Origin of the sequence: Lederbergia citrea (assembly GCF_018343525.1) — a bacterium.
Lineage (GTDB): Bacteria > Bacillota > Bacilli > Bacillales > Bacillaceae_C > Lederbergia > Lederbergia citrea.
This window is the reverse complement of the sequence record NZ_JAGYPH010000001.1, coordinates 403,700-461,370: the sequence shown is the minus strand read 5'-3', so window position 1 is coordinate 461,370 and position 57,671 is coordinate 403,700. Positions and strand designations below refer to the sequence as shown.

General features: G+C 38.4%; 63 protein-coding genes, 2 pseudogenes and 1 riboswitch (2 of these 66 running past the window's edge). Of the genes and pseudogenes, 15 read left to right on the top strand and 50 right to left on the bottom strand.

Annotated elements, in window-relative coordinates:
* Together KHA88_RS02385 and KHA88_RS02380 are read right to left on the bottom strand one after the other, a co-directional pair.
* Positions 1-636 (bottom strand): annotated as a pseudogene (locus KHA88_RS02385) (vitamin B12-dependent ribonucleotide reductase); its annotated part reaches 6 nt to the left of the window's first position; the annotation flags it as partial.
* A 327-nt stretch (positions 637-963) separates the two neighbouring features.
* A pseudogene (locus tag KHA88_RS02380) lies at positions 964-1,758 on the bottom strand (ribonucleotide reductase N-terminal alpha domain-containing protein); the annotation flags it as partial.
* Between the two features lie 504 nt (positions 1,759-2,262).
* On the opposite strand from KHA88_RS02380, the gene KHA88_RS02375 reads away from it, so the two are divergent.
* Positions 2,263-2,628, top strand: coding sequence for a rhodanese-like domain-containing protein (locus KHA88_RS02375; RefSeq protein WP_430413632.1), 366 nt, complete (start codon positions 2,263-2,265; stop codon positions 2,626-2,628).
* 115 nt (positions 2,629-2,743) lie between these two features.
* Here KHA88_RS02375 and gcvPB read toward each other — a convergent pair whose 3' ends face one another.
* The 3 genes from gcvPB to gcvT are packed head-to-tail and all read right to left on the bottom strand — an operon-like array spanning position 2,744 to position 6,672.
* A complete protein-coding gene (gene gcvPB / locus KHA88_RS02370; protein WP_213097362.1) occupies positions 2,744-4,204 on the bottom strand; it encodes an aminomethyl-transferring glycine dehydrogenase subunit GcvPB in 1,461 nt (486 codons plus the stop codon).
* Positions 4,197-5,543: an aminomethyl-transferring glycine dehydrogenase subunit GcvPA gene (gcvPA, locus tag KHA88_RS02365; protein WP_213097875.1), complete on the bottom strand. Its 1,347-nt coding sequence runs from the start codon at positions 5,541-5,543 to the stop codon at positions 4,197-4,199. Before gcvPA ends, gcvPB begins: the two co-directional genes overlap by 8 nt.
* Positions 5,544-5,565: 22 nt before the next feature.
* A complete protein-coding gene (gene gcvT / locus KHA88_RS02360) occupies positions 5,566-6,672 on the bottom strand; it encodes a glycine cleavage system aminomethyltransferase GcvT (protein WP_213121357.1) in 1,107 nt (368 codons plus the stop codon).
* Positions 6,673-6,843: 171 nt separating this feature from the next.
* Positions 6,844-6,937, bottom strand: a riboswitch (glycine riboswitch).
* Positions 6,938-7,081: 144 nt separating this feature from the next.
* On the opposite strand from gcvT, the gene KHA88_RS02355 reads away from it, so the two are divergent.
* On the top strand, positions 7,082-8,782 hold the full coding sequence (locus tag KHA88_RS02355) for a DEAD/DEAH box helicase (RefSeq protein WP_213097364.1): 1,701 nt from the start codon (positions 7,082-7,084) through the stop codon (positions 8,780-8,782).
* Positions 8,751-9,548, top strand: a complete 798-nt coding sequence (locus tag KHA88_RS02350; protein ID WP_213097365.1) for a YqhG family protein — start codon at positions 8,751-8,753, stop codon at positions 9,546-9,548. The genes KHA88_RS02355 and KHA88_RS02350 overlap by 32 nt, the downstream gene beginning before the upstream one ends.
* Positions 9,549-9,587: 39 nt before the next feature.
* On the opposite strand, the gene KHA88_RS02345 is transcribed toward KHA88_RS02350, so the two are convergent.
* The 9 genes from KHA88_RS02345 to comGA are packed head-to-tail and all read right to left on the bottom strand — an operon-like array spanning position 9,588 to position 14,174.
* On the bottom strand, positions 9,588-9,767 hold the full coding sequence (locus KHA88_RS02345) for a YqzE family protein (protein WP_213097366.1): 180 nt from the start codon (positions 9,765-9,767) through the stop codon (positions 9,588-9,590).
* Between the two features lie 37 nt (positions 9,768-9,804).
* Positions 9,805-10,323 (bottom strand): shikimate kinase, encoded by a 519-nt coding sequence (locus KHA88_RS02340; RefSeq protein WP_249305780.1) that lies wholly within the window; start codon positions 10,321-10,323, stop codon positions 9,805-9,807.
* A 13-nt stretch (positions 10,324-10,336) separates the two neighbouring features.
* A complete protein-coding gene (locus KHA88_RS02335) occupies positions 10,337-10,588 on the bottom strand; it encodes a hypothetical protein (RefSeq protein ID WP_213097368.1) in 252 nt (83 codons plus the stop codon).
* A complete protein-coding gene (gene comGF, locus KHA88_RS02330; protein WP_213106822.1) occupies positions 10,585-11,007 on the bottom strand; it encodes a competence type IV pilus minor pilin ComGF in 423 nt (140 codons plus the stop codon). Before comGF ends, KHA88_RS02335 begins: the two co-directional genes overlap by 4 nt.
* The gene (locus tag KHA88_RS02325) at positions 11,000-11,308 is read right to left on the bottom strand and encodes a type II secretion system GspH family protein (RefSeq protein WP_213097369.1); all 309 of its coding nucleotides are present in this window, start codon (positions 11,306-11,308) and stop codon (positions 11,000-11,002) included. Before KHA88_RS02325 ends, comGF begins: the two co-directional genes overlap by 8 nt.
* A complete protein-coding gene (gene comGD, locus KHA88_RS02320) occupies positions 11,295-11,783 on the bottom strand; it encodes a competence type IV pilus minor pilin ComGD (RefSeq protein WP_213097370.1) in 489 nt (162 codons plus the stop codon). Before comGD ends, KHA88_RS02325 begins: the two co-directional genes overlap by 14 nt.
* Positions 11,746-12,072, bottom strand: coding sequence for a competence type IV pilus major pilin ComGC (comGC, locus tag KHA88_RS02315; RefSeq protein ID WP_213097371.1), 327 nt, complete (start codon positions 12,070-12,072; stop codon positions 11,746-11,748). Before comGC ends, comGD begins: the two co-directional genes overlap by 38 nt.
* 19 nt (positions 12,073-12,091) lie before the next feature.
* Complete coding sequence (gene comGB / locus KHA88_RS02310) at positions 12,092-13,138, bottom strand: competence type IV pilus assembly protein ComGB (protein WP_213121356.1); 1,047 nt, start codon at positions 13,136-13,138, stop codon at positions 12,092-12,094.
* Entirely contained in the window at positions 13,113-14,174 is a 1,062-nt protein-coding gene (gene comGA, locus KHA88_RS02305; RefSeq protein ID WP_213121355.1) for a competence type IV pilus ATPase ComGA, read from the bottom strand. Before comGA ends, comGB begins: the two co-directional genes overlap by 26 nt.
* Before the next feature lie 242 nt (positions 14,175-14,416).
* Here comGA and KHA88_RS02300 point away from each other — a divergent pair, with 242 nt between their 5' ends.
* Positions 14,417-14,659, top strand: a complete 243-nt coding sequence (locus KHA88_RS02300; protein ID WP_213121354.1) for a DUF2626 domain-containing protein — start codon at positions 14,417-14,419, stop codon at positions 14,657-14,659.
* A gap of 236 nt (positions 14,660-14,895) precedes the next feature.
* On the opposite strand, the gene KHA88_RS02295 is transcribed toward KHA88_RS02300, so the two are convergent.
* Positions 14,896-15,525 carry an MBL fold metallo-hydrolase gene (locus KHA88_RS02295; protein ID WP_213106819.1) on the bottom strand — a complete coding sequence of 210 codons (630 nt, stop codon included), beginning with the start codon at positions 15,523-15,525 and terminating at the stop codon, positions 14,896-14,898.
* A 233-nt stretch (positions 15,526-15,758) separates the two neighbouring features.
* Between KHA88_RS02295 and KHA88_RS02290 the strand changes: the two genes are divergently transcribed.
* Positions 15,759-15,929, top strand: coding sequence for a DUF2759 domain-containing protein (locus KHA88_RS02290; RefSeq protein ID WP_213097376.1), 171 nt, complete (start codon positions 15,759-15,761; stop codon positions 15,927-15,929).
* Positions 15,930-15,950: 21 nt separating this feature from the next.
* Here the strand turns inward: KHA88_RS02290 and KHA88_RS02285 are convergent, their stop codons facing one another.
* From KHA88_RS02285 to rpmG, 8 genes are all read right to left on the bottom strand, one after another.
* Entirely contained in the window at positions 15,951-17,108 is a 1,158-nt protein-coding gene (locus KHA88_RS02285; protein ID WP_213121353.1) for a YqgU-like beta propeller domain-containing protein, read from the bottom strand.
* A 198-nt stretch (positions 17,109-17,306) separates the two neighbouring features.
* A complete protein-coding gene (locus KHA88_RS02280; RefSeq protein ID WP_346729155.1) occupies positions 17,307-19,193 on the bottom strand; it encodes an LTA synthase family protein in 1,887 nt (628 codons plus the stop codon).
* 345 nt (positions 19,194-19,538) lie between these two features.
* Complete coding sequence (locus tag KHA88_RS02275) at positions 19,539-20,510, bottom strand: ROK family glucokinase (protein WP_213097378.1); 972 nt, start codon at positions 20,508-20,510, stop codon at positions 19,539-19,541.
* A 133-nt stretch (positions 20,511-20,643) separates the two neighbouring features.
* Positions 20,644-20,886: a YqgQ family protein gene (locus KHA88_RS02270; RefSeq protein ID WP_213106817.1), complete on the bottom strand. Its 243-nt coding sequence runs from the start codon at positions 20,884-20,886 to the stop codon at positions 20,644-20,646.
* 39 nt (positions 20,887-20,925) lie between these two features.
* Entirely contained in the window at positions 20,926-22,440 is a 1,515-nt protein-coding gene (locus KHA88_RS02265; RefSeq protein ID WP_213106816.1) for a rhomboid family protein, read from the bottom strand.
* A 124-nt stretch (positions 22,441-22,564) separates the two neighbouring features.
* Positions 22,565-22,747, bottom strand: a complete 183-nt coding sequence (locus KHA88_RS02260; protein ID WP_213097381.1) for a hypothetical protein — start codon at positions 22,745-22,747, stop codon at positions 22,565-22,567.
* 64 nt (positions 22,748-22,811) lie between these two features.
* Positions 22,812-23,384, bottom strand: a complete 573-nt coding sequence (locus tag KHA88_RS02255) for a 5-formyltetrahydrofolate cyclo-ligase (protein WP_346728922.1) — start codon at positions 23,382-23,384, stop codon at positions 22,812-22,814.
* Between the two features lie 71 nt (positions 23,385-23,455).
* The gene (gene rpmG, locus KHA88_RS02250; protein WP_213097383.1) at positions 23,456-23,605 is read right to left on the bottom strand and encodes a 50S ribosomal protein L33; all 150 of its coding nucleotides are present in this window, start codon (positions 23,603-23,605) and stop codon (positions 23,456-23,458) included.
* 166 nt (positions 23,606-23,771) lie between these two features.
* On the opposite strand from rpmG, the gene KHA88_RS02245 reads away from it, so the two are divergent.
* Entirely contained in the window at positions 23,772-24,140 is a 369-nt protein-coding gene (locus KHA88_RS02245) for a hypothetical protein (protein ID WP_213106813.1), read from the top strand.
* 2 nt (positions 24,141-24,142) lie between these two features.
* The gene (locus tag KHA88_RS02240) at positions 24,143-24,604 is read left to right on the top strand and encodes an endolytic transglycosylase MltG (RefSeq protein ID WP_213106812.1); all 462 of its coding nucleotides are present in this window, start codon (positions 24,143-24,145) and stop codon (positions 24,602-24,604) included.
* A 36-nt stretch (positions 24,605-24,640) separates the two neighbouring features.
* Here the strand turns inward: KHA88_RS02240 and KHA88_RS02235 are convergent, their stop codons facing one another.
* From KHA88_RS02235 to KHA88_RS02195, 9 genes are all read right to left on the bottom strand, one after another.
* The gene (locus KHA88_RS02235) at positions 24,641-26,755 is read right to left on the bottom strand and encodes a peptidoglycan D,D-transpeptidase FtsI family protein (protein ID WP_213097386.1); all 2,115 of its coding nucleotides are present in this window, start codon (positions 26,753-26,755) and stop codon (positions 24,641-24,643) included.
* Positions 26,756-26,792: 37 nt separating this feature from the next.
* Positions 26,793-28,013, bottom strand: coding sequence for an MFS transporter (locus KHA88_RS02230; protein WP_213106811.1), 1,221 nt, complete (start codon positions 28,011-28,013; stop codon positions 26,793-26,795).
* Between the two features lie 85 nt (positions 28,014-28,098).
* Positions 28,099-28,455, bottom strand: coding sequence for a Na+/H+ antiporter subunit G (locus tag KHA88_RS02225; RefSeq protein ID WP_213121352.1), 357 nt, complete (start codon positions 28,453-28,455; stop codon positions 28,099-28,101).
* Positions 28,433-28,717: a Na(+)/H(+) antiporter subunit F1 gene (locus KHA88_RS02220; RefSeq protein ID WP_213097389.1), complete on the bottom strand. Its 285-nt coding sequence runs from the start codon at positions 28,715-28,717 to the stop codon at positions 28,433-28,435. The genes KHA88_RS02225 and KHA88_RS02220 overlap by 23 nt, the downstream gene beginning before the upstream one ends.
* The gene (locus tag KHA88_RS02215; RefSeq protein WP_213097390.1) at positions 28,717-29,199 is read right to left on the bottom strand and encodes a Na+/H+ antiporter subunit E; all 483 of its coding nucleotides are present in this window, start codon (positions 29,197-29,199) and stop codon (positions 28,717-28,719) included. The genes KHA88_RS02220 and KHA88_RS02215 overlap by 1 nt, the downstream gene beginning before the upstream one ends.
* A 38-nt stretch (positions 29,200-29,237) precedes the next feature.
* A complete protein-coding gene (locus KHA88_RS02210; protein ID WP_213097391.1) occupies positions 29,238-30,722 on the bottom strand; it encodes a Na+/H+ antiporter subunit D in 1,485 nt (494 codons plus the stop codon).
* Positions 30,715-31,053 (bottom strand): Na(+)/H(+) antiporter subunit C, encoded by a 339-nt coding sequence (locus KHA88_RS02205; protein ID WP_213097392.1) that lies wholly within the window; start codon positions 31,051-31,053, stop codon positions 30,715-30,717. The genes KHA88_RS02210 and KHA88_RS02205 overlap by 8 nt, the downstream gene beginning before the upstream one ends.
* A gap of 3 nt (positions 31,054-31,056) precedes the next feature.
* Entirely contained in the window at positions 31,057-31,479 is a 423-nt protein-coding gene (locus tag KHA88_RS02200) for a Na(+)/H(+) antiporter subunit B (protein ID WP_213097393.1), read from the bottom strand.
* Positions 31,466-33,877 carry a Na+/H+ antiporter subunit A gene (locus tag KHA88_RS02195; RefSeq protein ID WP_213121351.1) on the bottom strand — a complete coding sequence of 804 codons (2,412 nt, stop codon included), beginning with the start codon at positions 33,875-33,877 and terminating at the stop codon, positions 31,466-31,468. Before KHA88_RS02195 ends, KHA88_RS02200 begins: the two co-directional genes overlap by 14 nt.
* Before the next feature lie 449 nt (positions 33,878-34,326).
* Between KHA88_RS02195 and KHA88_RS02190 the strand changes: the two genes are divergently transcribed.
* Positions 34,327-35,016, top strand: coding sequence for a histidine kinase (locus KHA88_RS02190; RefSeq protein ID WP_213106808.1), 690 nt, complete (start codon positions 34,327-34,329; stop codon positions 35,014-35,016).
* 56 nt (positions 35,017-35,072) lie between these two features.
* Here the strand turns inward: KHA88_RS02190 and sodA are convergent, their stop codons facing one another.
* Positions 35,073-35,681, bottom strand: a complete 609-nt coding sequence (gene sodA / locus KHA88_RS02185) for a superoxide dismutase (RefSeq protein WP_213097396.1) — start codon at positions 35,679-35,681, stop codon at positions 35,073-35,075.
* A 113-nt stretch (positions 35,682-35,794) separates the two neighbouring features.
* Entirely contained in the window at positions 35,795-36,277 is a 483-nt protein-coding gene (locus tag KHA88_RS02180) for a DUF456 domain-containing protein (protein WP_213097397.1), read from the bottom strand.
* A 183-nt stretch (positions 36,278-36,460) separates the two neighbouring features.
* Between KHA88_RS02180 and KHA88_RS21255 the strand changes: the two genes are divergently transcribed.
* The 4 genes from KHA88_RS21255 (at position 36,461) to KHA88_RS02160 (ending at position 39,320) form a co-directional block, all read left to right on the top strand.
* Positions 36,461-36,970, top strand: a complete 510-nt coding sequence (locus KHA88_RS21255; RefSeq protein WP_213097398.1) for a DUF1189 family protein — start codon at positions 36,461-36,463, stop codon at positions 36,968-36,970.
* 64 nt (positions 36,971-37,034) lie between these two features.
* A complete protein-coding gene (locus tag KHA88_RS02170) occupies positions 37,035-37,388 on the top strand; it encodes a hypothetical protein (protein ID WP_213121350.1) in 354 nt (117 codons plus the stop codon).
* A 105-nt stretch (positions 37,389-37,493) separates the two neighbouring features.
* Positions 37,494-38,612, top strand: coding sequence for a flavodoxin-dependent (E)-4-hydroxy-3-methylbut-2-enyl-diphosphate synthase (gene ispG / locus KHA88_RS02165; protein ID WP_213097400.1), 1,119 nt, complete (start codon positions 37,494-37,496; stop codon positions 38,610-38,612).
* 117 nt (positions 38,613-38,729) lie between these two features.
* On the top strand, positions 38,730-39,320 hold the full coding sequence (locus KHA88_RS02160) for a 5' nucleotidase, NT5C type (RefSeq protein ID WP_213097401.1): 591 nt from the start codon (positions 38,730-38,732) through the stop codon (positions 39,318-39,320).
* On the opposite strand, the gene KHA88_RS02155 is transcribed toward KHA88_RS02160, so the two are convergent.
* From KHA88_RS02155 to KHA88_RS02145, 3 genes are all read right to left on the bottom strand, one after another.
* Positions 39,321-39,743 (bottom strand): Fur family transcriptional regulator, encoded by a 423-nt coding sequence (locus tag KHA88_RS02155; protein WP_213097402.1) that lies wholly within the window; start codon positions 39,741-39,743, stop codon positions 39,321-39,323.
* A gap of 222 nt (positions 39,744-39,965) precedes the next feature.
* Positions 39,966-40,811 carry a metal ABC transporter permease gene (locus KHA88_RS02150; RefSeq protein WP_213097403.1) on the bottom strand — a complete coding sequence of 282 codons (846 nt, stop codon included), beginning with the start codon at positions 40,809-40,811 and terminating at the stop codon, positions 39,966-39,968.
* An 18-nt stretch (positions 40,812-40,829) separates the two neighbouring features.
* The gene (locus KHA88_RS02145) at positions 40,830-41,597 is read right to left on the bottom strand and encodes a metal ABC transporter ATP-binding protein (RefSeq protein ID WP_346729166.1); all 768 of its coding nucleotides are present in this window, start codon (positions 41,595-41,597) and stop codon (positions 40,830-40,832) included.
* 143 nt (positions 41,598-41,740) lie between these two features.
* Here KHA88_RS02145 and KHA88_RS02140 point away from each other — a divergent pair, with 143 nt between their 5' ends.
* On the top strand, positions 41,741-41,995 hold the full coding sequence (locus KHA88_RS02140; RefSeq protein WP_213097404.1) for a DUF2624 domain-containing protein: 255 nt from the start codon (positions 41,741-41,743) through the stop codon (positions 41,993-41,995).
* A 45-nt stretch (positions 41,996-42,040) separates the two neighbouring features.
* Here KHA88_RS02140 and KHA88_RS02135 read toward each other — a convergent pair whose 3' ends face one another.
* On the bottom strand, positions 42,041-42,943 hold the full coding sequence (locus tag KHA88_RS02135; protein ID WP_213121348.1) for a deoxyribonuclease IV: 903 nt from the start codon (positions 42,941-42,943) through the stop codon (positions 42,041-42,043).
* A gap of 19 nt (positions 42,944-42,962) precedes the next feature.
* A complete protein-coding gene (locus KHA88_RS02130; RefSeq protein ID WP_213106803.1) occupies positions 42,963-44,288 on the bottom strand; it encodes a DEAD/DEAH box helicase in 1,326 nt (441 codons plus the stop codon).
* A 180-nt stretch (positions 44,289-44,468) separates the two neighbouring features.
* Here KHA88_RS02130 and vrrA point away from each other — a divergent pair, with 180 nt between their 5' ends.
* The gene (gene vrrA, locus KHA88_RS02125; RefSeq protein ID WP_213106802.1) at positions 44,469-45,017 is read left to right on the top strand and encodes a VrrA/YqfQ family protein; all 549 of its coding nucleotides are present in this window, start codon (positions 44,469-44,471) and stop codon (positions 45,015-45,017) included.
* Positions 45,018-45,127: 110 nt separating this feature from the next.
* Entirely contained in the window at positions 45,128-46,084 is a 957-nt protein-coding gene (locus KHA88_RS02120; protein WP_213097408.1) for a 4-hydroxy-3-methylbut-2-enyl diphosphate reductase, read from the top strand.
* A gap of 46 nt (positions 46,085-46,130) precedes the next feature.
* Here KHA88_RS02120 and KHA88_RS02115 read toward each other — a convergent pair whose 3' ends face one another.
* The 11 genes from KHA88_RS02115 to glyQ form a co-directional block, all read right to left on the bottom strand.
* Positions 46,131-47,249, bottom strand: coding sequence for a Nif3-like dinuclear metal center hexameric protein (locus KHA88_RS02115; RefSeq protein WP_213121347.1), 1,119 nt, complete (start codon positions 47,247-47,249; stop codon positions 46,131-46,133).
* Positions 47,246-47,950: a tRNA (adenine(22)-N(1))-methyltransferase gene (locus tag KHA88_RS02110; protein ID WP_213121346.1), complete on the bottom strand. Its 705-nt coding sequence runs from the start codon at positions 47,948-47,950 to the stop codon at positions 47,246-47,248. The genes KHA88_RS02115 and KHA88_RS02110 overlap by 4 nt, the downstream gene beginning before the upstream one ends.
* A gap of 69 nt (positions 47,951-48,019) precedes the next feature.
* Positions 48,020-48,376 (bottom strand): cytochrome c550, encoded by a 357-nt coding sequence (cccA, locus tag KHA88_RS02105; protein WP_213097411.1) that lies wholly within the window; start codon positions 48,374-48,376, stop codon positions 48,020-48,022.
* A 154-nt stretch (positions 48,377-48,530) separates the two neighbouring features.
* Positions 48,531-49,673, bottom strand: a complete 1,143-nt coding sequence (locus tag KHA88_RS02100) for an acyl-CoA dehydrogenase family protein (RefSeq protein WP_213121345.1) — start codon at positions 49,671-49,673, stop codon at positions 48,531-48,533.
* Between the two features lie 61 nt (positions 49,674-49,734).
* Positions 49,735-50,298 carry a hypothetical protein gene (locus KHA88_RS02095; protein ID WP_213106799.1) on the bottom strand — a complete coding sequence of 188 codons (564 nt, stop codon included), beginning with the start codon at positions 50,296-50,298 and terminating at the stop codon, positions 49,735-49,737.
* Between the two features lie 109 nt (positions 50,299-50,407).
* On the bottom strand, positions 50,408-51,538 hold the full coding sequence (gene rpoD / locus KHA88_RS02090) for an RNA polymerase sigma factor RpoD (protein ID WP_213097414.1): 1,131 nt from the start codon (positions 51,536-51,538) through the stop codon (positions 50,408-50,410).
* 41 nt (positions 51,539-51,579) lie between these two features.
* The gene (gene dnaG, locus KHA88_RS02085; protein WP_213097415.1) at positions 51,580-53,394 is read right to left on the bottom strand and encodes a DNA primase; all 1,815 of its coding nucleotides are present in this window, start codon (positions 53,392-53,394) and stop codon (positions 51,580-51,582) included.
* 52 nt (positions 53,395-53,446) lie between these two features.
* Positions 53,447-53,902, bottom strand: a complete 456-nt coding sequence (locus KHA88_RS02080) for a DUF188 domain-containing protein (protein ID WP_213097879.1) — start codon at positions 53,900-53,902, stop codon at positions 53,447-53,449.
* A 298-nt stretch (positions 53,903-54,200) separates the two neighbouring features.
* Complete coding sequence (locus KHA88_RS02075) at positions 54,201-55,007, bottom strand: pyruvate, water dikinase regulatory protein (protein WP_213097416.1); 807 nt, start codon at positions 55,005-55,007, stop codon at positions 54,201-54,203.
* A 73-nt stretch (positions 55,008-55,080) separates the two neighbouring features.
* Positions 55,081-57,147, bottom strand: coding sequence for a glycine--tRNA ligase subunit beta (gene glyS, locus KHA88_RS02070; RefSeq protein ID WP_213106797.1), 2,067 nt, complete (start codon positions 57,145-57,147; stop codon positions 55,081-55,083).
* On the bottom strand, positions 57,140-57,671 hold the 3' portion of the coding sequence (gene glyQ / locus KHA88_RS02065; RefSeq protein WP_213097418.1) for a glycine--tRNA ligase subunit alpha. 365 nt of this gene lie beyond the right edge of the window; only the last 532 of its 897 coding nucleotides appear in the window; its start codon lies off the right edge, out of view — the gene reads right to left on this strand; the stop codon is at positions 57,140-57,142. The genes glyS and glyQ overlap by 8 nt, the downstream gene beginning before the upstream one ends.

Sequence of the window (57,671 nt, the reverse complement as noted above, 5' to 3'; positions counted from 1 at the left end):
ATTCGTAGCTACTACTTTCTGTCCATATGCTTTCGCATTCGTCATATCGTTCGCATTATCGATGAAGAAAATGCCCGGCTCTGCCGAATATGTTGCGCAAATGTTAATCAAGTTCCAAAGTTCTTTCGCCTTGATTTTTCGATATGTGCGGATTTTATAGCCCATATCCTTCCATTCACGTACATCTCCAACATTCTGCCACTCTTCGTTATAAGCTTTCATTTCTTCTACATTGTAATTCTCAACATCTGGGAAGCGCAGTTCATAATCTTCGTCATTTTCAACCGCATCCATAAATTCTTTCGTAAGACAAACAGAGATGTTTGCTCCTGTCAAAAACTCCGAATTATGAACTGAATATGTTCCGCCTTCGGACAATTTTTCCTCTGCCTCGTAAAAGATCTTTTCGTTAAAACCGCCAAGGCCAGGGATATTTCGATAATTAAGGACACCTTGGTACATCGCTTCTTCCGACTCAGAAAGAGGAGTGAATTTTAGCTTGTCCTTCGCATGCTTCTTAATTACCGGATCGGTTGTATTTTCAATCAAGAATTTCAAAATGCGCGGATTCTGCATTTTCGAAATGATAAATTCAACAATATCAGGATGCCAGTCAGCCAGCATAATCATTTGGGCCAAAATGTTACGTTGATGCGCTAAATCAACTCTCTATGTCACCATAGAGGTCAGACCATATCTTACACTCTAAGAGTGTCCTCGCACTTCGGATTCGCTTGAACCCTACTCTACTCACTTCTGCCAACCGGCATGTTTTCGATGGTCGTTGAACCTTCCTCATATCGCTATCGATTTAGAGGCTTGGCTGCTGATTGTCTTTATCCCCTTGTTGTTTTTTAGCATTCACGCCCACTGTTTCCAGTCACGTTGTAGCCAACAAGGCATTTAAAGAGATTCCAGCAATTCACGAGGTTTGTTTATAGACGAGGCACCTTATGCTGTTTTACCACGTCTAGACCCACCCTGCTCAACCAGATGCGTCAGCTTAGCAATATCATCTAGCCAGGAAACTGATCCTGATGACTTTCCATTCACTCCGCGTGCAAGTGTGTTTCTTGGTCTTAATGTTGAACCATTCGTTCCGACCCCACCGCCGCGGCTCATGATTTCCATCACTTGTTTTCGATGCTCCGAAATTCCTTCACGTGAATCAGCGACAAACGGCATCACATAACAATTAAAAAATGTTACTTCCGTTTCCGATCCAGCTCCGTACAGTACACGTCCGGCAGGTACAAAATTAAGACTTGAGAGTTCCTGATAAAACTTTTCAAACCATTCCTGTCTTTTTTCTTCCGTTTTCTCCACAGATGCAAGGCCTGTCGCATTTCGCTTGGCAATTTGCTCGTAAAAGACCTCTAATGGTTTTTCAATAATATCAAGCGGCCGTGTGATGACACCCGTTTCTCTTTCTTCAGAATCATCAAGGGCGCTGCGATATTCGTCTTCTACAACGACTTCGGCTGTTTTCGCTTCCCAATTAATAGATTTTAAGAATCCAAGCCCTCTTGCAGGAAATTTTGGATCTTCCTTTATTGTTAGTACGACAAAATCCCCTTCAGACAAGGTAATTTTTTCCGTATCCTTGAAGGCATAGCGGTCAATCATGACGAGCCGCGATACCCCTTTATGAGTAATCTTCATGTCAGCTGTAACTGGATGAACAGGCTTAAATAATTTGATGTCCTCGTTGAGTCTTTCTACATTCAGGCTCAATTTTTTCGTAAATGCTACAGACATTGCTCCAACTCCTTTATAAGGATCATTTTTATCAATGATTTACTTAGATGGTTTAGTTCTCTAAGTAAAGTTACCATATATATAACCCGTAAATCAATGCTTAAACACAATATATTGTATTTTATCCAAAATTAACTATACCATATGTAGTGATTTGTGGGATACCCACTTTTGTTTGTCAAATTCAAAAATGGGAGATATTTAAAGTAAACGATAGATTTACGCCCTTTTTTCACCATAATTCGCCTTTTTTGAACATAAATTGCATTTGCGCATTTTCCAATCGCTCAAAGTGCTTAAATATCGTATATTGAAAGGTTTTCAATAAAAAATAAAATTTTTTCACAAGTAAATTTATACTGTTTTTTGACGAAATAGTGAAGAACCACATCAACATTTTAAAATATATGAAAAAGCTTTGATTCGGAGCATGATGATGAATATAATAGATGATAGGGCTATTTACTAGAAAGGGGCAGAAAGAAATTGACAGCAGTTTATACCATGCTTATTTTGCTGGGAGCAATCATCGCTTATTCCTTATATAATTACTTCCATCAAAAAAAAATCTTAAAAACTCTCACGGAGGAAGAATTCCGTGCAGGCTACCGTAAAGCGCAGCTCATCGATGTTCGTGAGCCAAACGAGTTTGAAGGCGGCCATATATTAGGAGCGCGTAACATTCCTATGTCTCAGTTAAAAACGAGAATGAAGGAAATTCGTCCGGACAAACCGGTTTATCTTTATTGCCAAAGCGGCATGCGCAGCGGCAGAGCGGCGCAAATGCTGAAAAGAAAAGGATACAATGAACTATCTCACCTGCAAGGCGGTTTTAAAAAATGGTCTGGCAGAATTAAAACTAAAAAGTAAAAGAGTAAAACCGCAGAAGCCATTTCTGCGGTTTTTTATAAATATATACTAAATGCGGCTGCGGCTAGACATGCATAAACAAGGCAGACTCTGAAAACGAGCCTGCCTTGCATTATTATTCTTTTACATATCTCAATATCGGCTTCCTTGCTGCTTTTGTCTCATCGAGACGTTTTACTATCGTCGTATGAGGAGCTTCCTGGACCATTTCAGGATTTTCTTCCGCTTCCTTGGCAATTTGGATCATGGCATTAATAAAAGCATCAAGCGTTTCTTTTGATTCCGTTTCAGTCGGTTCAAACATCATACACTCTTCCACGTTGAGTGGAAAATAGATTGTTGGCGGATGATAGCCAAAATCCAGCAGTCTTTTCGCCATATCAAGTGTGCGTACACCGAGGTTTTTCTGGCGTCTTCCGCTCAAAACAAACTCATGCTTACAATGGCGGTCATATGGAAGATCAAAATACGGCGCAAGTTTTCTCATCATATAGTTTGCATTTAATACCGCGTATTCTGTGACAGCTTTTAACCCATCAGGCCCCATGGTGCGAATATACGTATAGGCACGAACATTAATGCCAAAGTTTCCATAATAAGGCTTCACACGGCCAATCGAATGCGGACGATTATAATCAATCACAAATCTATCATCTTTTTTTGTAATAACCGGTTTCGGCAAATAAGGAATCAAATCTGCTTTCACACCGACTGGGCCCGATCCTGGACCTCCTCCGCCGTGTGGTCCGGTAAATGTTTTATGGAGATTCAAATGGACAACATCAAAGCCCATATCTCCAGGGCGCGCTTTTGACATAACGGCATTCAAGTTAGCACCATCATAATAAAGTTTTCCACCCGCACTGTGAACAATCTCAGCCATTTCTAGTATTTGTTCTTCAAATAATCCGAGTGTATTCGGATTTGTCAGCATTAATGCAGCTGTATCAGCACCGACAAGCTCTTTTAAATGCTCTAAATCTACTAAGCCATCTTCCCCAGACCTTACAGTAACAGTTTCTAATCCTGCTACAGTTGCCGATGCCGGGTTCGTACCATGGGCCGAATCAGGAACAATCACTTTCGTACGGGCTGTGTCACCATTAGCTTCATGAAAAGCACGGATCATCATAAGTCCTGTCCACTCGCCATGTGCACCGGCTGCGGGCTGAAGCGTTACTTCATCCATACCGGTGATTTCAATTAAATGCTGCTGCAAGTCATACATTAATTCTAATGCACCTTGAACAGATGATTCAGGTTGGAGCGGATGAATATGAGCGAATCCAGGGAAACGAGCAACTTGTTCATTGATTTTCGGGTTATATTTCATCGTACAAGATCCAAGTGGATAAAAACCGGAATCCACGCCATGGTTATGTGTCGATAGTTCAGTAAAATGTCGCATAATATCGAGTTCAGATACTTCAGGAAGATCAGGTTCTTGCTCGCGAATATACCCTTGTGGCAAACAATCGCTTATATCTGTATCTGGTACATCAAGCTCTGGCAGGCTGTAGCCAATCCTTCCTGGAGTCGACAATTCAAAAATCAATTTCAAATCATGATTACTCATGGCTCTCCCCCATTTCTTTAACAAGATTATCTATTTCTTCCTTTGTTCTTAGCTCAGTGACCGCAATAAGCATATGACCTTCAAGTTCTGAATAATCACGGCCCAAATCGTATCCTCCAATAATGCCTTTTTCAAGTAATCTTTCGTTCACTTCGCCAACAGGCTTACCGAGCTTTACAACAAATTCATTGAAGTGGTATCCATCAAATGGGAGGTTGAATCCATTCTCTTTAAATACATTTTTTGCATAATGTGTTTTTTGAATGTTTTGCACAGCCATTTCCTTAACACCATTTTTGCCGAGAGCGGTCATCGCGACTGAAGCAGCTAGTGCATTTAACGCCTGATTGGAACAAATATTTGATGTCGCTTTATCACGGCGGATATGCTGTTCCCTTGCTTGAAGTGTCAAAACGAATCCTCTTTTTCCGTCTTCATCAGTCGTCTGTCCAACGAGACGTCCTGGAACTTTTCTCATCAATTTTGAAGTCACCGCAAAGTAGCCGCAGTGAGGGCCGCCATATGCAGCAGGGATTCCAAAGACTTGAGCGTCCCCTACGACAATATCTGCACCAAATTCACCGGGAGGAGTTAACGCTCCAAGTGCAAGTGGATTACTAGAAACAACGAACAAACCTTTTTGTTCATGGATTAGCGGTTCAATCTCTTTTAACGGTTCAATCTGGCCAAAAAAGTTTGGATATTGGACAACAACGGCAGCTACATCATCCCCAAGTTCTGCCTTTAGGGCATCTAAATCAGTCACCCCATCCTTATAAGGAATTTCCACTACATCAATGTATTGGCCTTTCGCATACGTTTTTAAGACATCCCGTGATTCAGGATGGACCGTTTTAGAGACAAGGATTTTTTTACGTCGCGTTTGACCACAACTTAGCATAGCCGCTTCAGCAAGCGCCGTTCCTCCATCATACATAGAGGAATTTGCAACATCCATGCCAGTCAGTTCACAAATCATCGTTTGAAATTGAAAAATTGCCTGAAGCTCACCTTGAGATATTTCGGGCTGATATGGAGTATAAGCCGTATAGAACTCGGATCTCGAAATCACATGGTCTACTATTGTAGGAATATAGTGATCATATACACCTGCTCCAAGGAAAGAGATGTATTGCTTTAAATCTGCGTTTTTACCCGCGAGAATCGCAAGTTCTTTTAAAAGAGCCGATTCCGACTTTGCCTTTTTGATATTATACTCGCCTTTAAAACGGACTTTTTCAGGGATATCCGAAAATAATTCATCGATTGATTCCACCCCAACCGCTTCAAGCATTTCAGTTTTATCTTGCTCTGTCATAGGCAAATAGCGATGTTTAATCATGTTTTTAGTCTCCTCCATCTTAATTTTTCGGACGTGAGTAAAACGGTGTTGGCACGATTCGGACCTTCAGTCGTTTTCCACGGATTTCTACATCAAGCTCATTGCCGATTTCTTTATACTCTGAATTTACGAGTGCCAGGCCTATATTTTTTTTCAAAGTAGGCGATTGCGTTCCCGATGTGACGATTCCAATTTCTTCAGATCCGGAAAAGACTTTATATCCGTGTCTCGGTATACCGCGGTCAATCATTTCAATGCCAATAATTGTACGAGGAACGCCCGCTTCTTTTTGTTTTTGTAAGGAAGATTTTCCAATAAAATCAACCTCTTTATTTAATTTAACAGCAAAACCAAGTCCTGCTTCGAGCGGTGTGATATCCTCGGAAATTTCCTGACCATACAGTACAAGGTTAGCTTCAAATCGAAGTGTGTCCCTAGCTCCAAGACCACAAGGCAACAGTCCCTCATCTTTACCAGCTGAAAGAAGATCATTCCAAAACTTTTCAGCATCTTTCGCATGGCAATAAATCTCAAAACCATCCTCGCCGGTATAACCAGTACGGGAAACAAGTGCGGTTGATCCATTTACATCTACGTTTTGTTTAAATTTAAAATATTTAATTTCTTTTAAGTTTGTGTTGCCAACTATTTTTTGAAGGATACTTTCTGCGCGTGGACCTTGAATCGCAAGTAACGCAAATTCACTGGACACATCTTTTACTTGAACGTCCCCTTCAACATGCTTTTCCAGCCAGTCCACATCTTTCTCTGTATTTGCGGCATTCACCACAAGCAAATAATCTTCATCAGCTAATTTGTAAACAAGCAAATCATCCACCACACCACCATTTTCATAGCACATAGCGGTATATTGTGCTCCTCCAGTTTTAAGTTTAGCAAGGTCGTTTGTCATCATTTTTTGTAAAAAATTCAAGCTGTCCTTTCCTTTTACAGACACTTCACCCATATGGGAGACATCAAAAAGGCCAGCTTTTGTTCTAACTGCTTCATGCTCTTCCTTAATACTAGAAAATTGGACGGGAAGATCCCACCCGCCAAAATCAATCGTTTTTGCACCCATTTCTTTATAGATTGGATAGAGCGGAGTCCTTAGTAAATTTGCCATTATCCTTCCTCCTTTTAAATAAATCCACTTAAAGCGATTTCAATTCACACAAAAAAGGACAGAGAAACCCCCTAAGATAAAGGTTTCTCTGTCCTGGCACCTGAAAGTTTGACCATAAAGGCTTACCCCTTGGGTGGTTCTGATAAATACATAGAACACTCTCCAGAGTCGCGTCAAACAAGGGTCTTTTTGCCTGAGAGATTCACAACTTTGTTGCTTGCTCCTTCGGCGCTGTAATTTTCGCAGTCTCTCCCCTTGCCATCATTCGCCTATATTTTGTTAGGAAACTGGGCATAATAATAAATGATAAATTGTCTGAAAAGATCTTTTATTGTTATATTTCAACAACATCGTACCATTATTTAATTATTTCATCAATGCTTTTCCTAGAATCATCAGGAGGGTTATCATGTCTATAAGAATAAAATTTGATCATAATTGGCAAGAAAGCTTTTTGCATAGACTGGAAAAAGATGGCCCTTGGGCAAACTATGAATTATTTAAATTGGCTATGAATGCTGAAAACCATTTACACATCCCTGATTTCGAGGGCCTTGTTGCTCCAAAATTCTTACCCAATCTAACGCCATTACCTCATCAACTTGATACGGCGAAGCAAGTTGTAGAAAATATGAATGGAAAAGCTATTTTGGCCGATGAAGTGGGGCTCGGAAAAACGATTGAAGCAGGCCTAATCTTAAAAGAATACATGATAAGAGGGTTGGTAAAAAAAGCTTTAATCCTTGTTCCGGCATCACTTGTATCACAATGGGTGATTGAATTAAATACAAAATTCCACATTCCTGCAGCGGCACAGCGAAAAAGCTATGTGTGGGAACAATTTGATTGCGTTGTTTCTTCCATTGATACGGCAAAACGAAGCCCGCACCGAGAGATCATCGCAGAACAGAATTATGATTTAATCATCATTGATGAAGCCCATAAACTTAAAAATCACAAAACAAAAAACTATGAATTTGTCCAATCGCTTAAAAAGAAGTTTTGTCTACTATTAACAGCTACTCCAATCCAAAACAGGATAGAGGAAATTTTCTACCTTGTTTCACTACTAAAACCAGGCCATTTAGGTAGCCAAAGCGGTTTTTTGGAAAAATATAAAAATAAACAATTATCGGTTCAGGAAGATGAGTATTTGAAAGCATTGGTCAATAAGGTGATGATCAGAAATCGACGGGCTGACACAGGCATTGAATGGACAGAGCGTCATGTGGAAACAATTCCAATTGAATTCACCAAAGAAGAAAGAGAGTTGTATGACGCGATCGAGGTGTTGAAAAATACTGAAACCGAATTCGCGGCTCATGGATTTTCCCTAATAACATTAAAGCGGGAAGCATGCAGCAGCAGGGAAGCTGTTTTCTATACATTAAAAAATATGTTTAATAAGCATGAAAATCCTTCTGAAGATTATATGAATAAGCTTCAATATCTTCAAAAGAAAATTGAAGCGGTCACTCAAAATTCCAAAGCGGTTAAAACATTAGAATTGATTCAAGCAATCGATGATAAGGTGATTATCTTCACAGAATATCGAGCAACTCAACTTTATTTACAATGGTATCTTCAACAGCACGGTATTCGTTCCGTACCTTTTAGAGGTGGTTTTAAACGTGGGAAAAAGGATTGGATGCGCGAAGTTTTTAAAAACCAAGCCCAAGTGTTGATTGCAACTGAAGCGGGCGGAGAAGGAATCAACCTCCAATTTTGCAATCATGTCATAAACTTTGATTTGCCGTGGAATCCAATGAGGCTTGAGCAAAGAATAGGACGTATTCACCGCCTCGGCCAAGAAAAGGACGTCCACATATATAACTATGCAATCAAAGATACAATTGAAGAGCATATTCTTAAACTGCTTTATGAAAAAATAAAACTATTTGAGCGAGTGGTTGGTGAACTTGATGAAATATTAAAACAAGTAGACTTCAGGAATATGGAAGAATATTTAAAAGATATTTTCCAACAGTCAACATCAGAAGGTGAAATGAAAGTGAAAATGGCGAATTTATCTTCCATGATTCAATTTGCCGATCAACTAAAAAAGGACGATGCATCTCATGCTGCAGAAGGAAATTCATCAATATCTTGAAAGTTTTTTTGAGGGCAATGATTGTCTGATTGAGGAAAATGGAGAGGGACATTTAACTGTTCAATTAACGATAGAAATGGATAAGGAACTAATGAACCGTCCCTTTTACTGGACGTATTTAGAAAAAACCGGCGGCATCCCAAATCCAATGAAAGTGACATTCATTTCCGATCCGGAAAAAGCGCCCGATGATTTAAAAGGAGAAGTTATTCATTTCGGTGCCCCCCGACTCCATCAGCTTTTTCGCGCAACAAAAAAATTGGCGGCATATATTAGGCTCTATGAAGAGCCTAATAAGGCGGGAAACAATCGGCATATCCCGCTGCATCCGTGGTTATCGTTAAATATAAAAATTTCCTATCACTGTGATCGAAAGTGCGATAATTTAAGATCTATTGGGCTAAACCTAATTAATGGGACTATTGTTGAATCCTTTCAGGAAAAAATCGAGGGAATAACCTTAAAACCAAAAATTCCTGATTATTGTTTTACTGTTTCGCCGATTATTAAACCGGTAAGTGGAATAAAACGAATTGAAACTTACTTGATTAATGAAATTGAGGCTGGAGAACATGACTGGGCGAATGAAGCCATTTCCAGATGGAATGAAGATTTAAAGCTTTTAGACCACTTTTATGCAGATCACGAAGAGAAACCGGAAACATATGAAATTGAGAAGTTAGCCCTCAAAGATCAATATGAACCTTTCGTAAGCGTAGATATTATCAATGGAGGAATATATTATATAAGTACCACAATTCAGTGAATCAAAGAGGCTGTCCAATTAACTTTTTAAAATTTTCGGTCAGCCTCTTTTTCTGAAAAGCATACTAAGTGATATTGGCAACAAACCGAACCAATGATACATAGCAGGGGGCTTTGCATCTTTTCTGTCAAGTCTTAGTTGTTTTCGTTCTGCTTTCGGCATTTCAAGATGCTTAATAAACGTCTCAGTCAAGTACTTCACATAATCATTGGTTGACATCTATTCACCTTCCTTTAATAGGAAGTATAGCCAAATCTTATATATTCATTCGGAGCTTAATGGATTCTGCAACTTCTTTAATCGACTGAGCGGAAGTGTCAATGGAGGTTATTGCACACTCTAAGTATAATGGCAGACGCATCTGATACATATGGTTAATTTCCTCTATCGTCTTATTTTTTATTAACGGCCTAGTGGTATCTTGTTGGAGCCTTTCAACCACTACTTTAGGATTACATTGTAAAAAAATAGTTCTGCCACTTTCTTTTAGTAATTGCCGATTTTTTTCTTTTAAGATAATTCCTCCGCCAGTAGTTATGATCGCTGGAGCCCCCGCCCCTCCATTGGCTAACTTTTGTAAAACATCGGTTTCTAACTCCCGAAAATACGCCTCTCCATGACGTTCAAATAGATCACGAATTGGCATGTTCTCCTGTTTCTCGATTACTTGATCAGTATCAATAACGGCAAGGCCGCACATATCACCCAATAAATTTCCAACTGATGTTTTTCCAGCCCCCATAAATCCAATCAAATAAAGTGATTCTTGTTGCAATTTCATCCACCTCTTATTCTTTCATTTCCACATTGGAATCTATATATAGATTATAATCCAAAATCAAATGGGCATCATCTTTAGGCATCTTGCTTTTTTGGGCCAGTGATTCCTTGATTTCTCGTTGATAATAATTCTTTATTTCTGTCACATAACCCAATTGTGATACATAGATAAGTGACGCTTCAAAAATTACTAAAAAAGCAATTGAAGCAACTAACAAAGCTACGGGATAAACAACACCTTTTTCATTTTTAATAATCATTTCACTCCCATAATAAAAAATTGCGCTTCCTCTTTCGTTCCACTTAAAAAATCTACGTTAAGGAAAAGTACTTGTCCATTTTCAGAAAATCTTATCGTGTTTATTTTCTGGAGGACAATTTCGTGTCCTAAATTATTCACTCTCCGCCTCAATACATCTCCGTATGATTCATAGAGAATAGATTGATTATGTTTCTCTATGAAAATTCGATTTTTGTAAATCAATAGGCGGTCATGATCTCTCAGTTCATCCCGAAGTTGGATAAGGAAGAGGTTCCACTCGTAATCCTCTTCAACTGCAATCGTACGATCAATTGCAGCAAAACCTTGGAATACAAGTGGGATCAATCCCATCACTATCGACAAAATAACCATAACCATCATGGCTTCGATCAATGTAAAGCCAGTTTGATTATTCAATACATTTTTTTTGGTCCTCATAAGTGACACATGCTTTCCATTTTTCAACACCAACCTTTTCCATTAAAAGCTGATAATGAATATTTCTTGAAATCCTGTTCTCACTTGTTTTTTCCTCTATCGGTTTCTGTTGTTCGACATGCTCGTATAATAGCCGGAAAGCAACCAACTCTTTCTTCCCTTCTTGTAAATTGGAAAGCATGTGGATCATGAGAGGAAATAAGGATGCACATAAGAGAAACATCAAGCCTAGTGCAATGAGGCCTTCTAAAAAAGTGAAACCAGATTCATTCCTGTACAAGGAATCTCCCCCTTCCGATAAAAAATGTTAGCTTCAATCTTTTATCGTTTAGACGAAAAAAAACAGTTCCGAAATTAGATACATTTCCTTCAGGGGTGATGATAAAGCTTGGAACATTGCTGTTTTCCAACTTAATTGGCTTAGGTATTTTTCTTTGCACGATAATTTCTCTGGAGTGGCCAGAAATAGCTTCATATTGATTACTTAATATAGAAAATCTGACTGTAACCGTTTCCCGTCTGCTAAGAGCATAAGAATGTGCATAATATAAATCGGATTGTATTTGTGAAATAAAAGCTCTTTTTTGCATGAGCTCAGAGAAAGATTTAATTGTAAAAAAACTAAATGAAAGTAACACTGTCATCACACATATAACAATTAATATTTCTAATAACGTAAATCCATTTTCCTTGTGACCATTTGAAAGCCTTAAAAATTCATTTCGAATCTGTGACAATAACATTTCCTTTACCATCTATCGAAAGTGGATTTCCATTTGAGCAAACTAGATTGGATCCTTTTAAATAATCGTCTGTTTTCAGTTCTTCTAGGCTACTTGGATATGTTTGTTTATCCATATAGTATGCCTGAACTTGTCCTTGTACCATCTGAACTAGAGCTTTGCAGCCTTTGTCATTGATAGAAGAACTATGCTTTGTGACATTCGGCAAGGCAACTAGTAATATAATTGTGATGACTAACAAAACAATCATCATTTCAATTAATGTAAATCCTCGTTCGTTATTAATCATAAGTTTCTTCATTTTCTTATACCTCTCCTTTTTAAATAGATTCGATTATTTGAAACATCGGAAAAAAAATTGACATGTAAATTACTGCAACCATTAGCCCAATAAATGAGAAAATAATCGGCTGAACGACTAAAAGAATTTTCATCGTCTTTGCTTCTAGCTGCTGCATGCAAATATTACTGTAGTAAAGCAGTTCATTATCTAAGCGTCCGTTTTGTTCACCATGCGCGACAATCAAAACCATTTCATTTTCAATAAAACTGATATTGGATAAAGCATCAGAAAAAGAATAGCCTAGAAGGAGCATTTTCTTTAATTCCTCCGCAGTTTCTCGTAGTAACGGCCTGAAATTTTGGGTTTCCATAATGGCAATAATCTCATTCATGGAAAATCCACTTTTCAGCAAAAAACTCCACTCTCTGGAAAGGAAGATTGTTTGATATAGTGTGTAAAAGGATTTGATAAACGGGAGAGAGGAATAGAATTCGGCGATCTCTAAAGCGGTTTTTTTACGAAATATCAATTTGGTCATGATTATCGTGGCGAAGATTAAAAAGGATATAGACAAAAAGTAGTACGGAGTATTCTGCATAAGGTGAAGGACGAGTTTAATACCCGAACTAGGCTCGTAGCCCATTGAGCCATAAAGTAGTTGGAAACGCGGCAAAAGCATGGATTTTAGAAGTATGGCAACAAAGATGAGGACAATCAACAGGATAATCGGATATTGTAGGATCTTCAGCAATTTCTTCCGTTCTTCATCTTTTCGCATTAAATACTTTCCAGATTCCTGGAGGGCAGCGGATAAATAGCCATGCTTTTCCGCAAAAAACATTTGCGCACACACCTGGCTGTCAAAATAATGTGAAAGAAAAACTTCGTAAATTGGCTGACCTTTTTGTAATCCATGAATCAATGATTGAAACATTTCACTTTTCTTACGATCAAGTTTGCCTAAAAACTCGAGAACTTCCAATAAAGTAAAGCCATTATTAAGCATATCGCTTGCCCTAACAAGAAAAAGCCCCTGTTCTTTTATGTTCATTTTTTTCTTATTGCTCAATAATCCAGCGCTCATACTCCTCATGGGATAAGTATCCAAGTGCGATCCCCTTTCTAATTAAATTTTGAAGAGTTGTGTATCGGGAAATCTCACCCCCTCCCTTAACACTTTCTATAGCTTTGCGGAGCGCGCTGCCATGAAGGATCTCGAATACTCCTCTTCTTTTTGCATGACTAAGGCTAGAGCAATACTTTGAGCATACGGGACCACAAAACGGACAAATGATGGAAACTAACCTTTGAGCGGTTATAGCTAGCAATGTTTGCTCTAATTCATGATATTTCACACCAAACTCCAAAAGCCTAAAAATAGCCCCTTTCGCATCCCTAGTATGCAAGCTCGATAAAACTAAATGACCTGTCATAGCCGCACGAATAGCGATCTTAGCTGTTTCCGCATCACGTATTTCCCCAATAAGAATAATGTCGGGATCATGTCGTAAAATTGCTTTCAATCCCGTGCTAAAAGAGAGTCCCGCTTTTTCATTCACTTGGACTTGTTGCAGTAAATCACTTTTCTTTTCCACTGGGTCCTCAAGAGTAACAACATGGCGATTAATATTTACTGAACAATATTCAGCAAGCGAATACATCGTTGACGTTTTTCCGCTTCCAGTCGGTCCTGTAAAAATAATCATGCCATGTGCTTGAACCATTAATTGTGTAAGTAGATTTGTATTGGCAGGGAAAAGAGCTAACTTATTATGAGGTAATGCTTTCGTTTGAGGGAGGATCCGAATAACGATACTTTCTTTTGCACGGGCTGTCGGTAATGAGGAAATTCTTAGTGATGTATATTTACCTGCGAAATATGACTGGAGCGAACCGCTTTGGGGCTTTCTTTTTTCACTAATATCCATTGAAGCTAAAAATTTCAAGTGGGAAATAAGCCTTTCTCCCAATTTAGGAGGAATTTTTTTTATTGGGCTTAATAATCCATGAATACGGAACTGGACAAGATAATCTTTAGAGCGAGGAGTAATATGGATGTCCGAAGCTTCAAAATGCAGGGCTTGGGAAAGAAGAAGATCCGCTGTTTTTTCAATGCTCATTTTTCATAAAACACCACCTTTTATTTTATCTAATTAACCATATTCGACAACTTTCCGCATTCTCCTTCAAAAAATAATAAATTATTATTATTATTTTCAAAAATACGGTATACTAAAAAAGAGCTGGCCACCCCTTTATCACGCTTTCGTCACAAACTAGGCAGCTCATATATTTACTTTAGAGATATTTATCCTTTATAATAAGGTATTGATGGACAACTGGCTGCAAAGGAGGGATACATATGGATCGTATGTATAGAGGTTTGGGTTTTTGGACTGGTATTTTTGCAATTATGTTTTATCTCGGCGGCATGGACAAAACCGCTTTGCTTTTTCTCGGACAAACGGGATTCTTTATACTTCTTAGTTATTTAAGACTTTCTGAACGGATGTATATGTATGTATTTGGCGCATATTTATCGGTGTTCTTTGCTGGATTTACATACTATACATTGTTCCTAATGCCACCTGGCGGAGGACTGTAAAACACGAAACGAAAAAAGCTTCCGGATATTATCCGGAAGCTTTTTTATCGTCCAGCTCCAGCGCCTAGCCCCTCGAGGTCAAAATGCCTTTCGCCAATAAAAGTCAAGACCGGACTTTTTTGTCTCAGAACATTTGCTTGTCGGAGGCCCGCAGGATGCGGGTCAGGACGGCGTTGCCACAGGATGTGGCGGTCTTAGCCGTTCATCCTAGATCAAGGCGCTTGCGCTTTTCTTCATTAAATACCTGTAAGGAAAGGATTATTCGACTTTTCACTGCTAATTGTTGTTGCAGGTCCATGGCCTGAGAGGACAACCGTATCCTCAGGTAAGATTAATAATTTTTCACTTATGCTCTTAAGTAACTGGCTATGGCTCCCACCAGGTAAATCTGTTCTACCGATGCTGCCTTGAAAAAGCGTATCACCAGCAAACACGACATTTGCTTCCTCGGAATAATAAGAAATACTGCCTGGTGAATGGCCCGGTGTATGGAAGAGATTTAATGAAAAGGGTCCAATGCTTAATTTTTTTTCCTCCGAGAGCTGATGCTCGGCTGCCTTCGCTGTAATATTCGCACCATAGCGGGCAGAACCGTTCAAGCTTGGATTTGTTAACCACTCGGCCTCGAGTTCGTGAATATAGACTGGGATATCCCACTGATCACGTACTGCATCAATCGCGCCAATATGATCAAAATGGGCATGTGTCATTACGATCGCAAGAGGTGTGAATCCCTGTTCGATTAGAAAATCATTAAGTGATGCCCCTTCTGCTCCAGGATCAAAGATGATGCATTTACCTTCTTCATTATAAAGTAGGTAACAGTTTGTCTGCAAAGGTCCTAAGGGAATTTGTTTCCATTTCATGAATCATTCCTCACTTTTCTCGTTTGCCCAATTTTACCATGAAGGCACTAGGAACAAAAAGATTTGATTCTTTGATGAGGATTCATTATTTGTGTATACTATGGATACGTAGTCATACAAGTGTCACTTTTACTGCTCGACAAAATGGAAAAAAAGCTTTAAAATATGTAAGAGCGTAACCATTCCTATTACATAGCAAATATTTGACATTTTCGTAGAAGGGAGTTTTTTTAATGGGCACAGCCATTATTTTTCTTTTAGTTGCCTTACTTGCAGTCTTTGGTACAATCAGTGCGTTTAAAAACAAAAATCCTCTTGGAATCCTTTTTGGAGCAGGAGCGGTTGCCGTATTCGGGTTCTTCTCCATCATGACCTTACTTGGTCTTCCGGACACACTTCCATAAAAACATTAAAAGCGAAGCTACCTACTCGGAAGCCTCGCTTTTATTATTTTTTTCAGGCTCTACTAGAAAAACCTTCTCACCTGTCTCTAAATTCAGTATCTGTTCAAATTGGTATCCGTATAAACAGTGCACGCCATCGGGTGAACATGATAACGGCTTATTGTCCAAGTCCCCGAATAATATAGACTCTGTTTGATCTGTTAATGCCAGCTGAATTAAACGATAGCCCTCATTGTAACGATCCGCATTTCCATGGCTCTTTGGAGCAAACGTGATAAAACGTTGATCTTCATAAATGAAATCATAAAAAGGCACTAGCCAATCCGAATAATGGGTTATATTAGGGAGCTTAAAATTTGCTACCTCCGTCTCTAAAGCGACATCGTTAAAATTATATTCGAAAAACTCGGTATTATTTTCCGGCACTTTAATTGTCATAATAATATTTGAAAAAACATCAAACCGATACACATTTTCCTGCAATAAACTACTATCTGTAGGATTGGATAGAGATTTTTTCCAGATGGGTGCAAAGAAAGCTGCCTCATTTTCTTTCCAATCTTGTTCAAGAATATGATCTTGATTGAACCATTTTAAAAATGGCTGATAACCAATTAACTCTGTCACTTTTTGGGCTTGTACATTTATTTGATGGACTTTATAAGACCAATCTTCATAAAAGGCTGTTATTAACATTAAGGATGGATTAGTTTTATTCCATTCATAGGCAAGCTCATAAGAATCAATATGTGTAGAAAAATTGATATGACCTTCTTTATCAGTGAAATATACCATTGCCGCATGTGAATGAGGAGAGGTGTGAATAAAAAGATTTCCTGATTCTTTATGGATAAGAATATTGACTATAGGAGCATCCGAACTGAAAACAAGCTTAGAAATTCCGCTATAGAGGTTATGGGAATAAACATAATATTTACCGTTATTTTCATATGAGTAGAGTAAAGTTTCTTGATCGATCCATCCATACACTTTTTCAAATATTCCTTCAGTAATATTTAAAGGCTTAACATCTGACTGTGCCGAAACTATCTCTTCTGTCTCTTGTTCTTCAGGAAGATCTGCTAAGGGAGATGTACCAGAATAGGAGTTTGAACATCCCGGAAGTATGATCGCGAGTATAAATACCATCATTACATACAAAAAACATCTAAATTGCACATGCACTTCCCCCCTTTCATTTATCATACTAACAATTAGTACGTAATAAAACATGAAATGTTTCATTCATTTTTACAAAAAAAAAGCTACCCATAAGTACTGGGTTCCTCCACTATTTTTATACAGTATTTACGATTTTAAGAATACTATATATGGAAGTTCGGGGTTCCCGTTCTATGCTTAGGGCAGCCTAGCTTATTATTTACCTATTTTTTGATAATCTTCATTATTATAGAACCTAAGCAAATCACCGTAAATGATTTTATCTGAATAATCAAGCTCGGTCCTCGCTTTCTCTTTAAAGGGCTCACAATAGGAATCATCTACCGGCTCTTCTGTATCTTTCGAATAGCAGGTGTTCGCTGTGTAAACATAGTTCCGTGTGACAAAACTCCCATCCCTAAATACTACAAAGTCACGATGGTCGCTAGAAAACATATCCTCACCAAATTGAATATTATTTTTCGTATTAACACCAAGCAAATGGAGCAATGTTGGCTTCAAGTCGATTTGTCCGCTAACTTTGGAAATTGTTTTTCCTTTACCTTTATTGGTTACACCAGGAATATGAATGATTAATGGGACCCTTTGAAGCTGAGCACTTACAAACGGCGTTACTTCTTTGCCTAAATATTGTGCCATCGCTTCATTATGATTTTCGGATATACCATAGTGATCTCCGTACATAACGATAATCGAATTTTCATATAGACCTTCGTCTTTCAGTTTTTGGATAAAGTGCTTTACTGCTTCATCCATATATCTGACCGTTGTGAAATAGCGGTTTAACGTACCGCTTTTCGAATCATATTCTTCGATCAACTTATCCTCTTCGTCAAGCTTAAATGGATGGTGATTCGTTAATGTGATCATTTTTGTATAAAAGGGTTGTTGCATTGTTTTCATTAAGTCAGCGGATTGTTCAAAGAATGGTATATCCTTCATTCCCCATCCGACTGAATTTTCAGGGGTGATATCATAATCTGTCGCCGAGTAAAAATAGTCATAGCCCAACGCTTCATACATAATATCCCGATTCCAAAAGCTTTTATTATTTGCGTGCATCGTTGATGTGAAATAGCCTTTTTTACCGAGTTTCTCAGCCATTGCATCAAATTTATTTCCCGAATGGGTAAAGAAAACCGCACCTCGGTTTAATGGATATAAAGAATTTTCCAATAAAAATTCGGAATCTGAAGTTTTACCCTGACCTGTTTGATGGTAGAACTCGTCAAAATAAAAGCTTTCTTTAATAAAATCATTTAAAAAAGGCGTTACTTCTTCGCCATAAACTTCATTATTGATAACAAAGCTTTGCAATGATTCAAGGGAAATGACAATTAGGTTTTTTCCTTCGGCCTTTCCAAACATTTTCTTGGATGGCTTTACAAAATTAGCGCTTATATTATTATCAATCTCAACCAACTCACTACCATCTGCCATTGCACGTTGAGCAGAAGATTTTGATTGGAGGAATATATCATATAAATGGTAATTATATGTTCCTAGATTTTTCACAAGCATTTCCCTGTCAAATGTCCTTGTCAATAATTGAGGCCGTTCCGTTTCAGCAAGCCCGATATTTAAGAAAAGCATGGCTGCAGCTACAAGAAAATAAGCCCTACGATTTGCTTTCTTTATCGGTTTAATTTCCATAGCTTTTGGTCTAAATTTCAATAGAAGGAAAAGAAATATGACATCGATATAATAAACAAAGTCAAACCAATGGATCTCTGTTGCAGCACTATCACCTAAGTCGGCAAAATTACTCGTTTGAAATAGGACCGGCAGTGTTAAAAAGTCCGTAAAAAAGCGATAAAAGGCCACATTCGCATACAATACAAAACTTAGAAACAAACTAGTAAGTAATAGATATCGGTTTCGTGATTTTTCTGTTTTAAAAAAAAGTGAAATCCCAAATACAAAGAGCAAAAAACTTAAGGGGTTAATAAATAAAATAAGCTCTTGCATAAAATTTTCAATTTTAAGATTGAAGCTTGTTTTATAGACAATATAAGTCTTGATCCAGAGCATAATCGTGACAGCAACTGGCAGAGTAATATTGGCTTTTTTTAGCTTATTCACTTTATTAACCTCCTAAATTGCTACGCTTTATCACATTTTCCATTTTATTGAAGTAGAACAACTATCGATTATCATATTATGTTTCTTATAAAAAATCAAATTAAAAACCCTTCAGATCATGTTAAACAGGCTCTAAAAATCCTATTCAATTTTCTCTATATATAGACGTATCAATGATAAAAAGGTTTCAATATTGTCCCGTTTTCATTATATAGACATATTTTACATCGTATTATTGTCTTTGAAAATAGTGATTCAGACCGAAATTTCTATAATTTAGACCTAAATGTATCATTGCAAAATTTAAAGGGCGAGAAAAAGTTCTCAGCCCTTGATTATGAAACATTAAATTTTATTTGCTGCAAGCCAAGCAGCGCCTGCAATTCCTGCATCATTTCCTAACTCCGCCTTAACGATTTCGGTAGATTCTCCGACAGGTTTAAATGCATATTTTTTAAAGTATTTTTCTATTGGATCGAGCAGTAAGCTTCCGGCCTGTGAAACCCCTCCGCCTATGACTACTTTTTCTGGGTTAAATACGCTGCCGATGTTTGCAAGTGCCAAGCCTAGATGATTGGCAAGCGAATCAATCGTACTAAGAGCTAATTTATCCCCTGCTTCAGCCGCCACAAATATGTCTTTCGCTGTAATATCACCCGTATTATTTAAAACTTCTTTTAGTTTTGACTCGCTTTCATCAACCGCAAGCAGGTCTTTTGCAGTGCGAACGATACCAGTAGCTGATGCTACTGTCTCTAGGCAACCCGGCTTGCCGCAGTTACACATATAACCACCGCTTGGTACAGCTGTAATATGTCCAACTTCTCCGGCAGCACCTTTACTACCGTGGACAATATCACCGTTTACAATAACACCGCCACCTACTCCAGTTCCCAGGGTAATACAGATTAAGTCCTTTGCCCCTTTTCCTGCACCCTTCCACATTTCTCCGAGTGCTGCCGAGTTAGCATCATTTTCAATTGCAACCGGCACGCCAATTGCAGATTGCATTAAATCACGAAGCGGATAATTATTTTCCCATCCGATATTAACTGCTTCAAATATCAGACCTTTTTCCGTATCTACGGGACCAGGTGCGCCAACTCCTGCCCCTTTAAGTTTTTCGTGTGGAACATTCAATTCGGCAAGCTTTGAATGAATCGCATCTGCAATATCTTGGATAACGCTTTCGCCTTTATTAGCTTTATTTGTTGGTATTTCCCATTTATGTAAAATGTCTCCCTGTTCCGTGAGAAATGCAAGTTTAACACTCGTTCCTCCAACATCAATTCCCACTAGCCATTTTCCATTTTCCATATTAATCCCCACTTTATTTTCTTTTTTTTATTTGTCTAGCTCCAGCGCCCAGCGCCTAGCAAACTTCATGATTCTTCCTACGATAAGTCAACATCGGTTCGTCTTACAGACTCACCGTGTTTCCTTTATCTCGTCAGAATCCTTCGAAGTTTGTACGTCGCTTAACGGACGCTTGCGCTTTTCTTGTTTTTTCTATTTGAATTTCATTTCTTATTATAGCAAGTGCTGTATGTAATTCATCTTTAGTAATAAGGTGCGAAAAATACAATTCCTTAATTTCCGATTCCATTAATTCTAAATCAGCAATTCTGTCGCCAACATAAACAAAAATGCCAAACTTTTTCAGCATTTGCTGAACATCGTATACAGTCTTCATATATTCACCACTAAATTTCCAATGCTTTCTTTCACATTACTAATCTCCTATTTCTTGAAGAAATTCTTGATATTTTTTCTGACTTGAAATCGAGTTTGCTTTTTGAGCATACTCTCTTGCTTTAAGGATATCTTGTTCCTCATAGTAGAGCAAGGCCAAGTTAAAATATGCTTCATGAAAATCGGGCTGCAGTTTGATTGCATTTAGTAAGTGCTGCTTCGCACTTTTATACTTTTTTAACTGGATTTCTAAGTATGATAACTGAAAAAAAGTAATTGCATTTCCTTTTCCTTCTGAAACATATGGAGCAAGCATATTATATGCTTCTTCGACCTTGCCATTTTTAATTTTTTCCTGAACAATTCCATTCATTACATCGGGACGATCATCATGATAACCAATATTAATCATACTGACAGAAATAATAACCATTGCACATAAAAAAATGGCCTGTCCCTTTAAGTTTCGTTTTTTGGGAAAATGAACTGCTCCAGTAGAAAGGAATCCTCCTATCAGTCCGCCTATATGCCCGGCATTATCGATTCCTGGCACTGTAAAGCCAAAGATTAAATTAATGATGATTAGTACAATTACATTCATGCCCATCGTTCTAAAAAACAACTGTGGATATGCAAAGCCAAGATATAATAAAGCTCCAAAACAACCAAAAATGGCCCCGCTCGCACCAGCTGATATATTTTCACTGAAAATGAAGCTGGCCAAAGCGCCCGTAAAACCTGAAAACAAATAAATTCCTAAAAATCGCCAGTGACCAAACATTTTTTCTACTGCTGAGCCTAAGTAATAAAGAGCTAATGTATTCATTACAAGATGTAAAAAGCCAATATGGAGGAAGATAGGTGTAATGAATCTCCACCATTCCCCTTCTATAATTAAAGGGTTATACTTTGCTCCATACTTAACAAGCGTTTCCATATTTGTACTTCCACCGTTTGCTTCAAGTATGAAGAAAACGAGCACTTGAATAGCGATAAAAATATAAGTAAACAAGGGTTTAGTAAACTCAAATAGCTGGCGATCTTCGTTTTCTTGTTGGGCCGCTTTCTTTAAGACCCCTTGGCTAAGCATATATATTTCAGCATCATCATAATCATTTTGGATGTCGAACATAGGCTGCTTACCAAGAGTTTCGCCAATCTTCAAGAACGATTGACTGTAGTTTTGTCTTGTTAATACGATTGTAGACAATTTCGTTTTACCTTGTCCAGCGATTATTTGTTTTTCCAAGTAATCTTCATCAGCATCTATTGGCGGATGTGAAGTCACATAAATATTAAGCATATTCAAGTTTCGAGCAAACAACTGCTTTCTTAGTTTGTCCGCTTGAACAGCTACCATTTGCTTGTCTCTTTCAACCCAATTTGCCCAGTCTAAATCAGATCTCACCATCCGAAGCATTCTGGCGTTTTTATTCTTAATATTTTCAAACCATATTTCAGAATGGTCCTCAGTAATTCTGATTATTCGGTAGCCGCTTTCAGCAATCAAAAAATAAGCCAGCCGCCAAAACAAGAAATTTTCACGTTCCGCCAATCATAAGCCCCACTTTCATCCTTTGCATATTCAATTCACTTAGTTCTTACTATAGCGAAAAAAACAGAATGATGCAAAATCTTTATAAAAATAAGGTAGGTAAGCCACTTTCATGGCTTACCCCTTATTTACGAAATGCACTATTAATAAGCCGAGAGCGGACGCCTGGCATATTCATAGCTGCGTTTATACCAATACGTCTCAGCATCTGGTTGCCAAGTATTGTATTTAATAATTTATATCGAAATCGGTATGCAGCGCCAGCCATAATCGCAGGCATTATAAAACTGAAGACAAACTTTCTCATAAATATCCCTCCTGGTTTTATTTTTGGATATTTACCAGGTATTATTCATGCAGTAGCTTGTACATTATTGGCAATTAATCACGCTTTTTTCGGTAATAATTTTTCTAACAGGAAGATCATGAGATTCTACCGGTATATAATCTAAAAGCTGAACAGCAAAGGCAAGTGATAGCGTAGCTCCATGATACCCTTTTAAGAAGCGATCATAATAGCCCCCGCCAAAACCAATCCGAAAACCTTCTTTGCTATAAGCTAATCCAGGAACTATCAATAAATCAATGTCATTTTTATCAATCCGTTTTGTTTCGCTGTCCATCGGTTCAAACAAGCCGTAAAAGACACTTTCAAGTTGATTAAAAGCAGTTATTCTTTTGAAAATCATTTCTTTTTTCGATGGTATACATTTAGGGATTACCATATTTTTTCCCTGCTCCCAGCCTTTTCTAATAAGTTGCCATGTATCTACTTCTGGAAAGTGGGAGACAGTAATACCGATTACATCAGCATTTTTCCATTCTTCAGTATGTATTAACTTGTTGGCAATTAAATAAGATCGATGTTCATATGTCATGCGATCCATCGATTTTAACCGTTCTTTTACTTCGGTTCTTAAAGAATGTTTATTCAAATACTCCACTCCCTTCCGTATAACTACACTATAACAAAAAAAGCCAGAGCCACTAAAGTTCAGTGTTCTGGCTTTTTTAATTATTTTGTTTCACGGTGCAAAGTAACCCGTTTTTCTCTCGGGCAGTATTTTTTAAGCTCAAGACGGTCAGTATTATTTCGTTTGTTTTTTGTTGAAATATAATTACGCTCACTGCATTCCGTGCAAGCTAATGTAATATTTACGCGCATGTCTTTCCCTCCAAACTCAATGCATTCTTCACTATTCATACGACTTTTCTATAATATCACTATTTTTTTAGAAATGCTAGTCCATTTTTTCACTATCCATAGTCAATTATAGAGGATAAACGAAAATTATGTTATAAATGGAGTAACTAAACATCTGAGGTGGAATATGGATCTGATCGTTATTATTTTATTATGTTTATCAACCTTACTTTTTATTATATCATTTTTCCAAACAGACAAAGTAAAAGTACTGGAAAAAGAGGTAGAACAACTGTCAATGGATGTTTTACAAGAACATTTTTTAATTAATAAGAAACTCAAAGTGCTTGAAGAAGAGTTGCTTATGGATCAAGACTTATTTGAAGCTATTCCAAATCAAATGAGTCCTGAACCAAATGAAATTTTAAAGAACCAAGTCTTGGCTTTATATAATCAAGGGCTCGATCTTCATCAAATATCCAAGCAATCCTCATTGCCTATTAAAACAATCACAATGATTATTAATTCGCGCCAAGATACATATGGAGGACTATAAGGATGAATAAACAGACAACGAGAGCCTTCGCTACGGGTTTATTAGTATCTGCTATTATTCTCATTTGTTATAATCTAATGTTCGAAAAAAAACAGGCTGAGACGCACACAACCAAGCCAAACTATGTAGAAATAAAGGAAAGTGAATATGAAGATTTAAAGCAACAAGCAGAGAATTGGCAGGCTCAATATGAAGTGTTAGCGGCTTCTTCGGAAACGGCAAAAAGCACCTCAAATCAGAATGAACCTGAACCAAAAAAATATCAACTTAAAATAGTCGACGGAATGTCATCTAAAGAAATTAGCATTCAACTTGCAGATGCCGGAATCATTCAAGACGCAGAAAAATTTAATCGCTATTTAGCAAAAAGGAAACTACAGCATTACATCCAAATTGGTAAGTTCGATATAAATGATGGGATGGATTATAAACAGATTGCAAATGTAATTACAAAAAAACCATAAAACAAAAGCAGGCATTCAAGCCTGCTTTTTTTGCTTTTACTCTTCTGTTCCTTCTTCTTCACTTTTTGATTTTCCTTGTTTAGACTTTAAATCAAAATATGCCTTCATTACGCGTTTTCCAATATCTGTATTGATATTGTTCCCTATTACCCCGTTAACATATGCTGATGGAACGACAATTGACACGGCTACCTCTGGATTTTCAAATGGTGCATAGCCGACTAGAGATAAATTCCATACACTTGTACCTTGATCAAATGTTTCTGCAGTACCTGTTTTTCCTGCGGCATTGTAAGGTTCACGATTGAATGTATTTCCCGTTCCATTGGCTGCGTGAAATACACCCCAGAACGCATTTTGAACTAATCTTAACTCACTATCAGATACATTGACCTTATTTAAAACGTTTGGTTTTATTTCTTGTGAAATGGGACCTAACTCTCCCTTACCATCTCCGGGCTCACGGATTTCCTTTACAATATGGGGCTGCATCCGGTAACCGCCATTAGCGATCACTGATATATACTGAGCAAGCTGGAGCGGAGTGTACGAATCGTACTGGCCGATAGCAAAGTCCATTGCATTACCTGCGTCAGCCAACACTATATTCCCTTTAAATCCGACCTGTTCACCAGGAAGATCAATTCCCGTTCTTACTCCAAGTCCAAACTGATTAAAATGATTACGCATCACATTAAACGCTTTTTGTTTGTTAATACTTAAATAGTCCCCTCTTCGGTATTGGCCATCGCCAATGGCAATAGCTGTTTTAAACATATACACGTTTGATGACCGAATAAGTGCCTGCGTATCATTCATCCAAATATAAGAACCTCTATTAAACCAGGATTTTTTGTTTTTTGAACCTTTAATATCAAGTACCTCATCCAATATCGGTTTTCCTGGATAATTGACTCCCGTCATATAACCAGTTAGAACAGTAGCTCCCTTAACTACCGATCCAGGAACATAGGCAGTAGTGAAATTCCCAGCAGCAAAGTCTTTAAATGTGTATCTCATTTCTTTTTCATCATAAGAATATTGTTTCCCGGACAATGCAAGAATTTCACCTGTATGTGGATCCATCATTGTCACAAAAGCGCGATCTAACAGATGTGTTCCTGATTTTCCTTTTGTTTTAAGGATTTCTTCTTCAAGAATTTTATCTACCGCCTGTTGCAATTCCATGTCAATTGTTAGTACTAAATCTTTTCCGCGCTGGCCTTCATTAATTACTTTCGTTTCAAGTATATCGCCAGATTTAGTTATATTCTGAACTTTTTCTTTTTGTCCACGCAGGACATCTTCATACTGTAGTTCAATATAGCTTTTCCCTACTCTGTCGTTTCTGCTGTACCCTCTTGCCATATAATAATCAAGTTTTTCAGATGGCAACCCTTGAGTTACTCCACCTAAAACAGATTTCAAAGTCTCCCCAAATAAATAGGTGCGCTCCCAGTCGGTTGTCGTATCTACTCCAGGCAATATATCAAGATGTTCACTTACTTGGGAATATTCCTCTAAGGACACATCTTTATTTTTGACCATTTGCCTATCAAGCGCATATCCTCCCGTAAATTCACGGTAAATAGCAAGTACTTTCAAATCCTCATCTGTAAGAGTAGCAAGTTCTTTCTTCGTTACTCGGTCACGCTGTAGCTTGTACAGTTCATTTTCTTTACCTTTATATTTTTTTTCTTCTTCCTTCGTTATTTTTGCACTCGCTTCATCTGGATTCTTTAGCAACCAAAAATCAATTTTATCTCGTTCCGTTATTTTATCTGTATCTTGGTCAATAATTTTAGCCAGTGTTTCAGCGGTTTTCAACGTGGTTTCCTGGTCGAATTTTTTCGGTGCTGTATATGTAATCGCCCGTTGGGGTTCATTATCTACAATAGGATTATAATTCCGGTCATAGAATAACCCTCGGGGAACAGATGTTGCCACCGTTACATCGTCAGTTCGTTCAATCTCCCTTTTTGCATCTTCACCATATACGATTTGCACGATCCCAAGTCTAAGGATCAACAATGCAAATAGGATAAAAACAATAAAAAACAACATGTTCATTCTGAAAGGAACATGAGTTGTTTTCTTTTTATTCTTTTTCAAGCTTCCCAGTCCTTTCTTTTCTAACTGCCTTCCTTCCATTGTAAAAGAAAAGACTAGGAGCTACAAGCACTAATAATCAGGAAGGTAAATCGACCTTCACCTTCGTTAATAATAATGCCGCAAGTAAATGCCCTGTACCAATCAAGATAAGCAGTATAGGAATACTTGTAGAAGGTTTATAAAAATAAATCGCAGCGATGAAAGCTAAGATTGAAGTAATTCTTCCTATGTTGAGAAACAACTCTCTTACGACGATATATTCAATCCGCATTTCACCCGCTTTCCAGCTTTTTCCGATCACATCGTATGTCGTTGACGAATATGGAACAAGCATAAGAGGGTAACCAATCCCGATGAGTGCACCGTAGATGAGTAGTCTTGTATACGTAGGATCAAAAACAATTAGAAAAATGGCACTATATAAAAGCAAGCCGCCAAAGACCATGACTTTTTTTCTTTTCTCCTTCTTGATCAGTCGAGTAGCCAAGGTGTACACGATAAATGACACACCTGCATTTAAGAGACCGAACGCGCCAAGTGCCAGTTCATTTTTCGTGGCAATAAAAACAAAAACTGAGATAACAAAAACAAAGGTACCTTCTCTCATTCCTTGCAAGAAATGGGCATTTGTGACAAGTCGCCAATTATCATTATGCTTTCTTTCCAGTATAATTCTTCTGAATAAGTATGTTCCTGAAGCTGGCCTTCTTTTAATATAAAAACTGAGAAGTACTGCAGCGGAAAATAAAACTAATGAAATGACAAAGATTAACGTATATCCAATATTTGAGGTAAATCTCGTGATGATAAAACCTGCTGAAATGGGGCCAATGATGCCACCAACAGATGATAAAGCCCCCATAAACCCGTTAAAAATATCTCTCGTATCAGGCTCCGTTATCTCGAACGTCAAAACATTAAAAGCAAGCCAATAAAAACCATAGCCCATCCCGAGTAAGCCTCCAAGCAAAATTAAATGCTTAGAAGAATTCTCACCGAAAAATAAAACGGTTATAAAAAATAAGGCCAAAAAAATAACACCTATCCGAAGAACTAATACCCTGTCAACCTTTTTCGCCAATCTTCCCGCTAAAATAAAAGTCATGAGCTGAAAAATTACGATAGCCATATTGTATATGGCAAGATCAAGAAATTTTCCTGATTGCTTCCACAAATAGATGTTAACAAATGTATTTGACAGGGAAATGCTTAAGGAATATAGGCCTCCAACTATTAAAAGCAATGTTAAATCTTTCGGAATTTCAGTATCACCAAACATTTTTTTTATTTTTAACATAAAAATAACTCCCCTTTATCTTCATCTCTATTTTTAGTGAAGAGGGGAGTTTTATACTAACAAATGCAAATGTCGTTGGATATGATTATTCTTTTTTGTGTAAAACAGCTTTTAATTCATCTTCAATCGATGATTCAGCTAACTTAACCTTTGATCGATACGCAGCTCGGATGATAAGATGTCCTGCTACTGGGGCGGTTAAAAATACAAATACAATTCCGAGTATAAGCCGGACACTAATAAACGATTCACTTGACCAGAAATAGAAAAATGACCCTGTCAGCGTTAAAAGTACAGCTAACGTTGTGCTTTTGGTAGCCGCATGAATGCGCGTATATACGTCTGGAAACCGAATAATACCAAAGGCGCTGATGACACTAATTACACTGCTTATTAAAATCAGCAAAACAGCCGCAAATTCAACGATCCCGCTTATATTCAATGATCGCACCCCTCTCAATAAATTTTGAGAGAGCAATTGTACTAATAAAAGCTAAAATCCCGATAATCAAAATAACTTCAAGGAATGCTTTAGTTTTTAGTAAAATCGATGTAATAGCAATCCCAGAGATGAGATTTACGCCTAGCGTATCCATCGCAATGACACGATCAGGCATAGATGGACCCCGAATGATCCTGTAGAGAATGATGGCGATCGCAAGTATAAACAAGGCAAGTGAAGTACGCAACATGAGTTCAATCATTATCGAGTCACCTCCATAATCGCTTTTTCAAATTTAGAAAGGGAGCGCAAAAGACCTTCCTTTGACTGATCAAGATCCATTCCATGAATGTAGAATACATTTCCCTCAGGCGACACTTCCATCACGACAGAGCCGGGCGTTAACGTCAGCAGCATGGCCAGTGCTGTTACCTCCCAGTCACTTTTCAACTGTGTTTCATACGTAAAAATGCCTGGTTTAATATTAAGTGTTGGGCTTAAGATTTGCTTAAGCACTACATAGCTTGATTGCAACAGTTCCGATATAAAAAGGATGATGAGTTTAACAATCGAATAGAAGCGGCGTAAATAAAATTGTTGACCGAAAAACCGATGCATAAGGAAAACAATCACAATACCGACTAGGAAACCTGCGAAGAAGGTGGAAAATCTAAGCACATCTTCATCACGTAACAACATCCAAAGGAATGCTATGAACAAATTCAATAAAAACTGGGCTGGCATTCACATCCCCCCTTCTTTTTTGACCAATCATAAATCATTTATTCTATTTTCCCTAATATTGCTTCAATATAAATATTAGGATTCATCAGTGTATGGGCGGCATCATTGACATAAGACGAAATGGCTTCCGCACCAACACCAAGTAAAGCAGTTGCAATAGCAAGTAAAACACAAGGAATCATTAACCCCTTCTTTAGAGGTGCCTCATCTTCTTCACTAATAATCGTTTCACCCCAGAAGCTGTTCAAGAAAATACGCAACAGCGAATAGAGCACGAAAATACTGGATATAAAACCTAGCGCAAGCAATACATAAGAACGCGTTTCGATTGCTCCTTGCCCAACTAATACCTTCCCGATAAAACCACTAAACGGCGGGATGCCTGCAAGCGATAATATCACAATAAAAAACAACCAACCTAATAGCGGATAATTGCGGATAAGTCCACTCATCTTATCAATTTTGCCAGTGCCTGTTAGTGCAATTGTAGTCCCTGCCAATAAAAACAAGAGAGCTTTGACAATCATGTCATGTACTAAATAATAGATAGAGCCCTCCATTGCCGTTTGTGTCGAGACAGCTAGTCCAACGAGGATAAACCCAACGGCTATGACAACATTGTAAGCAACAATTTGACGAATATCTTTATAAGCAATCGCGCCAAGGCTTCCGCCAATCATTGTGATGCCAGCCATTACACCAATAATCGTATGTGTGATTGAAGGTTCGTGATAAAAAAGCAATGTAAACACTCGGAACATCGCATAAATACCAACCTTCGTCAACAAAGCACCAAATAGCGCTGCTACAGCCGGCGGCGGCGCACTATACGCACCCGGAAGCCAGTAATAGAGCATAAGACCGGCTTTTAAGCTAAATACAAGTAAAAATATAATGCTGATTGTCGTCAACAGCGGCCCTTGTCCATTTTCAGCGATTCGTTGTGACAAATGGGCGAAATTTAACGTGCCTACTGCTCCATATAAATACGCAATCGCAACAAGGAAAAACCAGGAAGACAATATATTAATGGCGACATACTTAATCGATTCTTTCAGTTGAGTTTTTGTTCCTCCTAAAGTGATCAGAACATAAGAAGCTACGAGCATCACTTCAAAGCAGACAAATAGATTGAAAAGATCGCCCGTCATAAATGATCCGTTTACGCCTGCTACGAGAAAAAAGACAAATGGATAAAAAAACATGTTTTCTCTTGCTTTTCCAATCGAAGAAAAGGCATAAATAAGACAAATTGCTGTTACAACACTTGTTGTCAAAACGAGCAGCATTGAGAACGAATCGGCGACAAAAAGAATGCCATAAGGCGGTGCCCATCCCCCAAAATTGAGATGCAAGATTCCTTCTGTCTGGATAAGATTTAAAATATAAAGACTTACACCTGCCGTTCCAATCATTGCACCGATACTAAGCCACCGCTGAATTTGGACGAATGGGCGGAGGAACACGAGAATAATACCGGTCAAAACGGGAATTACCATTGGCAAAACAAGAATATTATTCATCGTCCAAACCTCTGATTACATCAAGATCTTCCGTCCTAGATTCTTGATATGAACGATAAACTAAAACAAGGAAAAACGCGGTTACTGCAAAGCTGATTACAATTGCCGTCAATATGAGCGCCTGCGGGAGTGCATCGACATATATATCCCCTTTTTCTCCTAACAAAGGAGCGTTGCCGTTTTTTAATCCTCCCATTGTCATTAAAAGAAGATGGACAGCATGTGAAAGAAGTGATGTACCCAAAATCACACGAATTAAGTTGCGCGAAAGGATTAAATATGTCGCAACGGTTACCAATACCCCGATCAGGACGGTAATTAATGTTTCCATAAGCTACACATCCTCACTTATACTCAAAATTATAGTTACTACAACACCGACTACCGCCAAGGCAACTCCAGCCTCGAAAATGATTACGGTGGCCAGTTCTGTTTCCCCGAAAACAGGAAGATTAAAATGAGAAAATGTCTGATTCAAAAATTGTTTACCAAATATGACTGGCATAAACCCACTTGTCACTGCAATGAAAGCGCCCAGTGCAGCAACCCGCTTAAAATCGAACGGAATTCCCTTATGAACTGTTTCAATATCAAAAGCAAGGTAAAGCAGTACTAAAGCTGAAGCTAGAACAAGGCCACCGATAAATCCACCGCCAGGGCTGTTATGGCCTGACAAAAACAAGTACACACCGAGCGTCAAAATGATAAAAACAACAATTCTGGTGACGGTTTGTAAAATCACATCATTTACCTTCAATGTCCTGTTCCTCCCTTCCGCTCTTCAGCTTAATTAATGTAAACACACCAATTCCAGCGATAAATAAAACGACGACCTCAAGCATCGTATCAAATGCCCGGAAATCTCCCAAGATTGCATTGACGATATTTTTACCGCCGGCAAGTTCATAAGCATTTTGGAAGTATATTGAGATCGTTTCAAACAGTTTATTACTCTGAACGGATAATGCAATGAGTGTAACAATCGTACCTGTCGTAATAGAAATAAAAACATTAACCAGTTTGGATCGTGGTCGAAATTCCTCTTTTTTCCACTCAGGTAAGAAATGGAAGCATAAAAGAAATAATGCCGTCGTTACTGTTTCGACAACGAGTTGCGTGAGTGCTAAATCCGGAGCCCTGAATAATACAAAAAAGATGGCAATTGAATACCCAAGAACACCGTTTAATAAAGTAGCAGTCAATCGTGATTTCACAAACAGAATGGCAATTCCCGCGGTCATCATGACTAGGACTAAAATCCATTCATACACTCTAATCGGCGCATTGCCAGACATGTCAAACGAAAAAGCCCCTGTTAAAAACAAACCTCCCCCAACCGCAAGGAAAAAGAATATATAAATATATAAGGCATAATCACGAAGATATCCTGTCATATAAAACTTTGTTATAGCTGAAGAACGCCGCTCTGCCTGACCAAGAGTAAAATCATATAATGCATTTAACCGCCACTCTGTTGGAAACAGCCAATAAACCGGTTTCCAATAGCGAAGGAACTTATACAATAAACCACCTACAACCACCACTCCCATTGTCATTAATAGCTCGGGATTAAACCCGTGCCAAGCAGCAATATGAGGTGTCAGCTCCCCTGGTTCGGCAAAGCCAGGAAAAATACTCGCCATGGCCGGTTTTAACAAGGAAGAACCGAGAATATTTGGAAAGAAGAAAATACCAATGACAAAAACAGCAAGAATAATTGGAGAAATAAGCATTCCCCAAGGCGCTTCATGACCTTTATGCTCCAATTTTTCCGGCTGATAACGACCGAAAAATGTTTGGAAAACAATAATCATACAATAAACAAATGTAAGGACGCTTGCAGTCCATGCAATGATTGGGAACATGAGACCCCATGTTTCTAAGGAAAAAACATCGAGCTGCTTGACATTCAATACCGCTGTAAAAAACAGCTCTTTACTTAAAAAACCATTAAAAGGAGGTAATCCGGCCATTGAGAAACTTCCGATTACTGCTATAGTAAATGTAATTGGCATCAAAGCCATCAAGCCACCAAGCCTGCGAATATCCCGGGTCCCAACTTCATGGTCGATTATTCCGACAACCATGAAAAGGGCGCCTTTAAATGTTGAATGGTTGACAAGATGAAAGAGCGCGGCAAATGTCGCTTGAGTATAAATAATTGACTGTGGACCATAGCCAAAGTGAAGGGCAACGGAACCAATCCCAAACAAGCTCATGATCAAACCTAGCTGACTAATTGTTGAATAGGCTAGGAGTGCTTTTAGGTCTACTTGACGGACAGCTGTGAATGAGCCCCAGAACAATGTGAAAATACCTACACCGCTAACCGCCCAAAACCAAACTTGATCGCCACCAAAAACCGGTGTAAGACGGGCAACAAGATAAATGCCTGCTTTAACCATCGTCGCGGAATGCAGGTAAGCACTGACAGGAGTAGGTGCTTCCATAGCGTCGGGGAGCCAAATATGGAAAGGGAACTGAGCTGACTTCGTGAAGGCACCGAGTAACACTAAAAGCATTGCGGGGAGAAACAATGGATCGTTCATATAATGGCTCATTGATGAGGCTATTTCTCGAATGCTATATGTATCCGTCATAAGATAAACCATAATGAAACCTGCAAGCATCGCTACTCCGCCACTTACAGTAATTAAAAGTGACTTTTGGGCACCATATCTGGAACCCTTTCGGTGGAACCAAAAAGCAATTAACAAAAAAGAGGAAATACTTGTTAGTTCCCAAAACACATACAGGACTAAAATATTATCGGAAAGTACAACGCCGAGCATAGCTCCCATGAATAATAGTAAATAGATATAAAAATGGTGCAGGGATTCCCTTGCAGATAAGTAGTAAATGGAGTAAAGTATGACCAAGCTCCCTACTCCTGTGATTAGAAGCCCAAAAATCATACTGAGACCATCCAAATATAACGATAAGTTAATATCGTATGAAGGAATCCAGTTTATGGTCTTTAAAAAAGTATCTCCCCTTGCAATTGCTGGAAGTAAGCGTGCAAGAATGATAAACATCGTAACTGGTACAGCAAGTACAAACCAGCCTATATGTAAACGGGATAATCGTTTATAGAAGAACGGAATCAGTACTGCAGCTAAAAAAGGGAGTATGATTGCGATGATGATTGTAAACAAAGCCAAACCTCCAATTCATTGTTGTTATGAGCTAACCCTGAAGTATGCAGCTCTTAATAAAGTGGTGAGACATTGGATAATTGGGAGTGTATAGACCTTTAGAGGACATTTCCAATTCAGTGAGCTGATATGTTGTATTGACAGGGTGTTTGTAGAAGTGAATTAGTATATTCAAACAGTAGATTGCATGCATTGGCTGATAGGAGAGTGAAAAAAGCGAATTGCACTGTATATTTATGATGAATTATACACTAAAAAAACTTACCATGTACAATAAGATGGCTTACCGAACTAAAATCCTTCATTGAGAATTTAGATTGGTTCAGTAAACCTTAAATAAATTCCAACTTGCAATGTTTAACTTTTTCAATTATGATTTTCTAGTTTCGATCATTAAAGCAAACTCGAAAATAACTAACGAATGATAATTTTAGAGGTGAAATACTGCCGTGAAAAAAACAAAAGGTCGTATGGATGAAAGCATACTCGTTTGTGTATATTATGGTCCCAATGGGGAGCGTTTAATTAGACGCGGCCACAAAATGGCGAGTATGTTGGATTGTCCTTTATATATTTTGACTGTAGATCCTTTACCGTACGATGAATTCGATGCTGAAAAATCCGGGTATATTGAGAGTTGGAAAGAATTAGTCGATGAATTGGATATCGATGAATTCATTCTTCGTGATAATGAAAAGCAACCAACGAGTAAAGTAATTGCGGAAATTACAAATAAACACAATATAACACAAATCATTATTGGACAGACTGCCCAAAGCAGATGGGAAGAAATCACAAAAGGCTCCTTCTTGAATGTTCTACTTAGAGAGATCCCGTTCGTTGATTTCCATGTTGTTTCACTTGACCGCTCGATTAAAGCCGATGAGGAAAGCCATTTTGAAAAAGGTGTGCGTGGTTACTTAGTTAAGGATGGAAACGATTATCGGCTCAGCTTCTCAAGTTCAAAGCATGTATGCCATGAAGGAATTTTTTACAAGGAGATTGGGACGGATTTCAATAATGGGGTTTTTAAATTCATTAAAGATAATAAAAAGTGTCAAGTTCATATTACCGACGATAAAGTCACAGCACCAATTAATATTTATCCATTCGTAAAAGAAGAATTACTAAAAAAGTAATTGTTAACTATAAAGAAATCCCAAAAGCATAGCTTTTGGGATTTCTTCATTCTTATTTATTTTCCTGCTTCGTACAACTTTTGAACTTCGTCCCAATTAACGACATTCCAGAACGCGCTCATATACTCCGGACGGCGATTTTGGTATTTTAAATAGTAAGCATGCTCCCAAACATCAAGACCTAATACTGGAGTTTTACCTTCCATTACAGGGCTGTCCTGGTTAGGTGTACTCGTAATTTCAAGTTCTCCATTATTTACGATCAACCAAGCCCAGCCAGATCCGAAACGGCCAGCTCCTGCTGCTTGAAATTCTTCTTTAAATTTATCAAAACTTCCGAACTTGCTGTTGATTGCTTCTGCAAGTGATCCAGAAGGTTCGCCGCCACCTTCTGGCGAAAGCAGTTTCCAGAATAATGAATGGTTTGCATGTCCTCCACCATTATTTCTTACAGCCGTACGAATTGATTCTGGAACGGAGTCTAGATCAGCAATTAGCTCTTCAACTGATTTGCTAGCGAGCTCATCGTGTCCTTCAAGAGCTTTGTTTAAATTAGTTACATATGTGTTATGGTGTTTTGTGTGGTGAATATTCATTGTTTCCTTATCGATATGAGGCTCCAATGCATCATATCCATATGGTAATTGCGGTAATTCAAATGCCATTTACAATTCCTCCCTATGTAATTATTTCGAATCGTTAGACGATTCAAGCGGTTACAACTTTAGATTATCAAAGTTGCATAAAGCATTCAAATTTTATGCTTTGAAAAATCTGTTTAAATTGCCAAATATAAAAAATAAGCTACCATGATTAACTGGATGATCGCTTTCGTGATGACGCTGCTAATAAAGCCAACAACAGAACCAATCCCAATTTTTATAGCTTTTTTAAAATGTGTTCGATTAACCAAAAGTTCACCAATAACAGCTCCAATAAACGGTCCGATTAAAATTCCAAATACCGGAATGACGAAGGGTCCAACTAAAATTCCGATTGTACTTCCCCAAATTCCAGCTTTTGAGCCGCCAAATTTTTTTACTCCAAACCAATTGGCGAGCTGATCGGCAAAAAATAGTAACATGACAAATAAGAGTTGAATGACCCAAAAAAGCCAATTAAACGGCTCAAATGAAAATAATATACCATAAAGAAGAAATGCTCCTATTAAAAAAAGCACACTCGGAATAACTGGATAAACGAGCCCAATAAAAGCAACTGCAATCAAAATACTTACCAATACCCAATAAATGATGTCCAAAAACACTCACCCCTCCCCCCTTATAAAGCTATATAAATACCATTCCCCTTATTACTTGCTCAATTAACTAAGAGTGTTAAATCTTTCGAACAATTTTAGAACATTTCCGTAATCACTTGAAACCGCACGTCGTTCACATCTAAACTATCAATAGGAATAATAGCTCATGAAGGACGTGAAAAGGTGCGGAAAATTTCAATCTTTACTATATTTTACCAAAGTATATACTCTTTTAAGGATATTGCTAAATTTAGATTTCTTGGAATCGGTCAAACGATGCAATATGTCTTTTTTCTCGTTTTACTGTATTTTTTGCCTACTCTTTTTAAAAATATTTTAACAGACGGAAATTCATCATTTCTATTACCTGGATTCGATGCCGGAAGTAAAGCAATTATGCTTCCAGTATTTATTATTTCCACTTATATACTTAATGCAGGTATCCTCTTTTTGAAAATATCAATTCTTGCAGGAGCTGCACTTTTATTAGGGAAATTATTAAAACGAAAACTTCCGTATCGGCAGAGTTGGAGACTGACTGCTTTTAGCATTACATTCCCTTCACTTTTTTTCGGACTCATCCCATTATTTAATATCGATATACCGTTCGCAACCTTGATCGACTTTGCGATTGCCTTGTTTTTTATCTACGGGAGTATTAGTAAAATACCTCGTCCAAAAAATAAGATGTAATTATTTTCATATTTTCATCCTACCTATCATATAGATGAAACATCTATTGAGAGGTGGGAGAAATATGAAAACAGTCGTAGCACTTTTCGTAATTACCATTGTTATGTATAGTATTTATTATGATTTAACGATCGGCACACTTCCTACCAGCTCTGCAGCCTTGGTTTTTAGTAAAGATGAATGGGTCTCCCCCATGCCATCAGAATTTAAAGAGGATTGGGACATACCTTCCGACCCGTATACGTTAATAGAAATAAAACGGGGAGATACTGTCATCTCAATTCTTGAAGAATTACAACAGGCTCCACTTCCTGTTTCAATCGATCAGTTGCTCATTGACTTCAAGAAATTAAATGAAGGAATTAAACCTGAACAAATTCAAATTGGCAAAAGATATAAATTCCCTATTTATCAGTAGTTGGCAGTTAAAATATAGTCAATCGGTTGTCAAGTATGCTAAAACATTGATACAATATTCACGTATCTATAAAATTCTTCGTTTATTAAAAGGAGAGAACAACCCTTGGGTGAAATTATACATCGTTCGAAAACACGCCCCGTTAAAGTCGGCAATCTGACAATCGGTGGCAGCAATGAACTAATTATCCAAAGTATGACCATGTCTAAAACACATGATGTTAAAGCAACGGTTAACGAAATTAATCGTTTAGTAGAAGCAGGCTGCCAAATCGTCAGGGTCGCATGTCCTGATGAACGTGCCGCTCGAGCCATCTCGGAAATCAAAAAAAGAATCACAATTCCACTTGTTGTGGATATTCATTTCGATTATAAGCTTGCTCTTATTGCCATTGAAGGCGGAGCAGATAAAATACGAATCAATCCGGGAAATATTGGGCGTCGTGAGAAAGTTGAAGCAGTTGTAAAAGCGGCAAAAGAAAAAGGTATACCGATTCGAATTGGTGTGAATGCCGGAAGCCTAGAACGGCATATCATTAAGAAATACGGTTACCCTACTGCGGATGGAATGGTCGAAAGCGCTCTTCACCATATCAAAATCCTAGAAGATTTGGATTTTCATGACATCATCGTATCAATGAAAGCCTCTGATGTTCCATTGGCGATTGAAGCGTATGAAAAAGCCGCTAAGGCTTTTGACTACCCTCTTCACCTTGGCATTACTGAAAGCGGAACGCTGTTTGCTGGTACGATTAAGAGTGCAGCAGGGCTAGGTGCTATCTTAAGCAAAGGCATTGGGAACACGTTGCGCATATCTTTAAGTGCAGATCCTGTAGAGGAAGTAAAAGTAGCAAGAGAGCTGCTAAAATCGTTTGGTCTTATTTCAAATGCAGCTACCCTCGTTTCATGCCCGACATGCGGAAGAATTGAAATTGACTTGATCAGTATCGCCAATGAAGTAGAAGAATATATTCAACATATTAAAGCACCTTTAAAAATATCTGTATTAGGCTGTGCGGTAAATGGACCCGGAGAAGCACGGGAAGCTGATATCGGTATTGCTGGGGCTCGAGGAGAAGGCCTCCTCTTCAAAAAAGGAAAAACTGTTAGAAAAGTTCCTGAGGAAACAATGGTTGAAGAACTGAAAAAGGAAATTGACATAATGGCTGAGGAATATTTCAGAAAACAAGAAGAAGAACTGAAAAAGCAAAATAGCTTAACCTAATATTAAATAACGCTATCCTAAACGGGATAGCGTTATTTGTGTAACGGAGCTAATTTTAAAAGCTAAACATTATATGATACACTGAAGAATACAGAAAATAAGAAGGAGATATCATACATGCAGAAACGATTTGGAATAGATATTGATGGCACCGTCACATGTCCCACATCACTCGTGCCGCATATCAATAAGGCTTTTCAATTAGATATAACATTGGACGACCTGACTGAATATGAGATAACAGAGTGCCTAAATATCCCAAAGGACTCATTTTACAAATGGTTCGTTGAAGCTGAGCCGCAAATATATTCGGAATCCCCCCTTGCTAAGGGCGCAAAACCAGTTTTATCAAAATGGGTGGATGAGCATGAATTATACTTTATCAGCGCTCGGAGTGAAACGCTCCTTGATGTTACAAAAACTTGGTTTAACACGTTTGAAATCAACTATCACCATATCGAATTAATTGGGTCTCACGATAAAGTTGGCACAGCACAAAAACATAATATCGATTTGTTTTTCGAGGATAAACATGACAATGCCGTTGATATATCTGAAGAATTAAATATCCCGGTCATTCTATTCGATACCCCTTATAATAGGAAGCCTTCTCCAAAAAATGTCATTCGCGTACATAATTGGCAGGAAGCTGAACAATGGGTGGAAAATTGGTTGCGAATGGAAAATGAAATCAAAAAAGAAGCCTAGTTATATGGCTTCTTTTTTACATCCGGGACATCTACCATAAATTTCAAATTTATGGTCTGCGACTTCATATTCTCTTAAATCCTCTGTTACAAATTCCATCGGGCAAGCTTCGATTGCTTTTGTACGGCCACAATCCAAGCAAATAAAATGATGATGATGATCATGTGTTGAGCAAGTATAGCGAAAATGCTTTTCTCCAGCAAGATCCGTAGACTCCAGAATGCCTAGATCGTAAAACAGTGAGAGATTTCTATATATCGTATCAAAGCTTAATCCTGGATGATCTCCCTGCATTCGTTCAAACAATTCCCTTGCTGTTAAATATTTATTGCTGGCTTCAAATATTTCAAGCATTTGCTCACGCTTTCCAGTCACCTTATAGCCCTTCTTTTTGACCATCTGAATCGCCTCAGCAATATGCATATCCTCACCTCAATTAGTTTTTATCCCGCATTAACGGGCAGTAAGACCCCTTCAAAGCTTAGATATATATAAGAAGTTGACGGGGGATCAACTGCCCATAAAAGCCCGATAGGTTCCGGCCTGCACGATGCAGGTCACAAAGGCGTTGCAACAGGATGTTGCGATCTTAGCCTTTGTTCATTCTTATCAGCGGGGGAAAGAGAATCCCCACTGATTGAAGTTTCACTTTATCGGTCTATTTCCCTGAATGCGTTTATATAGAATAATGCCAAGCAGGATTGCGATTGAAATGATAACAATCGTTCCTCCGGGGGCAAGATCTAAATAATAAGCACTGATCAATCCTCCGATGACTGCTGTTTCCCCAAACAAAATGGAAAGAAAAATCGTTTGCTTAAATCCTCTCGCTATCCTCATACTAGCTGCAACTGGTAGAGTCATCAATGCGGATACTAGTAAAATACCCACAATTCGCATTGATGCGGCAATGACTAAGGCAATCATAACCATGAAGATAAAGTGAATGCTTTTGGCTGGAATACCTGATGCCTTTGCATGCTCTTCATCGAAAGATAAAAGAAATAGTTCTTTATAAAGCAAGATAATAATCGTTGCAACAAGAAGGCTGATGCCGAGTATGACATATAAGTCTATTCTGCTTACAGCACTTACGCTCCCGAATAAATAGCTTAATAAATCGGTATTAAAGCCGTCTGCAAGCGAAATAAAAATAACACCGATGCCAATACCTCCGGACAAAATAATCGGAATAGCAAGCTCTTGATAATGTTTATATACCATTCTAAGGCGTTCAATAAAAATGGATCCAAGGACGGAAAAACCCATCCCTAAATAAAGAGGATTCATTCCCGCAAACATGATTGTTTTTTTGCTTAAAAACAAACTGGCAGCTATTCCAGCCAGCGTCACATGACTTAATGCATCAGCGATGAGCGATAGCCGTCTCACTACAATGAAAGTACCAAGCAACGGCGCAATTAAGCCAATTAATATACCAGTTAAAAATGTATTGCGTAAAAATTCATAATGAAAAATAGCAGTAATCATTTCTTTGTTTTCACCTTCTTAATGGGAGCCATGGTCATGCGAAAGCACATGTACATCATGTTGATAAATAGAGGACAAATCCTCTGGGCTTAGTTTTTCAAATTCTTCAGCAGCATCATGATAGTGCAGGTGCTTATTCAAACAAGCAACATGTGTCACTTTGTTCGTGATGGTTCCGACATCATGTGTGACCAAAATTAAGGTAATCCCTAGTTCCTTATTTAACTTTTCGAGCATATCGTAAAAAGATTTAACATTTTTTGCGTCGACACCTACAGTAGGTTCATCCAATATTAATATATCAGGCTTTGAAACAATCGCCCTCGCAATAAAAACACGCTGTTGCTGCCCTCCGGAAAGCTCGCCGATATTTCTATTAGCGAATTGCTCCATCCCGACAGATTCGATTGCTCGCATTATTTCGTTGCGTTTATCATTACCGATGAAACGAAAGAGTCCAATTTTGCTTGTAAGTCCGCTGGCCACCACTTCATACACCGTTGCCGGAAAACCGCTATTAAAGGAATTGGCCTTTTGAGAGACAAACCCAATCCGATCCCATTCCTTAAATTTTTGCTGTGGATGGCCGAATAAAAAAATATCCCCATGTTGTGGTTTAAGTAAACCGAGTATTAGCTTTAAAAGCGTGGACTTTCCTGATCCATTCGGCCCTACTAAGCCGAGAAAGGCCCCTTTTGGAACAGCTAGCTGTATATGCTCCAAAACATTTTCTCTTTCATAACGAAAGCTTACGTCCTTTATTTCAATGATAGGTTCATTAGTAATCAATTCAAACATTCCTTTTATAATAAGAATCATTCCGATTTGCTCTGTAAAGAAGTATACACAATAAATTTTTCTTTGTAAATGAATTGGACAGTCACATATTTTATTTTGCTGACATACATATTGGTGAGGAGTGATGCCCAATGAATTTAATTAAAAATATGGTGAACTACAAGATTAATGTAATAACTACTGATGAATTATTAAAATACGCCCGGGATTTTCATATTCAAGTAACTAGACCACAAGCTGAAAAAATAGTGGCATACTTACGAGGGAAAAATTTAGACATTTTTAATGATCAAGTTCGTACGCAGATTATTAGAGAAGTGGCTAAAATAGCGGGACCTGACACGGCCAAGGATTTAAACAAGCTATTTCTTCAATTAACAAAATAGAACATAGGATGAGAGCCTGATATTTGATATCAGACTCTCTCCTTTTTATTGAACAACTATACCAAGGATTTGTTCACGAAGCTGTTCATCGAATGTTCCACTTTTAAGCATATCAATTTCATGTTTATATGGTGCTTTTTTATTCTTTTTGTCTTCGCCTACATATGGTGTTTCCAATATTTTTGGCACATGCGCCAGTTGAGGATGGTGAATGATATAGTGTAAGGCATCAAAACCAATATGACCAAAGCCAATATTTTCGTGGCGGTCTTTTTTCGCCCCTCGTTCGTTTTTACTATCATTGATGTGCAGGACCTTAATGCGGTCAATACCAATCACTTTATCGAACTCATCGAGAACACCATCAAAGTCATTGACAATATCGTATCCGGCGTCATGTGTATGACATGTATCAAAGCAGACTGACATTTTATCATTGTGATGGACTCCATCAATAATAGCGGCAATCTCATCGAAAGTTCTGCCACATTCGGTGCCTTTCCCTGCCATTGTCTCAAGGGCAATTTGCACTTCTTGTTCTGGAGTCAATACTTCATTTAAGCCTTCAATTATTTTCTTAATGCCGTTGTCTGCCCCTTCGCCCACATGTGCTCCGGGGTGAAGTACAATCTGCTTAGAACCAATTGCTGCCGTTCTTTCAATTTCGGACCTGAGAAAATTCACGCCAAGCTCAAAGGTAGCGGGATTTACAGTATTGCCAATATTAATAATGTATGGTGCATGAACAATAAACTCATCGATACCATTCTCTTTCATATGGGCAAGTCCTGCTTCAATATTAAGGTCTTCAATATTTTTTCTTCTCGTGTTTTGTGGGGCGCCTGTATAAACCATAAACGTATTCGCACCATAAGAAACCGCTTCTTCGCTGGCGGCAAGAAGCATTTTTTTGCCGCTCATAGATACGTGTGATCCGATCTTTAACATTTTCCCCATCTCCTACCTCTTATTTCTTCTGGTTTTTATTTCGGCTATTTAGCCTTCTCTCACGTTTTTTAATTTGTTCTCTTTCTGCTTCCATTTTCTTTTTATAACCTGGTTTAACTTTCGCTGGCTTTCTTACAAACTTTCGAGCTTTGATTTCGGCCTCGTTAATAGTTTTAGTCCGATTTTTCCGGCGGTTCCGATCTGTCACTTCCACCCAATTGCCCTTTTGAAGATCCAGATACGAAAATTCAATGCCCATTTTTTCAAGACGGACAAGCGAATCCTCATCAGCAGGTTCATAAATAGTAACAGCCAAGCCCTTATTTCCTGCACGTGCTGTTCTCCCAGATCGATGAATATAGAAATCGAGATCCCTTGGCAGTTCAAAATTAATAATATGGCTGACTCCTTCAATATCGATGCCCCTGGCTGCTAAGTCTGTTGCAACTATATATTGGTACTCTAGGTCACGGATTTGCTTCATCATTTTCTTGCGGTCACGCGGACTTAAATCTCCATGAATCCTTCCTACCTTTAATCCACGTTCAATCAATTGATCTGCGACTTTATCTGCCATTTGTTTTGTATTTACAAAGACAATCGCTAAATATGGATTATACGTTTGGAGCATCTCACTAAGTACCGCAACCTTTTCCCTGCTTCTTAGCGGAACAAGAATATGTTCTATGTTTTCAGCCGATATTTGTTTTGGTTGAACATGTTCAAATTTAGGATTTTCCATATATTTTTTTAGAAAAGGTTTCAGTTTTTCGGGAATTGTTGCAGAAAAGACGAGTATTTGTAAATCTTTTGGCATTTTACCTGCAATTTGATCTACATCCTGAAGAAAGCCCATGTCCAGCATCAAGTCTGCTTCGTCTACTACAAGCATTTCAGCAGTATGAACAAAGAGGGCCTGCTCTCTTACAAGGTCATTGATTCGACCAGGAGTTCCAACAACAATATGTGGCTGTTGCTTTAGTTTTCCAATGTCTCGTTGTTTATCTGTACCGCCGATATAACAGCGTGCTGATATACGATTTGGTTCTTCATGCTTTGTTATTTTTAATATTTCATGATAAATCTGATTTGCCAGTTCCCTTGTAGGCGCCGTAATGACCCCTTGGACTTGCTGTAAATCAGGGTTGATTGCTTCAAGCATCGGCAATAGATAGGCATGCGTTTTACCTGTACCTGTCTGTGATTGGCCTATGGCACTTTCGCCTTTTAAAATCAACGGCATCATTTTCTCTTGGATTTCTGTCGGCTCCTGAAATCTTAATTCTTCAATTGCCATATTAATAAACGGCTTGAAATTAAATCGATTAAATTTGTGTTCAGCCATATCGATCACTCCTTTATAGGGCTAGTCCCCCAAGCCATTATTATAAACCATTAAGATTGCATGTACAAATCAATGAAGGTGGCAAGTCACCATTAGTTTACGGTACCAAGGCTTATAGCCAAACTTTTTCCTCCGCCACTGCATAATGTAACTATAGACTAACAGAAAGGAGGATGGTTGATGATGCTAGGAAATCGTGGTCCAATGCCTGGAAGAATGGGTTGGCCCGGCCGAGCAGCTGGAGGAGGGGGAGGACTCCGCTCTTTTGGTAGAGGAGCCGGATTTGGTCAATCGATGGCCAGGAATACACCTGGTAGAAGCGGTCTGTTGTCATCGTTATTTCAAAGACAAAGTGCCCCTCAATCTGCCGCAATGTTCTCAAGGGGACCTGCTCAAGGTGGCTCATTTCTCCAAGGACTTACCAATCCACAGACAATCAACGGGTTCTTAAATAATACACAGTCAGTATTAAAAACCGCCCAGCAATTTGGACCGATGATTCAGCAATATGGACCGATGGTAAGAAACTTACCTGCAATGTGGAGGCTATACCAAGGCTTAAAAAATTCATCAGATGATCCAGAAACACCGACAGAAACTGAAGCAGAGGAAACGAAGGCAGTAAAAACGAAGTCAATAGAAACACAAACAGAACAAAGTGAAACTATTGATAAACAACCTATTCGCCGAACTTCAGGCGAATCAGTACCCAAATTGTATATCCATTGACCATCCACATTCAAATCCTTCTCTATTTGGCTTTTTTACAGATGTTATATATAATAAGGATATGAGTTCAATAGATTACAGGCTTTAGCCTGCAGTCAGGAGGATTTTGAATGCAAATTGTTAAAATATCCCCACGCGGATACTGCTATGGTGTTGTTGACGCCATGGTCATTGCACGTAATGCTGCTTTAGACAAATCATTGCCCCGGCCTATCTATATTTTGGGCATGATTGTTCATAATAAACATGTTACAGACGCTTTTGCTGAAGATGGCATCATTACTTTGGATGGTCCAAACCGCAAAGAAATTTTGGAAAAAGTTGACAGCGGAACAGTCATTTTTACAGCGCATGGAGTTTCTCCGGAAGTACGTGAGCTTGCTAAGCAAAAAGGACTCGTAACTCTTGATGCTACATGTCCGGATGTTACGGTTACTCATGATTTGATCCGTGAGAAGGAAGCTGAAGGATATGATGTCATCTATATCGGCAAAAAAGGACATCCCGAACCTGAAGGTGCAGTGGGGGTTGCTCCTCAAATTGTTCACCTTGTTGAAACACTTGAGGATGTTGAAGAGTTAAATGTCCAAAATGACAAAATCATTGTCACGAACCAAACAACGATGAGCCAATGGGACGTTGCGGCCATCATGGACAAAGTAAAAGAAAAGTATCCACATGCAGAAAAGCACGAAGAAATTTGCCTAGCAACCCAAGTTCGTCAAGAAGCAGTTGCAGAACAGGCTGGAGAAGCAGATGTGTTAATAGTAGTGGGTGATCCAATGAGTAATAATTCGAATCGTCTCGCACAAGTATCGAAAGAAATTGCAGGTACGAAGGCATATCGAGTCGGAGATGTCACAGAAATCGACATCGACTGGCTAAAAGGTGCACAAACTGTGGCAGTTACTGCGGGAGCATCAACTCCTACGCCGATCGTACGAGAAGTAATCGCATTTCTAGAACAATTTAATCCTTTTGATGAATCAACATGGGTACGCGAAAATAATGTGCCTTTAAGCAAGATTTTGCCTAAAGTGAGAAAGCCGAAATTACCCATCAACTAAATACAAGTAAACCGGAGCGATTCCAAATGGATTCGCTCCGGTTTTTTTATATGAAAATAAATGGATTTGTATTCATATCTGATGGAAGGAAGTTAACTTTGAAACCTCTTTTTTCACTCATTTCCCTAAGGCGTTCAGCCGTTCCTTTTTTCATGATTTTTTCTATATTATGACCAGGATCAACGATGTTTAATCCCATATTCATTGCATCATGTGCAGTATGATAATAAATATCACCTGTTACATAAACATCTGCCCCTTTAAATTTAGCACGGCTCACATATTTATTGCCATCCCCCCCAAGAATGGCCACCCTTTTCACTTTATCCTGAAGTGCACCTACGACGCGGACACCTGGTGAATCTAGGGATTCTTTCACAAAAATGGCGAACTCCTCTAGGCTCATCTCTTTCTTTAATTCTCCAATTCTTCCTAGCCCTAACTCTTCACCTTTTAAATCAAGTGCATATATATCATAAGCTGGCTCTTCATATGGGTGTGCTTTGATCATAGAAGAAATTACTTTTTTTTCAAGGTACTCGGGATAAATTGTCTCAATTCTTACCTCTGATACCTTTTCTAATCTGCCACGCTCACCGATATGCGGATTCGTGTTTTCTCCAGGTAAAAACCTCCCTGTACCTTCTGACGAAAAAGAGCAGTGGCTATATTCTCCAATAGCTCCCGCACCGGATTCCCCTATCTTCGTGAGAAGCTCTTCCGCATTTTCTTTAGGCGCATAAACCACAAGTTTTTTGAGTTTGTGTTCAAATGTAGGCGCTAGTACAGAAATGTTCTCTAGATGTAAAGCGTGAGCAAGCATGTCATTTACTCCACCGACCGCAACATCTAGGTTTGTATGTGCTGCATAAACGGCAATGTCATGCTTGATAAGTTTTTCTACAAGTCTGCCACTAGCATCTTCGGTCGATATTTTTTTTAATGGACGAAAAATAATCGGATGATGGGCGATGATTAAATCCACTTTTTTCTCAATAGCTTCTTCCACAACATTTTCGAGCACATCGAGGGCAATCATAACATTGTGAATAGGCTTATTTAATGTTCCGATCTGCAATCCAATCGGATCACCTTCCAGCGCATATTTTTTGGGGGCAAATTCTTCGAACATTTGAATCAATTCATATCCATTGATTATTTTCATTCTAAAACACCCCTTACAATCTGAATTTTTTCATTCAATTCGCCTTGCTTCTCAATGGTTTTTGGATTTTTTTCGGCTTTCTCAAGCTCGACTAAAATTTTCTCCCATTGATCAAGCTCTTGCTGCCATTTTTTTTGAAATATCTCATTTTTATTTCTTAATAAAAATGGTCCCAGCAATAGCTCTTTTTTCATATCACAATAAGGATGATTAGCATCTCCTCGTTCAGCAACTAATATTTCATATATCTTTCCGTCCTCTTCTATCAACTGCTCATTGACCAGCTGCCAACGGTTATCCAACAACCATTCACGGACATTAGCTGCTGCAATATTAGGTTGCAATATTAACCTTGTTACATGTGAGAGCTTGTCCTTGCCCGATTCGAGAATTTCAGATATTAACGCGCCACCCATCCCAGCGATGATGACACAATCAACTTCTCCGGGCTCGATAACAGCTAGGCCATTGCCTTTTCTAACCTCGATCAAGCCGTTAAGGTCTGACACCGCTACTTGCTGCCGGGCTGATTGATACGGACCTTCAGCAACTTCGCCTGCAATGGCAGTCGTCGCGACTCCCCGCTTGACCGCATAGCATGGTAAATAGGCGTGATCCGAGCCAATATCAGCAATTCTCATACCTTTGGTTATGTAGGAAGCAACACACTCAAGCCTCTTTGATAATTTGTCTATATTCATAGGCACTTCACCTCATATATAAAGATAAAAGAGTTCTTTGCGAAATGCAAAGAACTCTTTAAAATATTATTACTTTAAATTCGCTACCCATTCTGCCATTTCATCAATATTATCAGCTGGGACTAATCCAGCAGGCATACCGCCCGATGTACCATTAGCAAGGATATCGGCAACTTCATCTTTAGATAGGCCTGTTCCATGCAATGATGGACCGCCTCCACCTTCAAGATTTTCCCCGTGGCAAGTGATACATGCTTTATTCGCATATGCTTCCGGTTCAAATGCTACAACCTCTTCTTCCCCGCCGCCTTCTCTTTCCTTAGCGAGTTCCTTTGCATCTCCAATTCCTTTAATACCAAGGAAAAAAATGAGCCCCAGCCCCATGACCATAATTAAAATATACGGAACGATCGGATTACGTTTCATGACTTACCCCTCCTTATGTAATAAACATGTGTAAAATATAAATTTTGCAAACATCTACATTTTACTCGATATAAGACAGAAGGGAAAGTCTTTGCTCCGAAGTTTCACTCTTTTTTCGATATTTGGACAAAATTTGTATTTTTTTCACATTTTTTTAATAACAGCCAACTTCACGAGCAATAACCATGCGTTGCACTTCCGAGGTTCCTTCACCAATTTCCAACAGCTTTGCATCTCTCATCATTCGTTCTACTTCATACTCTCTCATATACCCGTTTCCTCCATGAATTTGAACAGCTTCACTTGTTATTTCCATACATATTTCTGATGCATATAATTTACACATAGATGCTTCCCTAGCAAATGGACGTCCTTGATCTTTAAGCCACGCTGCCTTATAAACCATATTACGGGCCAACTCAATTTTCATTGCCATGTCGGCTATTTTAAATTGGGTTATCTGGAATTGTGCTAAAGTCTTTCCAAACTGACTTCTTTGCTTGGCATATTGCAGCGCTTTATCAAATGCCCCCTGAGCTATGCCTACTGCCATCGCACCGATTCCGATTCGTCCCCCATCCAAAGTTTGAAGAAATTGCTTAAAGCCCTCTCCTTCGATTCCAAGCAGATTTTTTCTATCCACTCTAACATCCTCCAGGACAAGCTCTGTCGTATTGGAGGCGTTTAGCCCCATCTTCTCGTACTGGTCAATAATTGAAAATCCTTTAGCATCAGTCGGAACGATAATTGCACTTATTTCTTTTTTACCATTTTTCTCTCCCGTAACGGCGGTGAGAGCGAGATGATTCGCGAATGAAGCATTTGTAATGAAGCATTTATTGCCGTTGATGACATACTCATTGCCTTCAAGTACAGCCGTAGTTTTTGTACCACCTGCATCAGATCCTGCATTAGGTTCCGTTAATCCAAACGCTCCAAGAGATTCACCCGAACAAATAGGTATTAAATAATCCCGCTTTTGTTCCTCTGTTCCAAACATATTAATTGGTGCGCCACCAAGGGAAATATGAGCAGAATAACTAATCCCTGTAGAGCCGCACGCCCTGCTTAATTCTTCTGTTACAATCGCAAAACTAATTGCATCAGCCCCCGCTCCTCCATATTCTTCTGGAAAGGGAAGTCCCATTACTCCTAAATCGGCAAGCTGCCTCATAATCTCTATTGGAAATCTCTTATCCCGGTCACGCTCTACAGCACCTGGAGCCACTTTCTCTTGTGCAAATTCACGAATTGTCTTCCTGATCATTGCCTGTTCAGATGATAAATCAAAATTCATTTGCAAGCCTCCTTCTCTTAATGGATGCGCCCTAAAACGATAGTTTGATTTAAAAGCATATTCATCTTAAATAAAATAAGAACTTGTCGCCACTAAAAAAGAGAAACAGCAAGGCAGTGATGGCAATGGCACCAGCAATGATAAAAAAAGGCTGCTTGCGCCATATTCCTATAACAATCCATACTAAACAATTTACGAACAACATGATGTATAAAGTTGAGGCATTATTTTCAAAAAATGCTTCATTCAATTGGACCGTATAAAGAAGAACTAGAAAAGCCCCTGTAATGTTAATGACTAATTGATTTTTCTTTTTTCTTCGGTAGTAATACAAAGATAAAAGTAAGATAACACCAAGAATTGACAAAAAAAGCGTTTGCAATCCAAACGAAAAATCTGTAATATAAGTAATTACAATCGCAATTGCAATAATTATCAAGTAAAGCAAGCTGAATAGAAGCTCGTTACTGTATATCATATTTCTTTTTTTAATTTTTGGTTGTTGTTGTGCATCTCCTTCTGAATATAAGGCAATTAAATAATTGCAATATTGCTCCGGAAGCATATTATTTTGTTTCCAAAAATTAATTTCTTTTAAAATAACTTTTTTTCTGCTGTCATTCATAGATCACACATCCTGCTTATTAATATTCGGGGTAAGGCTTTAAAAACCCTTTTTCGGCAAAGAAAAAAGTTTACTTCCGTTTCCGGAAGTAAACTATGCGTCCTATATTTTATTCTAGAAAGTCTTTTAGGCGTTTGCTTCTGCTTGGATGTCTTAGTTTTCTTAAAGCTTTAGCTTCTATCTGCCTAATTCTTTCTCTTGTAACACCAAATACTTTACCTACCTCTTCAAGGGTCCGAGTTCTACCGTCATCCAGACCAAAGCGGAGGCGAAGCACGTTTTCTTCACGGTCTGTCAATGTATCGAGAACATCTTCTAGCTGCTCTTTTAATAATTCATAAGCAGCATGTTCTGAAGGTGAAGTTGCTTCCTGATCTTCAATGAAATCTCCAAGATGTGAGTCGTCTTCTTCACCAATCGGAGTTTCTAATGAAACAGGCTCTTGAGCAATTTTTAAAATTTCCCGTACTTTTTCAGGTGTTAAGTCCATCTCCTCAGCGATTTCTTCTGGTGATGGTTCGCGCCCTAAATCTTGCAATAATTGACGCTGTACTCTAATGAGCTTATTAATCGTTTCAACCATATGAACAGGAATACGAATGGTCCGTGCCTGATCCGCAATGGCACGTGTAATCGCTTGTCGAATCCACCATGTTGCATATGTGCTGAATTTAAATCCTTTATCATAGTCGAATTTTTCAACAGCTTTAATAAGGCCCATGTTTCCTTCTTGAATCAAGTCAAGAAACAGCATACCTCTTCCGACATATCGTTTTGCAATGCTGACAACAAGTCGAAGATTGGCTTCTGCCAGTCTTTTCTTTGCTTCTTCATCTCCTGCTTCAATTCGCTTCGCAAGTGCTACCTCTTCCTCACCAGACAAGAGGTCTACTCGGCCAATTTCCTTTAAGTACATTCTGACAGGGTCATTGATTTTTACACCAGGAGGTACACTTAAATCATTCAAATCAAACTCTTCTTCACTTTCTTTTTGAATTTGATTTGTATTGGGATTTTCTCCCTCTCCCTCAGCTTCTTCAAGTAGTTCAATACCCTGGTCGCTTAAACTTTCATAAAATTCATCCATTTGATGGGAATCTAAGTCAAAATGGGCTAATTTCCCTGCTATACCTTCATATGTTAAAGTACCCTGTTTTTTTCCTTGTTCAATTAATTTCTCTTTTGCCTGTTCTAGGGTGAGTTCGAGTTCTGTTTCATTGGAACGAGCTTTTTCAGCCATGCGTCCCCCTCCTTCCGACATTTGCACACAAACAGCATCATTTATAGAGATCTTTTGAGTTCAATGATCTCTTTTGCAATCTCAATTGCCCTCGCGAAATCATTTTTTCGCTCTGCTACTTTTTGTTCCGCTTGCTTTTCCTTTATCATTAACATTTTAGGGTGTTTCAACACATAATTTACATAATCTCTTAGTTCCTGCTCACTATATTCATTGTCAATAGCAAGCATTTCTATCTCTGTGACAATGGTACGTAGTTTTTTATCCGGTAAATAATTAAGAAATAAACTAGGGTCCGGACTGTTGCCTTCTTCATAATAGCCAAATAAATAAGTAAGTATTGCCTGATGCTCATCAAAATGAAATGAAGTATCGCCAAGCATCTCCATGATTCGATAAGCTAGTTCCTCATCCCGAAGCATTCTTGCAATCAATTGCCTTTCAGCAATCGTATGTGCCGGCAAAGGACTTCGAGCCGGCTTCGGAGCAGTTGGCTGTATATCTTGATGTTTAAGCAGGGGAGGTTGGTTATTCTTCCGAGTAATATTAACTTGCTGTTGCTGCTCTAAAAGAGCATCCAGAGACAAAGAAAATTCTTCAGAAAGCTGCCGTATATATAAGTCACGTTCAACTGCATTTTCAAGCTCACTTATTGTTATCATTGCTTTTTCGATATATTCAAGCTTTTCTCCTTCATTTCGAAGATTTTTCCCTCTACGATAATGGAGAAGTTGAAATGCTGTCCAAGTCAGCGGATTCCCTATTACATCTGCACGGAATTTTTCAGAACCGTAATTTCGAATGTAGTCATCAGGATCTAGCCCCTCGGGTAAAATCGCAGCAGATACCGATATTCCATGGCTGACAAGTAGCATGCCCGCGCGATAAGCTGCTCCTTCTCCAGCAGCATCGGAATCAAAGCAAAGCATGACGGAATCAGCCAGTCTCTTCAATTGCTTTACATGGTTCTCAGTCAAAGCTGTGCCCATCACGGCAACTCCGTTTTTTACACCTGCGGAATCAGCAGAGATAACATCGGCAAAACCTTCAAATAATAATGCAAAGCCTTGTTTGCGAATCTGGCTCCTTGCTTCATAAAAGTTATATAAAAGCGAGCTTTTATTAAAGAGAACCGTTTCCGGTGTATTTAAATATTTTGGTTGATCATCTTTTGTTAATGCTCGAGCTGAAAAGGCGATAATTTTGCCTTTCGAATCTTTTAACGGAAACATCAGCCTGTTGCGAAATCGATCAAAATAAGTTCCATCTTTTTCTCGTACGCCTAGCAAACCTGCCTTTTCCATTAAATCATGAGAAAACCCGCGTTTCTCTAAAAACTTCATAGAAAAGTCCCATTCCGGTAATGAATAGCCAACTTGAAATTTTTGAATACTTTCTTTTGTAAAGCCTCTTTTAAATAAGTACTCAAGTGCTTGCGCACCCTCATTGGTATTAACAAGTAAGTGATTGTAAAATTTTGCCAGTAACTCATGGGCTTCAATTATTTGTAAATGTTCAGTGGGGAGTTGGCTTTCAAAACTTTTACCATCAGGTGCTTCTATTTCAAGGTGAATGTTTCCTCTTGACGCAATTTTTTCTGCTGCAGCTTGGAAAGAAACCCCTTCAATATCCATGAGAAAGGTAAACACATTTCCTCCGGCATTACAGCCAAAACAATGAAATATTTGTTTTTCTGGCGATACGGAAAATGAAGGCGTGTTTTCTCCGTGAAAAGGACATAAACCAAAGTAATTTCGCCCTTGTTTCTTTATCTGGACGTAATCGCTCACGACATCAACAATATCAACAGAAGCCTTAAGCTCATTGATTTTATCCTCGGGTATTCTTGTTGCCACAAAAACATCTCCATCTATTTAATATATCGATATATTATTCGACACAAAACAGCTATTCTCCTTCAATTTTCGACAATAATCTGCGCAAAGAAGTTTCGAAATTACGCCGATCATCTATTGAAAAGGGCTTTGGACCTTTTCCGTAATTCCCACGTTCTCTCTCTTTTGCTGCTAAATAGCGAAAATCAAGTGCAATTCCTATGGATTCTTCCTTATACTCCGTTCCCCGGGATGAAAGAGCATAAACTCCTTTAGGAAGGACGAGACTAGCCAATCCGATGTCTTGCGTAATTAACACATCATTACGGTTAATATGGTTAAGGATATATAAGTCGGCGGAATCCCTGCCTGGATCGACAAATATCCACTCACCGCTTTCCTCCTCCCGATTCGGTTTATGGTCATAAGAAGCGATGAAACGTACATGCCAATTAAATTCCTTAGCTATCAAGGATATTTCCGATTTGACAGGACATGCGTCCGCATCTACATATAAAACTGAAGAAATGCGGTTATTAATAATAATTCTACATCACTCCTATGATTCCTTCTTTTTAGCTAAACCTTTTCAGGAATCATGTCGTTTTATCTTTTTGTCATACGAAAAGATAAGAGCATTTGGTGCTAAACATCTTCGAACACAATAATTAGTTTATTCCCGAAGTAGCAGCTCTAAACCTTTTTTATGTATTTTCAACACAATTTTTTATTATAGCTTATTTTAGGTCTTTTGACCAATAAAAAGTTTAATGAGATTTTGGTTTGAACCTAGACAGAAAGAGCAAAAACACAACTAATGTTGTGCTTTACACTTTTTTGCGCATATAGTTAATAATGATATTCGCAGTTTCCTCTACAGCTTTATTCGTGACATCAATAACAGTGCAGCCAAGTTTGGCAGAAATGATATCGAAGTATTCAATTTCCCTTTTTATTCTTTCAATATTAGCATAACTCGCTTTATCATCCAGTCCTAGTGAAATTAATCTTTCCCGGCGGATAAAATTAAGCTTTTCGGGACTGATTTTTAAGCCGATGCATCGCTTTGGATCTACTTGAAACAATTCCTCCGGCGGATCGACTTCAGGAACAACAGGAACATTGGCAACCTTATAACGTTTATGTGCAAGGTATTGAGAGAGGGGAGTTTTAGATGTTCGCGAAACACCAACTAGTATGATATCTGCTCTTAATAGTCCTCTAGGATCTCGACCATCATCATATTTTACCGCAAATTCAATTGCCTCTACACGCTTAAAATATGCATCGTCCAATTTTCTTACTAATCCCGGTTCGTTAAGCGGAGCATTTTCAAATGTTTTTTCAAATATATCCATCAATGGACCCATAATATCGATCGCATTAATATTTTGGCTATCCGCCTTTACTTTCATATAACTCCTGATTTCAGGTTTGACCAACGTATACACAATCATGCCATGGTCATATTTTGCCAAGGTTATGACTTCGTCTATATGATCTTGTTCTTCAACATAAGGAAACCTCTTAATGATCGCATTGGAGCCATTAAATTGGCTTATTGCCGCTTTTGTAACCAGTTCCGCCGTTTCCCCTACAGAATCTGAAACAACATAAATAATTGGTTTGGCCATGTGTCTCACCCTCCTCACCTTAATATCCTTTAAAAACTGAGCTTGCCGCTTGACGACAAGCCCTGAGAGTTAATTATTTTACTAATATTTCATTCATTGAGGCGTAGGCACCAATAAGTTCTGCAAGTTTAGCCATTTGTGCAAGTCGATTGTTTTTCACTATCTCTTGATCTGCCATTACCATCGTATGATCGAAATAAGCAGAAATAGCTGGTTGTAACGAAGAAAGTGCAGAAAAACGAGCTTCACTATTCGAAGAGGAATGGTATGTTTCCTTCAGTTGTTCCCAAAGTTGATACAAATTCTTTTCATACTCATTTTCAAATAAGGAAGGGTCGATATCTATTCCTTTTTCCGCTTTACCCGCAATGTTTAACACCCTAGAAAGTGATTCGATTATCAGTTTGAATTCACTGTCATCCTTTTTTGACTGTAAAGTTTCCGCACGATTCACAATGTCAGCAACATCGTTAAAGTCCCCACCAAGAACAGCTTCGACAATATCATAACGAATTCCTTTTTCTTGGAGTAAATGTTTAAGACGAAGCTTAAAAAAGCTTTCTAATTTTTGATAAAGATCTTTGTCGACTTGTTGTTCATCATCTTTTATTATGATAATTGTTTTTTTCAGCAAACTCTCCAACGATATATCCCATTCTTTTTCCAGCATAATTTGAATAATTCCAGCAGCCTGTCTTCTAAGCGCATAAGGATCCTGAGAACCTGTTGGAATTAACCCAATTGCGAATGCCGATACAATCGAGTCTAGTTTGTCGGCAATGCTTACTATTGCACCCACTGTTGACGATGGCACTGTGTCTTCGGCATGCCGAGGCTGATAATGTTGATTAATTGCCTGTGCAACTTCAAAATGTTCCCCCTGCTGCAAAGCATATTTTTCTCCCATGATTCCCTGTAGTTCCGGGAATTCATTCACCATATTAGTGACAAGGTCGAATTTGCTAATTTCTGCAGCTCTATCTGCCCAAGCTTTCGCCTTTTCCGACAGGGCAAGCTCGTCACAAAGATTTCCTGCAATTTTACGAATTCTGCTTACTTTTTCAGCTAAAGTTCCCATTTTTTCATGATACACAATCGCATCCAACTTTTTGACAGCTTCTTCTATCGGCATTTTTTGATCTTCTTTATAAAAGAAATCAGCATCTGCCAATCTTGCTCTCAACACTTTTTCATTGCCTCTTGCTACAGTTTCGATATGACGGTGATCTCCATTTCTTACTGCTACAAAATATGGCAGCAACGCCCCTTGTTTATCTCTGACCGGAAAATATCGCTGGTGTTCTTTCATCGAAGTAATTAATACCTCTTCTGGCAGTTTGAGAAACTCTTCATTGAAAGTACCGAAGAAAACAGTTGGATATTCAACCAAGTTTACTACCTCTTCTAAAAGAGCTTCATCAACTGGAATGTCCCAATTTTTTTCTTCTCCTAGCTTTTCAATCTGCTCTTGGACTGCTTGTTTTCTTTCTGCAAAATCAGCGATAACATACTGACCAAGCAATACCTTTTCATAATCCGCAGGATCGATGATCTTCATTTCTTCCCCAAGAAAACGATGACCTCTCGTCTTTTTGCCAGTTTGGACTTCTGCAACGGTAAATGGAATTTGTTCATTCCCAAACAGGGCGACGATCCAACGAATAGGTCTTACATAGCGAATATTCAAACTTCCCCACCGCATACTGTTTGGGAAATGCAAGGAAGCGATCATATCTCCAAGTTCCGGCAAAAGATGAAGAGTTGTTTCACCTTTAATGAACTTTTTCACATGGACATATTCAATCCCTTTTATTTCTTTAAAATAAATATCTTCCACACTCATACCATTGGATTTAGTGAAACCAATAGCAGCTTTTGACCAGTTCCCTTCTGAATCAAGGGCTATTTTTTTCGTTGGTCCTTTTGCTTCTTCCTCAGTGTCTTGTTGAGACTCTTCTACACCATGAACTAAAATAGCTAGCCGCCGCGGTGTGGAGTATAGTTTAATTTCGTCAAAACCAATCTTTTTCTCTTTAAGCCAACTTTGCAATTTATCTCCTAGTGCATTCATTGCATCTTTGATAAATCTAGCAGGCATTTCTTCCAATCCAATTTCAAGTAGTAAATCACGTTTATTCATTACCGGCTTCCTCCTTTTTGAGTTGGTTTAAGATTGGAAAACCAAGTTTCTCCCGTTCCTCGTAAAAGGTTTTGGCTACTTGCCGTGCCATGCTTCTCATTCTGCCAATATAAGCTGTTCTTTCTGTGACAGAAATAGCCCCTTTAGCGTCAAGAAGATTAAAAACATGGGAACATTTTAAAATATAATCATAGGCGGGATGTACAAGCCCTGATTCCATTTGTTTCTTTGCTTCAGTTTCATAAGTAGTGAACAAATTAAAAAGCATTTCCTGATTAGACGTTTCAAAAGCATATTTAGAATGTTCGTATTCTGGTTGATAAAAAATATCACGAACGGTAAATCCTTCTGTCCATTCTAAGTCAAAAACATTTTCTTTATCTTGAATATAAGAGGCAAGTCTTTCGATACCGTATGTTAATTCAACTGAGACCGGCTTGCAATCCAGGCCGCCTACTTGTTGAAAATAAGTAAATTGCGTGACTTCCATGCCGTCAAGCCAAACTTCCCATCCAAGTCCTGCA

Coding starts and splice junctions, on each gene's coding strand:
- KHA88_RS02115 (WP_213121347.1), bottom strand. CDS start 47,249: ATGAAAATAATCAATGGATATGAATTGATTCAAATGTTCGAAGAATTT.
- vrrA (WP_213106802.1), top strand. CDS start 44,469: ATGATGCTAGGAAATCGTGGTCCAATGCCTGGAAGAATGGGTTGGCCC.
- cccA (WP_213097411.1), bottom strand. CDS start 48,376: ATGAAACGTAATCCGATCGTTCCGTATATTTTAATTATGGTCATGGGG.
- KHA88_RS02245 (WP_213106813.1), top strand. CDS start 23,772: ATGGATCTGATCGTTATTATTTTATTATGTTTATCAACCTTACTTTTT.
- glyS (WP_213106797.1), bottom strand. CDS start 57,147: ATGAATAAACGTGATTTACTACTTGAAATTGGATTGGAAGAAATGCCT.
- comGB (WP_213121356.1), bottom strand. CDS start 13,138: ATGAGCGCTGGATTATTGAGCAATAAGAAAAAAATGAACATAAAAGAA.
- comGC (WP_213097371.1), bottom strand. CDS start 12,072: ATGAAGAAACTTATGATTAATAACGAACGAGGATTTACATTAATTGAA.
- KHA88_RS02140 (WP_213097404.1), top strand. CDS start 41,741: ATGAATTTAATTAAAAATATGGTGAACTACAAGATTAATGTAATAACT.
- KHA88_RS02135 (WP_213121348.1), bottom strand. CDS start 42,943: ATGTTAAAGATCGGATCACACGTATCTATGAGCGGCAAAAAAATGCTT.
- KHA88_RS02110 (WP_213121346.1), bottom strand. CDS start 47,950: ATGAATATAGACAAATTATCAAAGAGGCTTGAGTGTGTTGCTTCCTAC.
- KHA88_RS02235 (WP_213097386.1), bottom strand. CDS start 26,755: ATGGAAGGAAGGCAGTTAGAAAAGAAAGGACTGGGAAGCTTGAAAAAG.
- KHA88_RS02205 (WP_213097392.1), bottom strand. CDS start 31,053: ATGGAAACATTAATTACCGTCCTGATCGGGGTATTGGTAACCGTTGCG.
- KHA88_RS02300 (WP_213121354.1), top strand. CDS start 14,417: ATGGATCGTATGTATAGAGGTTTGGGTTTTTGGACTGGTATTTTTGCA.
- KHA88_RS02150 (WP_213097403.1), bottom strand. CDS start 40,811: ATGATTACTGCTATTTTTCATTATGAATTTTTACGCAATACATTTTTA.
- KHA88_RS02260 (WP_213097381.1), bottom strand. CDS start 22,747: ATGAGAAAGTTTGTCTTCAGTTTTATAATGCCTGCGATTATGGCTGGC.
- KHA88_RS02120 (WP_213097408.1), top strand. CDS start 45,128: ATGCAAATTGTTAAAATATCCCCACGCGGATACTGCTATGGTGTTGTT.
- KHA88_RS02215 (WP_213097390.1), bottom strand. CDS start 29,199: ATGCCAGCCCAGTTTTTATTGAATTTGTTCATAGCATTCCTTTGGATG.
- KHA88_RS02075 (WP_213097416.1), bottom strand. CDS start 55,007: ATGGCCAAACCAATTATTTATGTTGTTTCAGATTCTGTAGGGGAAACG.
- gcvPB (WP_213097362.1), bottom strand. CDS start 4,204: ATGAGTAATCATGATTTGAAATTGATTTTTGAATTGTCGACTCCAGGA.
- KHA88_RS02130 (WP_213106803.1), bottom strand. CDS start 44,288: ATGGCTGAACACAAATTTAATCGATTTAATTTCAAGCCGTTTATTAAT.
- KHA88_RS02350 (WP_213097365.1), top strand. CDS start 8,751: ATGCTGCAGAAGGAAATTCATCAATATCTTGAAAGTTTTTTTGAGGGC.
- KHA88_RS02155 (WP_213097402.1), bottom strand. CDS start 39,743: ATGCATATTGCTGAGGCGATTCAGATGGTCAAAAAGAAGGGCTATAAG.
- KHA88_RS02220 (WP_213097389.1), bottom strand. CDS start 28,717: ATGATTGAACTCATGTTGCGTACTTCACTTGCCTTGTTTATACTTGCG.
- KHA88_RS02295 (WP_213106819.1), bottom strand. CDS start 15,525: ATGAAATGGAAACAAATTCCCTTAGGACCTTTGCAGACAAACTGTTAC.
- KHA88_RS02210 (WP_213097391.1), bottom strand. CDS start 30,722: ATGAATAATATTCTTGTTTTGCCAATGGTAATTCCCGTTTTGACCGGT.
- KHA88_RS02170 (WP_213121350.1), top strand. CDS start 37,035: ATGAAAACAGTCGTAGCACTTTTCGTAATTACCATTGTTATGTATAGT.
- KHA88_RS02160 (WP_213097401.1), top strand. CDS start 38,730: ATGCAGAAACGATTTGGAATAGATATTGATGGCACCGTCACATGTCCC.
- sodA (WP_213097396.1), bottom strand. CDS start 35,681: ATGGCATTTGAATTACCGCAATTACCATATGGATATGATGCATTGGAG.
- comGD (WP_213097370.1), bottom strand. CDS start 11,783: ATGGTAAAGGAAATGTTATTGTCACAGATTCGAAATGAATTTTTAAGG.
- KHA88_RS02095 (WP_213106799.1), bottom strand. CDS start 50,298: ATGAATGACAGCAGAAAAAAAGTTATTTTAAAAGAAATTAATTTTTGG.
- KHA88_RS02275 (WP_213097378.1), bottom strand. CDS start 20,510: ATGGAAAATGGAAAATGGCTAGTGGGAATTGATGTTGGAGGAACGAGT.
- comGA (WP_213121355.1), bottom strand. CDS start 14,174: ATGAGCATTGAAAAAACAGCGGATCTTCTTCTTTCCCAAGCCCTGCAT.
- KHA88_RS02290 (WP_213097376.1), top strand. CDS start 15,759: ATGGGCACAGCCATTATTTTTCTTTTAGTTGCCTTACTTGCAGTCTTT.
- KHA88_RS02355 (WP_213097364.1), top strand. CDS start 7,082: ATGTCTATAAGAATAAAATTTGATCATAATTGGCAAGAAAGCTTTTTG.
- KHA88_RS02100 (WP_213121345.1), bottom strand. CDS start 49,673: ATGAATTTTGATTTATCATCTGAACAGGCAATGATCAGGAAGACAATT.
- KHA88_RS02230 (WP_213106811.1), bottom strand. CDS start 28,013: ATGTTAAAAATAAAAAAAATGTTTGGTGATACTGAAATTCCGAAAGAT.
- KHA88_RS02270 (WP_213106817.1), bottom strand. CDS start 20,886: ATGAAGACTGTATACGATGTTCAGCAAATGCTGAAAAAGTTTGGCATT.
- KHA88_RS02335 (WP_213097368.1), bottom strand. CDS start 10,588: ATGATTATTAAAAATGAAAAAGGTGTTGTTTATCCCGTAGCTTTGTTA.
- gcvT (WP_213121357.1), bottom strand. CDS start 6,672: ATGGCAAATTTACTAAGGACTCCGCTCTATCCAATCTATAAAGAAATG.
- KHA88_RS02240 (WP_213106812.1), top strand. CDS start 24,143: ATGAATAAACAGACAACGAGAGCCTTCGCTACGGGTTTATTAGTATCT.
- KHA88_RS02375 (WP_430413632.1), top strand. CDS start 2,263: ATGCTTATTTTGCTGGGAGCAATCATCGCTTATTCCTTATATAATTAC.
- rpmG (WP_213097383.1), bottom strand. CDS start 23,605: ATGCGCGTAAATATTACATTAGCTTGCACGGAATGCAGTGAGCGTAAT.
- rpoD (WP_213097414.1), bottom strand. CDS start 51,538: ATGGCTGAAAAAGCTCGTTCCAATGAAACAGAACTCGAACTCACCCTA.
- KHA88_RS02345 (WP_213097366.1), bottom strand. CDS start 9,767: ATGTCAACCAATGATTATGTGAAGTACTTGACTGAGACGTTTATTAAG.